Origin of the sequence: Kineococcus siccus (genome assembly GCF_009906795.1) — a bacterium.
Classification (GTDB): domain Bacteria; phylum Actinomycetota; class Actinomycetes; order Actinomycetales; family Kineococcaceae; genus Kineococcus; species Kineococcus siccus.
The window spans coordinates 1-45,983 of record NZ_JAAALN010000008.1 but is presented as its reverse complement, the minus strand read 5'-3'; the positions used below and the strand labels follow the sequence as shown (position 1 = coordinate 45,983).

36 protein-coding genes and 1 pseudogene are annotated in these 45,983 nt (G+C 74.0%); 13 read left to right on the top strand and 24 right to left on the bottom strand.

The annotated features are described in order from the left end of the window. Positions 1 to 168 precede the first annotated feature (168 nt). The 7 genes from GTR02_RS02535 to GTR02_RS02505 all read right to left on the bottom strand — a co-directional run bounded on the left by GTR02_RS02535 (position 169) and on the right by GTR02_RS02505 (position 7,484). Positions 169 to 1,197, bottom strand: coding sequence for a GGDEF domain-containing protein (locus GTR02_RS02535; RefSeq protein ID WP_166605905.1), 1,029 nt, complete (start codon positions 1,195 to 1,197; stop codon positions 169 to 171). 356 nt (positions 1,198 to 1,553) lie between these two features. Continuing rightward, positions 1,554 to 2,750 carry an FAD-binding domain-containing protein gene (locus GTR02_RS02530; RefSeq protein WP_166605904.1) on the bottom strand — a complete coding sequence of 399 codons (1,197 nt, stop codon included), beginning with the start codon at positions 2,748 to 2,750 and terminating at the stop codon, positions 1,554 to 1,556. 95 nt (positions 2,751 to 2,845) lie between these two features. Next, positions 2,846 to 3,193 (bottom strand): metal-sulfur cluster assembly factor, encoded by a 348-nt coding sequence (locus tag GTR02_RS02525; protein WP_166605903.1) that lies wholly within the window; start codon positions 3,191 to 3,193, stop codon positions 2,846 to 2,848. A 10-nt stretch (positions 3,194 to 3,203) separates the two neighbouring features. Then, complete coding sequence (gene sufC / locus GTR02_RS02520) at positions 3,204 to 3,962, bottom strand: Fe-S cluster assembly ATPase SufC (RefSeq protein WP_166605902.1); 759 nt, start codon at positions 3,960 to 3,962, stop codon at positions 3,204 to 3,206. Continuing rightward, positions 3,962 to 5,233: a Fe-S cluster assembly protein SufD gene (sufD, locus tag GTR02_RS02515; protein ID WP_166605901.1), complete on the bottom strand. Its 1,272-nt coding sequence runs from the start codon at positions 5,231 to 5,233 to the stop codon at positions 3,962 to 3,964. The genes sufC and sufD overlap by 1 nt, the downstream gene beginning before the upstream one ends. Next, entirely contained in the window at positions 5,233 to 6,612 is a 1,380-nt protein-coding gene (gene sufB / locus GTR02_RS02510; RefSeq protein WP_205708501.1) for a Fe-S cluster assembly protein SufB, read from the bottom strand. Before sufB ends, sufD begins: the two co-directional genes overlap by 1 nt. A 62-nt stretch (positions 6,613 to 6,674) precedes the next feature. Beyond that, positions 6,675 to 7,484, bottom strand: coding sequence for a helix-turn-helix transcriptional regulator (locus tag GTR02_RS02505; protein ID WP_338073530.1), 810 nt, complete (start codon positions 7,482 to 7,484; stop codon positions 6,675 to 6,677). 135 nt (positions 7,485 to 7,619) lie between these two features. Here GTR02_RS02505 and GTR02_RS02500 point away from each other — a divergent pair, with 135 nt between their 5' ends. From GTR02_RS02500 to GTR02_RS02490, 3 genes are all read left to right on the top strand, one after another. Beyond that, on the top strand, positions 7,620 to 8,570 hold the full coding sequence (locus GTR02_RS02500) for an ATP-binding cassette domain-containing protein (protein ID WP_166605898.1): 951 nt from the start codon (positions 7,620 to 7,622) through the stop codon (positions 8,568 to 8,570). Beyond that, positions 8,567 to 9,376, top strand: coding sequence for an ABC transporter permease (locus GTR02_RS02495; RefSeq protein ID WP_166605897.1), 810 nt, complete (start codon positions 8,567 to 8,569; stop codon positions 9,374 to 9,376). The genes GTR02_RS02500 and GTR02_RS02495 overlap by 4 nt, the downstream gene beginning before the upstream one ends. Before the next feature lie 63 nt (positions 9,377 to 9,439). Beyond that, positions 9,440 to 10,420, top strand: coding sequence for a COX15/CtaA family protein (locus tag GTR02_RS02490; protein ID WP_205708489.1), 981 nt, complete (start codon positions 9,440 to 9,442; stop codon positions 10,418 to 10,420). 229 nt (positions 10,421 to 10,649) lie between these two features. Here GTR02_RS02490 and GTR02_RS02485 read toward each other — a convergent pair whose 3' ends face one another. Further along, the gene (locus GTR02_RS02485) at positions 10,650 to 11,675 is read right to left on the bottom strand and encodes a heme o synthase (protein ID WP_338073529.1); all 1,026 of its coding nucleotides are present in this window, start codon (positions 11,673 to 11,675) and stop codon (positions 10,650 to 10,652) included. Between the two features lie 401 nt (positions 11,676 to 12,076). Here GTR02_RS02485 and tkt point away from each other — a divergent pair, with 401 nt between their 5' ends. From tkt to pgl, 6 genes are all read left to right on the top strand, one after another. Then, positions 12,077 to 14,170 (top strand): transketolase, encoded by a 2,094-nt coding sequence (gene tkt, locus GTR02_RS02480; RefSeq protein ID WP_166605895.1) that lies wholly within the window; start codon positions 12,077 to 12,079, stop codon positions 14,168 to 14,170. A gap of 133 nt (positions 14,171 to 14,303) precedes the next feature. Next, positions 14,304 to 15,425, top strand: coding sequence for a transaldolase (gene tal, locus GTR02_RS02475; protein WP_166605894.1), 1,122 nt, complete (start codon positions 14,304 to 14,306; stop codon positions 15,423 to 15,425). After that, a complete protein-coding gene (locus GTR02_RS02470; protein ID WP_166605893.1) occupies positions 15,422 to 15,808 on the top strand; it encodes a hypothetical protein in 387 nt (128 codons plus the stop codon). The genes tal and GTR02_RS02470 overlap by 4 nt, the downstream gene beginning before the upstream one ends. Further along, a complete protein-coding gene (gene zwf, locus GTR02_RS02465) occupies positions 15,805 to 17,346 on the top strand; it encodes a glucose-6-phosphate dehydrogenase (protein ID WP_166605892.1) in 1,542 nt (513 codons plus the stop codon). Before GTR02_RS02470 ends, zwf begins: the two co-directional genes overlap by 4 nt. A 37-nt stretch (positions 17,347 to 17,383) precedes the next feature. Further along, positions 17,384 to 18,778, top strand: a complete 1,395-nt coding sequence (gene opcA / locus GTR02_RS02460; protein ID WP_166605891.1) for a glucose-6-phosphate dehydrogenase assembly protein OpcA — start codon at positions 17,384 to 17,386, stop codon at positions 18,776 to 18,778. Further along, positions 18,775 to 19,533, top strand: coding sequence for a 6-phosphogluconolactonase (gene pgl / locus GTR02_RS02455; protein WP_166605890.1), 759 nt, complete (start codon positions 18,775 to 18,777; stop codon positions 19,531 to 19,533). The genes opcA and pgl overlap by 4 nt, the downstream gene beginning before the upstream one ends. Before the next feature lie 116 nt (positions 19,534 to 19,649). Here the strand turns inward: pgl and GTR02_RS02450 are convergent, their stop codons facing one another. The 10 genes from GTR02_RS02450 to uvrA form a co-directional block, all read right to left on the bottom strand. Next, on the bottom strand, positions 19,650 to 20,000 hold the full coding sequence (locus GTR02_RS02450) for an RNA polymerase-binding protein RbpA (protein WP_166605889.1): 351 nt from the start codon (positions 19,998 to 20,000) through the stop codon (positions 19,650 to 19,652). Between the two features lie 36 nt (positions 20,001 to 20,036). Further along, positions 20,037 to 20,288: a preprotein translocase subunit SecG gene (gene secG / locus GTR02_RS02445; protein ID WP_166605888.1), complete on the bottom strand. Its 252-nt coding sequence runs from the start codon at positions 20,286 to 20,288 to the stop codon at positions 20,037 to 20,039. A gap of 114 nt (positions 20,289 to 20,402) precedes the next feature. Continuing rightward, complete coding sequence (tpiA, locus tag GTR02_RS02440) at positions 20,403 to 21,194, bottom strand: triose-phosphate isomerase (RefSeq protein ID WP_166605887.1); 792 nt, start codon at positions 21,192 to 21,194, stop codon at positions 20,403 to 20,405. 65 nt (positions 21,195 to 21,259) lie between these two features. Next, complete coding sequence (locus GTR02_RS02435; RefSeq protein WP_166605886.1) at positions 21,260 to 22,489, bottom strand: phosphoglycerate kinase; 1,230 nt, start codon at positions 22,487 to 22,489, stop codon at positions 21,260 to 21,262. 120 nt (positions 22,490 to 22,609) lie between these two features. Next, positions 22,610 to 23,614: a type I glyceraldehyde-3-phosphate dehydrogenase gene (gene gap / locus GTR02_RS02430; RefSeq protein ID WP_166605885.1), complete on the bottom strand. Its 1,005-nt coding sequence runs from the start codon at positions 23,612 to 23,614 to the stop codon at positions 22,610 to 22,612. Positions 23,615 to 23,834: 220 nt separating this feature from the next. Further along, positions 23,835 to 24,815, bottom strand: coding sequence for a DNA-binding protein WhiA (gene whiA, locus GTR02_RS02425; RefSeq protein ID WP_166605884.1), 981 nt, complete (start codon positions 24,813 to 24,815; stop codon positions 23,835 to 23,837). Positions 24,816 to 24,936: 121 nt separating this feature from the next. Then, entirely contained in the window at positions 24,937 to 25,950 is a 1,014-nt protein-coding gene (locus tag GTR02_RS02420; protein ID WP_420814679.1) for a gluconeogenesis factor YvcK family protein, read from the bottom strand. A 59-nt stretch (positions 25,951 to 26,009) separates the two neighbouring features. Continuing rightward, positions 26,010 to 27,137 carry an RNase adapter RapZ gene (rapZ, locus tag GTR02_RS02415; RefSeq protein WP_338073528.1) on the bottom strand — a complete coding sequence of 376 codons (1,128 nt, stop codon included), beginning with the start codon at positions 27,135 to 27,137 and terminating at the stop codon, positions 26,010 to 26,012. 71 nt (positions 27,138 to 27,208) lie between these two features. After that, complete coding sequence (gene uvrC / locus GTR02_RS22655; RefSeq protein ID WP_166605882.1) at positions 27,209 to 29,407, bottom strand: excinuclease ABC subunit UvrC; 2,199 nt, start codon at positions 29,405 to 29,407, stop codon at positions 27,209 to 27,211. 198 nt (positions 29,408 to 29,605) lie between these two features. Further along, positions 29,606 to 32,515, bottom strand: coding sequence for an excinuclease ABC subunit UvrA (gene uvrA, locus GTR02_RS02405; RefSeq protein ID WP_420814678.1), 2,910 nt, complete (start codon positions 32,513 to 32,515; stop codon positions 29,606 to 29,608). Positions 32,516 to 32,815: 300 nt separating this feature from the next. On the opposite strand from uvrA, the gene GTR02_RS02400 reads away from it, so the two are divergent. Then, complete coding sequence (locus tag GTR02_RS02400; protein ID WP_166605881.1) at positions 32,816 to 33,376, top strand: MarR family winged helix-turn-helix transcriptional regulator; 561 nt, start codon at positions 32,816 to 32,818, stop codon at positions 33,374 to 33,376. A 134-nt stretch (positions 33,377 to 33,510) separates the two neighbouring features. Here GTR02_RS02400 and uvrB read toward each other — a convergent pair whose 3' ends face one another. From uvrB to chvE, 5 genes are all read right to left on the bottom strand, one after another. After that, positions 33,511 to 35,640, bottom strand: a complete 2,130-nt coding sequence (uvrB, locus tag GTR02_RS02395) for an excinuclease ABC subunit UvrB (RefSeq protein WP_166605880.1) — start codon at positions 35,638 to 35,640, stop codon at positions 33,511 to 33,513. Positions 35,641 to 35,718: 78 nt separating this feature from the next. Next, on the bottom strand, positions 35,719 to 36,945 hold the full coding sequence (coaE, locus tag GTR02_RS02390; protein WP_166605879.1) for a dephospho-CoA kinase: 1,227 nt from the start codon (positions 36,943 to 36,945) through the stop codon (positions 35,719 to 35,721). Between the two features lie 118 nt (positions 36,946 to 37,063). Then, positions 37,064 to 38,212, bottom strand: a complete 1,149-nt coding sequence (gene mmsB / locus GTR02_RS02385) for a multiple monosaccharide ABC transporter permease (RefSeq protein WP_420814677.1) — start codon at positions 38,210 to 38,212, stop codon at positions 37,064 to 37,066. 92 nt (positions 38,213 to 38,304) lie between these two features. Further along, entirely contained in the window at positions 38,305 to 39,888 is a 1,584-nt protein-coding gene (gene mmsA, locus GTR02_RS02380) for a multiple monosaccharide ABC transporter ATP-binding protein (RefSeq protein WP_166605877.1), read from the bottom strand. A 102-nt stretch (positions 39,889 to 39,990) separates the two neighbouring features. Continuing rightward, positions 39,991 to 41,139 carry a multiple monosaccharide ABC transporter substrate-binding protein gene (chvE, locus tag GTR02_RS02375; RefSeq protein ID WP_338073525.1) on the bottom strand — a complete coding sequence of 383 codons (1,149 nt, stop codon included), beginning with the start codon at positions 41,137 to 41,139 and terminating at the stop codon, positions 39,991 to 39,993. 399 nt (positions 41,140 to 41,538) lie between these two features. Between chvE and GTR02_RS02370 the strand changes: the two genes are divergently transcribed. Continuing rightward, complete coding sequence (locus GTR02_RS02370) at positions 41,539 to 42,648, top strand: LacI family DNA-binding transcriptional regulator (RefSeq protein WP_166605875.1); 1,110 nt, start codon at positions 41,539 to 41,541, stop codon at positions 42,646 to 42,648. A gap of 127 nt (positions 42,649 to 42,775) precedes the next feature. On the opposite strand, the gene rpsA is transcribed toward GTR02_RS02370, so the two are convergent. Continuing rightward, the gene (rpsA, locus tag GTR02_RS02365) at positions 42,776 to 44,308 is read right to left on the bottom strand and encodes a 30S ribosomal protein S1 (protein WP_166605874.1); all 1,533 of its coding nucleotides are present in this window, start codon (positions 44,306 to 44,308) and stop codon (positions 42,776 to 42,778) included. Positions 44,309 to 44,466: 158 nt separating this feature from the next. Here rpsA and GTR02_RS02360 point away from each other — a divergent pair, with 158 nt between their 5' ends. Both GTR02_RS02360 and GTR02_RS02355 read left to right on the top strand, forming a co-directional pair. Beyond that, positions 44,467 to 45,315, top strand: coding sequence for a class I SAM-dependent methyltransferase (locus tag GTR02_RS02360; RefSeq protein ID WP_166605873.1), 849 nt, complete (start codon positions 44,467 to 44,469; stop codon positions 45,313 to 45,315). Between the two features lie 67 nt (positions 45,316 to 45,382). Further along, a pseudogene (locus GTR02_RS02355) lies at positions 45,383 to 45,983 on the top strand (hypothetical protein); the annotation flags it as partial.

Genomic DNA, 45,983 nt, shown 5'->3' with positions numbered 1-45,983 from the left:
GGGCACGACCAGGAACCACAGTGGAGGAGCCGACACCGGTCGGCGACTGCCTCACACCCTGCTCGTGGTGACCTGCCTTCGGCAGGTCACCACGAGCTCACCGGTCATCCAGCGGTGGATCCAGGCTGAGGCGACCGCACCCGGCGACGGCGGCGCCGGGTGGCGGGCTCAACGGGCGCCGCGGTGCGCTCGGCGGCGCCCGAGGCGTCCCGCCGGGAGGGGGACGCTCGGGAGGGGTGCGTTCCCGGCGGGTGCGTTGCCGGGGGGTGCGTTCCCGGCGGCCGGTGGGTCGGGCGCGAGGACGACCCGGTCGCGTCCCGTCCGCTTCGCGGTGTACAGCGCGGCGTCGGCGGCGGCGAGCGCCGCGGGCAGGTCCGCCCAGGTCCCGCGGGCCACGCCGATGCTCACGGTCACCGGCACGGGGCGGGTGCGCGAGGCCGCACCGACGGCCGCCCGGAGCTCCTCCGCGCACGCGGCGGCGTCGGCCCCGTCGGGCAGGCGCACGACGCACTCCTCACCGCCGATACGGGCCGCGACCTCCCCGGGACCGACGGAGGCCGCGAGCAGGCCCGCGAACCACACGAGGGTCTCGTCCCCCACCGCGTGGCCGGTCTCGTCGTTGATGCGCTTGAAGTGGTCCAGGTCGAGGAGCAGGAGCCAGCCCGACGCCGTCGTCGCGGGCGCCGACGCGAGGCCGCGGCGGTTCAGCAGGCCCGTCAGCGGGTCGCGTCCAGCGCTGTCGGTGAGCTCGCGCAGCGCGTCCTCGACGACGCCACGCAACCAGCTCGTGCAGCCCGCCACGAGGCCGAGGACGCTGGCGCCGACGACGACACCGACGACGGCGCGCTCCACGGACCCCGTGCTCAGCAGGTAGGCGCCCCACGCGAGCTGCTGCCAGACGAGCTGCAGCACGATCTCCCAGCCCGAGCGCGTCATGGCGATCACGAGCACCGGGCACAGCAGCGCGATGCCGCCGATGTCCAGGGACGGGATCGACTCCGCCGCCGCCGTCCCGGCGACGAGCACCACCGCCGCCCACGCCGAGTAGCCGGTGCGCACCCACGCCGGCGCGGTCACGGGCGTCAGGTGGGCCCACACGGCGATGACGGCGGCGCTCGCGGCCGCGGCCAGCATGAGCCGGGTGTCGGGGACGAACGGGGCGAGGGCCAGCAGGACCAGCGATCCGGGCGCGGCCATGAGCACGGTGGCCCGGGAGTTCCACCGCCGGTTCGCGGGCGACCCTCGGACCGCCAGGTGGTCGGTGCCCCCGCGGTCACCGGCGAGGGTCCCGGCGCGGGAGCCGCTGGCGTCCAGCGGGCCGGGAGCGGGCGCAGCCGGCGCCGCCACCGGTCCGTCGCGGGTCGCCTCCCGCTCCGGGGCGCGGCGCGGCGCTGCCGCTGCGGGTTCACGTCCGGCCTCTCACCTCGCCCCCGGGCCGGTGGGTGGACCCGGGGGTACCACCCGGTCATCGGCACCCCGGGGGCACGGCTGTCCGGGCGGGCCGGAGGCTCCGCCCGGCTGGGCGTCCCCGGCGCCGGCGCGCGTCGCCGGGCTCAGCGCCCGGAGCGGCTCCAGGCGCTGAACGAGCGCAGCGATCCGGTGCCGGGCCGGCGCAGCCACGGCCACGGGTGCCGCACGACGACGTCGAGTCGGGCCGCGCGGCGGGCGAAGCCGGGCACCGGGGCGTGCGTGACGGCGAGACGACGCCCCCGCAGCTCCTCGACCGGGTCGCCGAGGTGGACGTCGACACCGAGCTCGGCGAGCGTCTCGGCCAGGAACACCAGTCGCTTGCCGGACAGCCGCAGGCGCGCCAGGAGCGGCTCGTCGAGCACGAAGACGGCCGGCAGGCCGGGGTGGGCCGCCAGCGCGGGGTCGGTGTCGCCGAGCGACTCCGCGGTCAGCCAGACGGTGTCGGGTGCACCCGGGCCCTGGGGCGCCTCGGGCCCGGCGTCGCTCACCCCGCCCGCGAGGCCGGCCGGCGGCTCCACGCGCGGCCCGGCCTCGGCGTCCGGCCAGTCCTGCACCGGGCACGCGCGGCGCAGCGCGCACGTCCCGCACAGCCCCGGGGCCCGCTTCTCGACCTGCCAGCGGCTGAACCCGTAGACCTTGCCCGTCCCCGTGCCGACCGCCCACTGCCAGCCCAGGCGGTTGGCGGCCGGGGACCCGTCGAGCAGGTGCCGGTACATCTCGGCCGCGCCCTCGCGCCAGTCCGCGCCGGCGCGCACCGCGTACTGCGAGGCGAGCCACATGCGGGTTTGGTTCACGAGCCACCCGTCGGTGTGCAGCTCCTGCGTCGTCGCGGCCATGCAGGCCATCTCCTGCGGCCACGGCTCGCGCGGCCACGGCTTCGCGGGCACGGGCGCCTCGAACCGCAGCGGGTGCGCGGTGGCCGCCCCGACCCGGGCGTAGAGGTGGCGGGCGTACTCCTGCCACAGCAGCTCGTCGCGGAACTTCGCCCGGTCGCGGGGCGGGGCGCCGGCCGCCGCGGCCCACACCGCGGGCAGCGGCAGCAGCCCGTGCCGGATGTAGGGCGACAGCCGCGTCGCCCCCCGCCGGGTGGGCGGCCACACCTCGTTGCGGCGCGCGGCGTACCCCGTCAGGTCCAGGGTCGCGAGGGCGGTGTCCGCGGCGGCCTGGCCGCCGCGCACCGACGACGCGGTGACGTCGTCGCACGCGAGGTGCCCGAGGTGGTCGCGGACCCAGGCGAGCGCGCCGTCGCGCTCGGGAGGCGGGGGCGGGAGGAGAGGCACCCGGTGATCCTCCCCCGCGCGACGCACGACGGCCCGCGGAGCTCTCGCTCCGCGGGCCGCCGGTCGTGCGCGTGCTCAGCCGTGCGGCTGTCGCCTCAGAGATTGAAGCCGAGGGCGCGCAGCTGCTCCTTGCCGTCGTCGGTGATCTTCTCCGGACCCCACGGCGGCATCCACACCCAGTTGATGCGGTGGTCGGCCACGACGTCGAGGAGCGCCTCGCGCGTCTGGTCCTCGATGACGTCGGTCAGCGGGCAGGCCGCGCTCGTGAGCGTCATGTCGATCGTCAGGACGTTGTCGTCGGTGACGCTGAGGCCGTAGATCAGCCCCAGGTCGACGACGTTGATCCCCAGCTCGGGGTCGACGACGTCCTTCAGCGCCTCCTCGACGTCCGCGATCGCCGCGGGCGTCGGGCCGGCCGCGGCCGGGGTCTCCGTCTCGCTCATCGTGGGCTCCTCAGGCCTTGGCGAGGTACCGGTCGTAGCCGGACTCCTCGAGCGCGTCGGCCAGCTCGGGGCCACCCTGCTCGGCGACGCGACCGTCGACGAACACGTGGACGAACTGGGGGGTGATGTAGCGCAGGATGCGCGTGTAGTGCGTGATGAGCAGCACGCCGACGTCGGTGCGCTCCAGCGAGCGGTTGACGCCCTCGGAGACGACCTTCAGCGCGTCCACGTCGAGACCGGAGTCGGTCTCGTCGAGGACGGCGAACTTCGGCTTGAGCAGCTCCATCTGGAGGATCTCGTGGCGCTTCTTCTCGCCGCCGGAGAAGTTCTCGTTGACGTTGCGCTCAGCGAACGTGGCGTCCATGCGCAGGTCGTCCATCGCCTGCTTGACGTCCTTGACCCACGTGCGCAGCTTCGGGGCCTCGCCGTCGACCGCGGTCTTGGCGGTGCGCAGGAAGTTCGAGACCGTGACACCGGGGACCTCGACCGGGTACTGCATGGCGAGGAACAGGCCGGCGCGGGCGCGCTCGTCGACGCTCATCGCGAGGACGTCCTCGCCGTCGAGGGTCACCGTGCCGCTGGTGACGGTGTACTTCGGGTGCCCGGCGATGGAGTAGGCCAGCGTGGACTTGCCCGACCCGTTCGGGCCCATGATCGCGTGGACCTCGCCGGAGCGGATGGTCAGGTCGACCCCGCGCAGGATCTCCTTGGCGCCACCGTCGGCCTCGGCCACGGTGACGTGCAGGTCGCGGATCTCCAGGGTGGCCATCAGTTCTCCTCGGTCGTGCTGGTGGTCGGGGTGGCCGGGGCGGTCGCGAGGGCCTGCAGCGCGTCGTGCGCGCCCGGCATCGTCGCGGCGAGCTCGGTCTCGATCGTCGCCATCAGGCGGTCGGCGAGGTCGGGCAGGCCGATCCGGCCGATGATGTCGGCGAAGAAGCCGCGCACCACGAGCCGGCGCGCGTCGGCCTCGGGCATGCCGCGCGACTGCAGGTAGAACAGCTGCTCGTCGTCGAAGCGGCCCGTGGCGCTCGCGTGCCCCGCGCCGACGATCTCGCCGGTCTCGATCTCGAGGTTCGGCACGGAGTCGGCGCGCGCGCCGTCGGTGAGCAGCAGGTTGCGGTTCAGCTCGTACGTCTCGGTGCCCTCGGCAGCCGCCCGGATGAGGACGTCGCCGATCCAGACGGCGTGCGCGCCGTCGCCCTGCAGCGCGCCCTTGTACTCCACGTAGCTCTTGCAGTTCGTGGCCTCGTGGTCGACGAACTGCCGGTGCTCGAGGTGCTGGCCGGCGTCGGCGAAGTACACGCCGAGCAGCTGGGCGTCCCCGCCGGGCCCCGCGTAGCGCAGGTTGGCGGAGATGCGCACGGCCCTGCCGCCCAGGCTGACCGCGATGTGCCGGGCGAACGCGTCGCGGCCGACGACCACGTCGTGCTGACCGACGTGCACGGCGTCGTCGTCCCACTCCTGCAGCGACACCACGGTGATCTGCGCGCCGTCGCCGACGCGGACCTCCACGCCACCGCGGTGGGCGCCGCCCCCGACGTGGTCGAGCACGACGAGGCCCTTGCTGTGGTGCCCGGCCTCGACGAGCAGGTGGCCGGAGGTCGTGCGGCCGGCCTCACCGCGCACCGTGACCAGCACGGGCGCGTCGAGCTCCGCCTCGGCGGGGATCCGCACGAGGTGGGCGTGCGTGGTCGCCGCCCAGCTCGCCGCGGCGGCGCGGTCACCGGGGCGGAACCCCGGGCCGGCGCCGATCTCCGCGGGCGTGCCCGTGCGGTGCTCCACGACGTCGGGCCCGGAGACCTCGACGGCCGCCGTCTCGTCGCCCCCGGCCACGGCGAACAGCGGCGCGAGCACCTTCAGCGGGGAGAACTTCCACTCCTCCTCGCGGCCACCGGGCACGGCGAAGTCGGCGACGTCGTAGGACGTGACGCGCTCCGCGCGGCTCGCGTCGGGCACCGTGCCGGCGCCGTGGCTGTGCGCCCGGGCCGCGTTCGGCGGCGTCTCGGTGATCGGGTCGGTCGTCTCGTCGACGGCGGTCATCAGCCGACGGCCCCTTCCATCTGCAGCTCGATCAGGCGGTTCAGCTCCAGCGCGTACTCCATGGGCAGCTCGCGCGCGACGGGCTCGATGAACCCGCGCACGATCATGGCCATGGCCTCGTCCTCGGCCATGCCGCGGCTCATGAGGTAGAACAGCTGCTCCTCGCTGACGCGGGAGACCGTGGCCTCGTGCCCCATGACGACGTCGTCCTCGCGGATGTCGTTGTAGGGGTAGGTGTCCGAGCGGCTGATCGTGTCCACGAGCAGCGCGTCGCAGCGGACCGTGGACGCCGAGTGGTGCGCGCCCTCGAGGACCTGGATGAGGCCCCGGTAGGACGTGCGGCCCCCGCCGCGGGCGATCGACTTGGAGACGATCGAGCTCGCGGTGTGCGGCGCCGCGTGCACCATCTTGGCGCCCGCGTCCTGGTGCTGGCCCTCGCCGGCCATGGCGATGGACAGCGTCTCGCCCCGGGCGTGCTCGCCCATGAGGTAGACCGCCGGGTACTTCATCGTCACCTTGGAGCCGATGTTGCCGTCGATCCACTCCATGGTGGCGCCCTCGGCGGCCGTGGCGCGCTTGGTCACCAGGTTGTAGACGTTGTTCGACCAGTTCTGGATGGTCGTGTACCGCACGCGGGCGTTCTTCTTGACGATGATCTCCACGACCGCGGAGTGCAGCGAGTCGCTCTGGTAGATCGGCGCCGTGCAGCCCTCGACGTAGTGGATGTAGGAGTCCTCGTCGGCGATGATCAGCGTCCGCTCGAACTGGCCCATGTTCTCGGTGTTGATCCGGAAGTAGGCCTGCAGCGGGATGTCCACGTGCACGCCCTTGGGGACGTAGATGAACGACCCGCCGGACCACACCGCCGAGTTCAGCGCCGCGAACTTGTTGTCGCCGGAGGGGATGACGGTGCCGAAGTACTCCCGGAAGAGCTCCTCGTGCTCGCGCAGCCCCGTGTCGGTGTCGACGAAGATGACGCCCTTCTCCTCCAGGTCCTCGCGGATCTGGTGGTAGACGACCTCCGACTCGTACTGCGCCGCGACGCCCGCGATGAGGCGCTGCTTCTCCGCCTCCGGGATGCCCAGGCGGTCGTAGGTCTCCTTGATGTCGGCGGGCAGGTCGTCCCAGCTGGTCGCCTGCTTCTCCGTCGAGCGCACGAAGTACTTGATGTTGTCGAAGTCGATGCCCGTGAGGTCGGAGCCCCAGTCGGGCATGGGCTTGCGGCCGAACATCTTCAGCGCCTTGAGCCGGTTCTCGAGCATCCAGGCGGGCTCGGACTTCTTCGACGAGATGTCGCGCACGACGTCCTCGGACAGGCCGCGCTTGGCGACCTTCCCCGCGGCGTCGGAGTCCGACCAGCCGTAGCGGTAGCGGCCCATGTCCTCCAGCTCGGCGGGTCCCGTGGTCTGGGGGGTGACGAGCTCGGGGGTGAGTTCGGTGGTCATCGTCGTCGTCCTTCCGTCGGCGTCGCTGTCCCCGCGGTGGTGCCGTCGAGGGTCGTGCTCGTGCTGGTCGTGGCACCCGGTGCCGGGTCGGTGACCCGGTCCGGGGAGTCGTGGGCGGCCCGGGCGGGCAGCCGGTCCGGTGGGTGGTGGTCGGAGGGCACGTAGGTCGTGCAGACGTGGGCGCCGCGGGCCAGGGTCGCCAGGCGCTGGACCCGGGTGCCGAGCACGCGCTCGAAGACCTTCGCCTCCGCCTCGCACAGCTCGGGGAAGGCCTCCGCGGCCCGGCGCACCGGGCAGTGCCCCTGGCACAACTGGGTGCCCTCGGCGGCTGTTCCCCGCGCGACGGGACGCGCCGAGGCGGCGTAGCCCTGGGCCGCGAGCGCCGCGGCGAGGGCCGCGACGCGCTCCCCGGTCCCCGGTCCGGCGGCCGCGACCGCCGTGCTCAGGCGCTCCTCGAGGCCGGCGAGGCGGCGCTCGGCGAAGTCCTGCACGGCGGCGGGGCCCTGCACCTCGGCCAGGTAGGCCAGGGCCGTCAGGGCCAGGTCGTCGTAGCCCGCCGGCAGCGTGTCGTGGCCCGCGGAGGACACGACGTACTCCCGGGCGGGACGGCCGCGGCCGCGACGCTGGGCCGGGCTCGGCTCGCGCGTCTCGACGACGCCCTCGGCGGTCAGCGCGTCGAGGTGGCGGCGCACGGCCGCGCTGGTCAGGCCGAGCTGGGTCGCGAGGGCCCCCGCGGTCACCGGGCCGAGCTCGGCCACGGCGGTGCGCAGCCGCGTGCGCGTCCGCAGCTCCTCCGACCCCGGCACCGGGAGCACCGGCGGCCGAGGTGAGGCTCCCCTCACCAATTCCACAACGTCGATGTTACCTAATTCGCCGGCCGGGCGACACCGGGGGTCCCGCCGTGGGCGGGCGGGTACTACCGCGGCTCGTAGACTCCGGGCGTGGCCAGCCCGCTCCCCTCCCCCGTCACGGCCACGACGGCGCCCGCGGTCCTCGTCGAGGACCTCCGCAAGAGCTACGGCTCCACCCGCGTGCTGGACGGGCTCACCTTCGCGGCGGCGCCGGGCCGGGTCACGGCCCTGCTCGGCCCCAACGGCGCCGGCAAGACCACGACGGTGGCGTGCTGCGAGGGGCTGCAGCGCGCCGACAGCGGCCGGCTGCGCGTGCTGGGGCTGGACCCGGTGGCCGACGCCGCGGCGCTGCGGCCGCGCGTCGGCGTGATGCTGCAGGACGGCGGGCTGCCCACGGGGGTGGGGGCGCTCGAGGCGCTGCGCCACGTCGCGGGCCTGCACTCCGCCCCGCTGCCGGTCGACGCGCTCGCCGAACGGCTGGGCCTGACGTCCTTCGCCCGGACCCGCGTGCGCCGGCTCTCGGGCGGGCAGCGCCAGCGCCTGGCGATGGCGTGCGCGCTCGTCGGGCGGCCCGAGCTCGTCTTCCTCGACGAGCCGAGCGCGGGGCTGGACCCGCAGGCGCGGCTCGCGGTGTGGGACGTGGTGCGCGAGGCGCGCAGCAGCGGTGTGGCGGTCGTGCTGACCACCCACCTCATGGAGGAGGCCGAGCGGCTGGCCGACGACGTCGTGGTCATCGACGCCGGCCGGGTCGTCGCCCAGGGCACCCCCGAGGCGCTGACCCGCGGGCCCGCCGTGCTGACCTTCGTGGCCCGGCCGGGGCTGCCGACCGAGTCGCTGCGCCTGGCCCTGCCCGTGGACGCCGACGTCGTGGAGGGCGAGCCCGGCCACTACGCGGTGCTGGGCATCCCGGCCGACCCGCGCGTGGCCGCCACCGTGACGTCGTGGTGCGCCACCCACGACGTCCTCCCCGAGGGGCTCGGCGCCCAGCGACGTACCCTCGAAGACGTGTTCCTCGACCTCACCGGCCGGAGCCTGCGGTGAGCGGCAGCGCCTCGGTGGCCGCCGCCCGCCCCGGCGGACCGCCCGCCGCCCGCGCCGCGGCGCTGGACCTGTCCCCGGCCGGCGGCGCCGCGCCCTGGTGGCGCCGGACGCTGCGGCAGGGGTCGTTCGAGGCGCGCATCGCGCTGCGCAACGGGGAGCAGCTGCTCCTGACGCTCGTCCTGCCCGTGCTCGTCCTCGTCGCCGCCGTCCGGACCACGTCGCTCGACCTGGGCGACGGCGACCGGCCCGCCCTCGCGCTGGCGGGCGTGCTGGCCGTGGCCGTGGTCTCGACCGCGTTCACGGGGCAGGCCATCGCGACCGGCTTCGACCGCCGCAACGGCGTGCTCCGGCTGCTGGCGACCACGCCGCTGGGGCGCCCGGGCCTCGTCGTCGGCAAGGTCCTCGCGGTCCTGCTCCTGGTCGCCGTGCAGGTCGTCGTGCTGGGGCTGGTGGGCCTCGCCGTCGGCTGGCGGCCGCAGCTGCCGCCCGTGCTCGCGGCCGTGCCCGCGGTCCTGCTCGGGGTCGCGGCGTTCACCGCGCTGGGCCTGCTGCTGGCCGGGACCGTCCGCGCCGAGGGCACGCTCGCGATCGCCAACTTCGTCTGGGTCCTGCTGCTCGCGGGCGGTGGGCTCGTGCTGCCGTCGCCGCTCGCGCCCGTCACGGACCTGCTGCCCTCGGGGGCGCTGGGCGGGGCGCTGCGCGCGGCGCTGGCCGACGGCGCCGTCGCCCCGTGGCCGCTGCTCGTGCTGGCGGTCTGGGCGGCGCTCGCGACCGCCGCGTGCGCGCGCTGGTTCCGCTGGGAGTGATGTCACACCCGTGACGCCGACCACGGGCCGGGGTCGTCGCGGGGCGCGACATACCATCGACGCGTGAGCGTCACGGTCGGCCGAAGCAGCACCACGAACCCGCCGGAGCGCCGCGGCCTGCGCGCCGCCCTCCCCCGCTGGGCCTCGCGCATCCTCCTGCTCAACGTCGTCGCCGAGTGCCTCATCGTCGTGACCGGCGGCGTCGTGCGGCTGACCGGCTCCGGCCTCGGCTGCCCCACCTGGCCGCAGTGCGTCCCGGGGTCCTACGTGCCCGTCGTGCAGCAGGAGCAGGGCTTCCACAAGTGGATCGAGTTCGGCAACCGGACGCTCACGGGGCTCGTCGGGATCATCGCCCTCGCCTGCCTCGTCGCCGTCTGGCGCCACCGCCGCCGCGACCTGCTCCCCTACGTGGGGCTGGTGATCTTCGGCATCCTGGCGCAGGCCGTCATCGGCGGCATCACGGTGCACATGGAACTCGCGCCCGGCTACGTCATGACCCACTTCCTCGTCTCGATGCTGCTCGTGACGGCCTCGACGATCCTGTGGCGGCGCGGGCTCGAGACGTCCGGGCCGCGCGCCGTCGTCGTGCGCCGCGAGGTCCGCGGCGGCGCCTGGCTGGCCGCCGCGCTGCTCTACGCCGTCGTCGTGGTCGGCACGGTCGTCACGGGTTCCGGTCCGCACTCCGGCGACGCCGACGAGCCGGCCCGCTTCGGCCTCGACCCGCAGGCCGTCAGCTGGCTGCACGCCGACCTCGTCATGGCCTACGTGGGCCTGCTCATCGGTCTCGTCGTGGCCCTGCGGGCGACGTCGGCGCCACCCGCCGCCCGCCACGCCTCGGTGCTGCTGCTCGTCGCCACGCTGCTCCAGGGCGTCGTGGGCTACACGCAGTACTTCACCGACCTGCCGTGGGTGCTCGTGGCGATCCACATGGGCATGGCGTGCCTGCTCGTCGTGCTCCAGGTCCGGCTGCTGTGCGCGCTCACCGCCCCCCGCGACGAGGTCCCCGTCCAGGTCCCCGACCGCCGCGCCGCCGCCACCGCCTGACCCGTCACCGCCCCCGGCCCGACCTCGCGACGGCCCGACCTCCCCGCGACCTGGTCCACGGGCCCGCGCATCACCGCCGCACCCGCCGACGGCCGCTGTCCCCCGCGCTCGTGCGGGTGCTCTCTAGGCCCCGGGCCCTGCGCCCCGCACGTCGGGCCGGTGCTCGCACGACGACGACGCCCCCCCGACCGGACCGGTCGGGGGGGCGTCGTCGTGCGGGCAAGAGCCCTCAGAAGGGCCAGGCGACCCGGAGGAAGGGGTCGAGCGCCACGGCGGCCGACAGCAGCGTCAGGTAGGTGATCGAGCCGTGGAAGACGCCCATCGGGCTGATCGCCTTGAGCTGCTCCAGCGTCCCGGCGTCGCGGCCGCCCGTGGCCGCCTCGAAGCGGCGCGTGCGCCGCAGCAGCCCGTAGGTCTGCGCGAGGAAGCCGAGGCCGAGGACCACGGCCGCGCCGAGGTAGACCATGCCGGCGCCGCCGACGGGGACCAGGAGCAGCGAGCAGGCCACCATCGCCCACGTGTAGGCGACGATCTGGCGGGCCACCGTCGTCGGCTTCGCCACGACGGGGAGCATCGGCACCCCGGCGTTGGCGTAGTCCTCGCGGTAGCGCACCGACAGCGGCCAGTAGTGCGGCGGCGTCCACAGGAAGATGACGCCGAAGAGGACGAACGGCGCCCAGTCGAGCTGCCCGCGCACGGCCGTCCAGCCGATGAGGACCTGCATGCAGCCCGCGACACCGCCCCAGACGATGTTCTGCGACGTCCGGCGCTTGAGCAGCAGCGTGTAGCCCACGATGTAGAGGGCGATCGCGACGAGCGCCAGCACCGCGGACAGGGCGTTGACGAAGGCCAGGAAGACCGCCACCGACGCCACGCCCAGCGCGGCCGCGAAGACGAGCGCCTGCCGCGGCGTGACCTCACCGGTGACGAGCGGGCGGCCCTCGGTGCGCTTCATGAGCGCGTCGATGTCGCGGTCGAAGTAGCAGTTCAGGGTGTTCGCGCACCCGGCCGCGAGCGCGCCGCCGACGAAGGTCGTGACCAGCAGCAGCAGCGGCGGCAGACCCCCCTGCGCGAACAGCATCACGGGGATGGTCGTGATGAGGAGGAGCTCGATGATCCGCGGCTTGGTCAGCGAGACGTACGCCGCCACCCGCGGGAAGCGGGGAGGACGCTGACGTCCCCCGCGGCGGCGGAGCACCGAGAGGGTGCGCGCGTGCGCGGAGGCGTCCGTGGGACGCGGGTCGACGACAGTCACAGTGTCCTCAGGGCGAGGCGACATCGGGCACGCACGACTCTACGCCGCTCCTACCACTTGTCGTTGACCGGGCCGCCGCGGCGGCCACCACGGAGCGTGGCGGTCGCGAGCTGCGGAAGGACCCGCTGCGAGTAGGCTCGCCACGCGGTGATCCGGAGACGAGCACACCTCGTGCCGGGACGCCGCGGAGGACGAACGCCTCGGACGACGGTGCCACGGCGACGCCAGGCCTCGTGGCCGGTCGCCGCCGCCACCCCCGGACGGGGCGTGGCGGACCAGAGGCAGCGAGGGTCCGGCAGAGGGCCCCGGGGTGACGACGGAGACAGAGAGCGGACCACGGCCGGTCCACCCACCGCCGACCCGGCGCTGGACGGATACCTGGTTCGCACGGGAGGAGACACGTGAGCCGGCAGAGCCTCGAGTGGAGCGACCTGGACGACCGGGCGGTGGACACCGTCAGGGTCCTCGCCATGGACGCGGTCCAACGATCGGGCAACGGACACCCGGGGACGGCCATGAGCCTGGCCCCCGTGGCGTACCTGCTGTTCCAGAAGATGATCCAGCACGACCCCGCCGACCCGGACTGGACGGGCCGCGACCGCTTCGTGCTGTCGTGCGGGCACTCCAGCCTGACGCTCTACGTCCAGCTGTACCTGGCCGGCTACGGCCTCGAGCTGGACGACCTCAAGGCGCTGCGCAAGTGGGGCTCGAAGACTCCCGGCCACCCCGAGCACGGCCACCTGGCCGGCGTCGAGATGACCACCGGCCCGCTGGGCCAGGGCATCTCCTCCGCCGTCGGCATGGCCATGGCGGCCCGCCGCGAGCGCGGTCTGTTCGACCCCGAGGCGGCCCCCGGCACGAGCCCGTTCGACCACACCATCTGGGTGCTGGCCTCCGACGGCGACATCCAGGAGGGCGTGTCCTCCGAGGCGTCCTCGATCGCGGGCGTGCAGGAGCTCGGCAACCTCGTCGTCGTCTACGACGCGAACCACATCTCCATCGAGGACGACACGGCCATCGCCCTGGCCGAGGACACCGGCAAGCGCTACGAGGCGTACGGCTGGCACGTGCAGACCATCGACTGGACCAACGGTGGCGAGGGTCCCTACACCGAGGACGTCGCGGGCCTGCACGAGGCGCTCGAGGCGGCCAAGGAGGAGACCGGGCGCCCGTCCATCGTCATCCTGCGCACGCTCATCGCGTGGCCGGCCCCGAACGCGCACAACACCGGCAAGTCGCACGGCTCCGCGCTGGGCGAGTCCGAGGTCCGCGCCACCAAGGAGGTCATGGGCTTCGACCCGGAGCAGACCTTCCAGGTCGACGACGACGTCCTGGCCCACGTGCGCGGCGCCCGCGAGCGCGGCCGCACCCTGCACGAGTCCTGGACGACCCGCTTCGACGCGTGGCGCAGCGGCGCCGGCGAGCGCGGCGGGCTGTTCGACCGCATCTCCACCCGCACGCTGCCCGAGGGCTGGGCGTCGGCGCTGCCGACGTTCGAGGCGGGCACCTCGATCGCCAGCCGCAAGGCCTCCGGCGAGGTCCTCAACGCCCTCGCCTCGACCCTGCCCGAGCTGTGGGGCGGTTCCGCGGACCTCGCGGAGTCCAACCTCACCTCGATGAAGGGCGAGCCGAGCTTCCTGCCCGAGAGCCGCCAGACGAAGACGTGGCAGGGCAGCCCGTACGGGCGCACCCTGCACTTCGGCATCCGCGAGCACGCCATGGGCGCCATCCTCAACGGCATCGCGCTGCACGGCGGGACGCGCCCCTACGGCGGCACGTTCCTCGTCTTCAGCGACTACATGCGCCCCGCCGTCCGGCTCGCGGCGATCATGCGGCTGCCGGTCACCTACGTGTGGACGCACGACTCGATCGGCCTGGGCGAGGACGGCCCCACGCACCAGCCGGTCGAGCACCTCTCGGCGCTGCGCGCCATCCCCGGCCTCGACGTCGTGCGCCCGGGCGACGCCAACGAGACCGCGTGGGCGTGGAAGACGATCCTCGAGCACACCGACCGCCCCGCGGGCCTGGCGCTGAGCCGGCAGAACCTGCCGACCTTCGACCGCTCGCAGGCCGGCTGGGGTGCGGCGGACGGGGTCGCCAAGGGCGGCTACGTCCTCGTCGAGGCCTCCGCGGCCACGCCGCAGGTCATCCTCATCGGCACCGGGTCCGAGACGCAGATCGCCGTCGCGGCCGCCGCCCGCCTCGAGGAGGAGGGCGTGCCCACGCGCGTCGTCTCCATGCCGTGCCGCGAGTGGTTCGACGAGCAGCCGCAGTCCTACCGCGACACCGTCCTGCTCCCGCAGGTCAAGGCGCGCGTCGCGGTCGAGGCCGGCATCGCGCAGAGCTGGCACGACCTGACCGGCGACGCCGGGCGGATCGTCAGCCTCGAGCACTTCGGGGCCTCGGCCGACTACCAGGACCTCTACCGCGAGTTCGGCCTGACGGACGAGGCCGTCGTGACCGCGGCCAAGGAGAGCCTCGCCGGTCTCCAGTGACCACCGGCGGGACCCGGGCCCCGGCCCGGGTCCCGCCCCCGGCGCCTGCGGGCGCCAGCAGCACGGGGCGCCGTCTCGGCGCCCCCGCCCGCTGACCGCGGGCGGATCCACGGACGAGGAGACGGAGAAGCACATGACGAACAGCAACCTGGCGGAGCTCTCGCAGCACGGGGTGTCGGTCTGGCTGGACGACCTGTCCCGCGAGCTCATCGGCTCGGGCGAGCTGCAGCGGCTCGTGGACGACGGCGTCCTCGGCATCACGACGAACCCGACGATCTTCGCGAGCGCGCTCGCCAAGGGCGACGCCTACACCGACCAGGTCAAGGAGCTCGTCGCCGCGGGCGCCGACGTGGACGAGGCCGTCTTCCAGATCACCACCGCCGACGTCCGCCACGCCGCGGACCTCCTGCGCCCGGTCTACGACCGCACCGACCGCCTCGACGGCCGGGTCTCCCTCGAGGTCGACCCCCGCCTCGCGCACGACACCGCGGGCACCGAGGAGTCGGCGCGCACGCTCTGGAAGGCCGTCGACCGGCCGAACGTGTACATCAAGATCCCCGCGACGGTCGAGGGCCTCGCGGCCATCAGCACCGCGCTGTCCGAGGGCATCAGCGTCAACGTCACGCTGATCTTCTCCCTCGACCGCTACCGCGCCGTCATGCAGGCCTTCCTCACGGGCCTGGAGCAGGCCAAGCAGAACGGCCACGACCTCGCGCTGATCGAGTCCGTCGCGTCCTTCTTCGTCTCCCGCGTGGACAGCGAGGTCGACAAGCGCCTCGACGCCCTCGAGACCGCCGAGGCGACCGCGCTGCGGTCCAAGGCCGGCATCGCCAACGCGCGCCTGGCCTACCAGGCGTACGAGGAGGTCTTCTCCACGCCGCGCTGGCAGGTGCTCGCGGAGTCCGGCGCCAAGGCGCAGCGCCCGCTGTGGGCCTCCACGGGCGTGAAGGACCCGAAGCTGCCCGACACGCTCTACGTCACCGAGCTGGTCGCGCCGAACACCGTCAACACCATGCCCGGCAAGACGCTGGACGCGACGATGGACCACGCCGAGGTCACGGGCGACACCGTCCGCGGCTCCTACGGCGAGTCCAAGCAGGTCCTCGACGACCTCGAGCGCCTCGGCATCTCCTACACCGAGGTCACCGAGCTGCTCGAGAAGGAGGGCGTGTCGAAGTTCGAGGCGTCCTGGGGCGAGCTCCTGCAGACCGTGACCGACGAGCTGGAGCGTGTGAAGACCCAGGTCGAGGCGTGACCCTGGTCGAGGTGCGGGACACCGCGGCGGCGGACGCCGCCGCGGTGCCGTCCCTCGCGGCCGCCGCGCGCCCCACCTCCCGGGTGGGGCGCGCCAGCGCCGGCACGCTCGTCAGCGTCGCCCCGTTCGACCGCGCCCAGGTGGACGCCGCGCTCGACGCGCTGCTCGCCAGCCTCCAGGCGCGCGACTACCCCGCCGTCGAGGCCTTCCTCGCGACCGGTGCCGACGCCGAGCTGCTCGCGCTGCGCGCCGCGCTCGCCGAGCGCTCCGGCCGCGGCCCCCGCTCCCGGTGGGGGCGGCGCGCCCCGCGCCGGACCGCACCGCTGCCCGGGGAGGCCTCCCCCGGGGCCTCCCGCCACACCACCGGAGAGGCGTCCGCATGAGCCCCGCACGCGTCGTGGCCGGGGACAACCCCCTGCGCGACCCCCGCGACCGCCGCCTGCCCCGCATCGCCGGCCCCTGCGGCATGGTGATGTTCGGGGTCACGGGCGACCTGGCGCGCAAGAAGCTGATGCCGGCCATCTACGACCTCGCCAACCGCGGCCTGCTCCCCCCGGGCTTCGCGCTGACGGGCTTCGCCCGCCGCGACTGGGTCGACCAGGACTTCGGCAAGATCGTCTACGACTCGGTGCGCCAGCACGCCCGCACGCCCTTCCGGGAGTCGGTGTGGGCGCAGCTCGCCGAGGGCTTCCGCTTCGTGCCGGGCGACTTCGACGACGACGACGCCTTCGACCAGCTCGCGACCACGGTGTCCGACCTCGACCGCGTCCGCGGCACGGGCGGCAACCACGCGTTCTACATGTCGATCCCGCCGAAGTTCTTCCCGGTCGTGGCCAAGCAGCTGGCCCGCAGCGGGCTCAGCGCCCAGCACGGTGACCAGTGGCGCCGCGTCGTCATCGAGAAGCCGTTCGGCCGCGACCTCAAGAGCGCGCGCGAGCTGAACGCCGTGGTCGAGGACGTCTTCCCCGCCGACTCGGTCTTCCGGATCGACCACTACCTGGGCAAGGAGACGGTCCAGAACATCCTGGCGCTGCGCTTCGCGAACCAGATGTTCGAGCCGCTCTGGAACGCCAACCACGTGGACCACGTGCAGATCACCATGGCCGAGGACATCGGCATCGGCGGGCGCGCGGGGTACTACGACGGCATCGGCGCGGCCCGCGACGTCATCCAGAACCACCTGCTGCAGCTCATGGCCCTGACGGCCATGGAGGAGCCGGTCTCCTTCGACGCCACCGACCTGCGGGCCGAGAAGGCCAAGGTCCTCTCGGCCGTGCGCCTGCCCAGGGACCTGTCGAAGTCCACCGCCCGCGGGCAGTACGCCGCGGGCTGGCAGGGTTCCGACTACGTCAAGGGCTACCTCGACGAGGACGGCATCCCGGACAGCTCCACGACCGAGACGTTCGCGGCCATCGAGCTGGAGGTCGACACGCGCCGCTGGGCGGGGGTGCCGTTCTACCTGCGCGCGGGCAAGCGCCTCGGCCGGCGCGTCACGGAGATCGCGGTGGTCTTCAAGCGCGCCCCGCACCTGCCGTTCGAGCGCACCGCCACCGAGGAGCTGGGCGAGAACGCCCTGGTCATCCGCGTGCAGCCCGACGAGGGCATCACCATGCGCTTCGGGTCGAAGGTGCCGGGCACCGCGATGGAGGTGCGTGACGTGACGATGGACTTCGGCTACGGCCACGCCTTCACCGAGTCCAGCCCCGAGGCCTACGAGCGCCTCATCCTCGACGTGCTGCTGGGCGACCCCCCGCTGTTCCCGCGCCACGAGGAGGTCGAGCTGTCGTGGAAGATCCTCGACCCGATCACGTCGTACTGGGCGAAGAACGGCAAGCCGCAGGCCTACTCGTCCGGGACCTGGGGCCCGCAGTCCGCCACCGACATGCTGGCGCGCACGGGCCGCACCTGGCGACGCCCGTGAGCACCGTCGCACCGACCTCCAGCCGGGAGCAGACCACATGATCATCGACCTGCCCAGCACGTCGACCAGCGCCGTGAACAAGGCGCTCGTCGACCTCCGGGACTCCGGCGGGGCGGTGGCCCTGGGCCGCGTCCTGACCCTGTGCGTCGTCACGGACGACGCGCACGCCGAGGACGCCATCGAGGCCGCCAACGAGGCCAGCCGCGAGCACCCCTGCCGCGTGCTGGTCCTCGCGCGCGGCAACCGCCGCGGCACCGCGCGCCTCGACGCGCAGATCCGCGTGGGCGGTGACGCGGGCGCGAGCGAGGTGGTCGTGCTGCGCCTGTACGGGCCGCTGGTGGACCACGGTGAGACGACCGTGGTGCCGCTGCTGCTCTCCGACGCGCCGATCGTCGCGTGGTGGGTGGGGGCCGCGCCCGAGGACCTGCAGAGCGACCCCATCGGGGCCATCGCGCAGCGGCGCATCACCGACTCCGCCGAGACGCCGAACCCCGCGAAGTCGCTCGAGCACCGCCGGGCGCACTACCGCGCGGGCGACACCGACCTCGCCTGGACGCGCCTCACGAACTGGCGTGCCCTGCTGGCCGCCGCGCTGGACCAGCCGCCCTACGAGCCCGTCACGCAGGTCACGGTCGCGGGGGCCCCCGACAGCCCCAGCACCGAGCTGCTCGCGGCGTGGCTCGCCGTCAAGCTCAAGGCGCCCGTCGTGCGCGCCCGCACCAAGAAGGGCACGGGCGTCCAGAGCGTCCGCCTGGACCGCAAGTCCGGTGCGGTGGAGCTCATCCGCCCCGACCAGACCGTCGCGACGCTGACCCAGCCGGGACAGCCCGAGCGCCGCATCGCCCTGGCCCGTCGTCCCGTCAAGGACTGCCTGACCGAGGAGCTGCGCCGGCTCGACCCGGACGAGGTGTACGGCGAGACGCTCGTGCACGGCCTGCCGGCCGTCGGGGCCCGGACGATGTCCGTCGCTCAGGCGCAGGCCCAGGGCCGGATCTCCCCACCCGCCGAGGCCGCCCGCGGCCAGGCCGCGGCGCAGAAGGAGTCGGCGCGCGTGTCGCGCGCCATGAAGCGGGCGCAGCCGTCGGACGCCGCGCAGCGCTCGGGGTCCGCGGCCGTCCCGGCGAACGCCTTCTCGGCCAACGCCCCGGACGGCAACCCGCCCCAGGACCAGGGCACGCAGGCGGTCCTGCGCGCCCGGGTGGGCCGGGGCACGGCCACGGCGGCCGCCAAGAGCGCTGCGGCGAGGACCGCGCCGGCGAAGAGCGCCCCGGCGAAGGCCGCGCCCACGAAGGCCGCGCCCACGAAGGCCGCGCCCACGAAGGCCGCGCCGGCGAAGGCCGCCGCGACGAAGACCGCGCCGGCGAAGAGCGCCCCGGCGAAGCGGGCGTCCGCCGCGAAGACCTCCCCGCGCACGCGGGGAGCCGCGTCGTGACGGGCGGACCGGGCGAGGCCCCCCTCGTCGTCGTCCACCCCTCGCCGGACGTCCTCGCGCACGCCGTCGCGGGCCGCCTCCTGGCCGCGCTCGCCGACGCCCAGGCGCGGCGCGGGGTGGCGCACGTGTCGCTCACAGGCGGCACGATCGGCACGAAGGCGCTGGCGGCCGTGGCCGGCTCCCCCGCCCGCGACGCCGTCGACTGGACGCGCGTGCACGTGTGGTGGAGCGACGAGCGGTTCCTGCCGGCCGGCGACCCCGAGCGCAACGCGACCCAGGCCGAGGAGGCGCTGCTGCGCCACCTGCCCCTGGACCGCGCGCTGGTCCACGTCCCGCCGGCGTCCGACGGACCCGACGGCGACGACCCGGACGCGGCCGCCGCCCGCTACGCCGCCGCGCTCGCGGCCGCCGCGGACGGCGCCGAGGTGCCCGCGTTCGACGTGCTGCTGCTGGGCATGGGCCCGGACGGGCACGTCGCCTCCCTGTTCCCGCAGCACCCCGGGCTGGCTCGCGACGACTCCAGCGTCATCGGGGTCCGGGCGTCGCCCAAGCCGCCGCCCGTGCGGCTGTCCTTCACGTTCGGCGCGCTGGCGCGAGCCCGGCAGGTGTGGGTCGTCGCGGCCGGGCCGGAGAAGGCCGCCGCAGTCGCGCGCGGGGTGGGCGGCGGGGACGTCGCGGAGACTCCCGCGGCGGGCGCGCACGGCCGCGAGGCCACCGTGTGGCTCGTCGACGCCGCGGCGGCCGGCGACCTCTGAGCCGCGGTCCGCGCACGACGAAGACCCCCGACCTGTCCGGTCGGGGGCCTCCGTGGTCGCGCGGTCGTCGCGCTCGTGCTGGCGGTCCGGCAGCTGACGCGGACCGCGCGGGAGCCTCAGCGGATGAGACCCCGGCGGCGCAGACCCTCGAGGGCCTCGTTGAGGATGGCCTCGCCGTCGGCGTCGCTGCGTCGCTCCTTGACGTACGCGAGGTGCGTCTTGTACGGCTCGTTCTTCAGCGGCGCCGGGGGGTTGGCCCGGTCGGTGCCCGCCGGGAAGCCGCACCGCGGGCAGTCCCAGGTCTCGGGCGGCTCGACGCCCGACTCCTCGGCGAAGCTGGGCCGCGTCTCGTGCCCGTTGGCGCACCAGTAGGAGATGCGGATCCGGGGGGCCGTGTCCCCGCGCTCCGCCTCCCCCATCGGCCCGGCGCCGACCCTGCTACCCCGGATGGCGTTGCCACCTGCCACGAGTTGATCTCCCCTCGTCCGTCGTGTCTGAGAAGCTCAGAACTCGTTGGTGAACCGCTCGACCAGGCCCAGCAGCACGATGCACACCGTCCACACCAGGGCGACACCCACGGTGAAGCGGTTGAGGTTGCGCTCCGCCATGCTCGACCCGGAGAGGCTCGTCGTCACGCCGCCGCCGAACATGTCCGACAGACCGCCACCCTTGCCCTTGTGCAGGAGGATCAGCAGCGTCAGGAACAGGCTCGAGATGGCGAGCAGCACCTGCAGCACGATGCGCAGAACAGACACGCGGATCCTTCTCGTCGAGGCCGTTCCTGCGAGGGAGCGGCCGGGCCAGGGCGTACACAGAGTAAGCCATCCGGGGACGGGGACGGGCCCCGCCGCGTTCGGAGGCGGGTCAGGTCAGGCGGGGTGGTCGCGGAAGCGCACGATGCTGGCGAAGTCGCCCGCGTCCGTGCTCGCCCCGCCCACGAGAGCACCGTCGACGTCCGGCTGGGCCATGATCGAGGCGATGCTGGCCGGCTTGACCGAGCCGCCGTAGAGCACCCGCACCGCGGCGGCCGCGTCCGCGCCGAAGACCCGGCCCACCGCGGCGCGCAGCGCGGCGCAGACCTCCTGGGCGTCCTCGGGGGTCGCGACCTCACCGGTGCCGATGGCCCAGACGGGCTCGTAGGCGAGCACCAGGCCCGCGACCTGCTCGGGGCTGAGGCCGGCGAGGGCGGACTCGACCTGCGCGACCGCGAACTCCACGTGCTGCCCCGCCCGGCGCACCTCCAGCGCCTCGCCGACGCAGACGATCGGCACCAGCCCGTGCTTGAGGGCGGCGGCCGTCTTCGCGGCCACGAGGGTGTCGTCCTCGCCGTGGTACTGGCGGCGCTCGGAGTGCCCGACGGCCACGTAGCGCACGCCCAGCTTCGCGAGCTGCGGCCCGGACACCTCACCCGTGTAGGCGCCCGCGTCGTGCGCGGAGACGTCCTGCGCGCCGAGGGCGATCGAGAGCTTGTCGCCCTCGATGAGCGTCTGGACCGTGCGCAGGCTCGTGTGGGAGGGCAGGACGACGACCTCCACGGCCGCGTAGTCGTGCTTGGCGTCCTTCAGCGTCCAGTCCAGCTTCTGGACCAGCAGGGTGCCCTGCTGGTGGTCCAGGACCATCTTCCAGTTGCCGGCGATCAGCGCGGTGCGGGGGGTGCTCACGGGACTCCTCAGGGTCGCGGCGGCGTCGTCACGGGGTCGGGCGGTCGTGCGGGTGCGTGCGGGGGTCAGCTCTCGAGGACGTCGAGGCCGGGCAGGTGCTTGCCCTCGAGGAACTCGAGGCTCGCGCCGCCGCCCGTGGAGATGTGACCGAACTGCTCGTCGGCGAAGCCCAGCGTGCGCACGGCCGCGGCGGAGTCACCACCACCGACGACGCTGAAGGAGCCGCCGTCGACCAGGGCCTGCGCGACGGCCCGCGTGCCGTGGCTGTACGGCTCCATCTCGAACACGCCCATGGGGCCGTTCCAGAACACCGTGCGGGCGTCGGCCAGGGCCTGCGCGAAGGCGGCCGAGGAGGCGGGGCCGATGTCCAGGCCCAGGCGGTCGGCCGGGATCGCGTCGACCGCGACCACGTCGTGCCCGGCGTCGGCGGAGAACTCCGTGGCGGCCACGACGTCGGTCGGCAGGACGAGCTCCACCCCCTTGGCGGCGGCGGTCTCCACGTAGCCGCGGACGCGGTCCAGCTGGTCGGTCTCGAGCAGGCTGCGGCCGACCTCGTGACCGCCCGCGGCCAGGAAGGTGAAGACCATGCCCCCGCCGACCAGCAGCCGGTCCCCCGCCGTCAGCAGCGAGCCGAGCAGGTTGTCGATGACCCCGAGCTTGTCGGAGACCTTGGAGCCGCCGAGGACGACGGCGTAGGGGCGCTCGGGCGACGTGGTGAGGCGGCGGAGCACCTCGACCTCGGTCGCGACGAGGCCGCCGGCCGCGTGCGGCAGGCGCGTCGCGACGTCGTAGACGCTGGCGTGGCGCCGGTGCACGGCGCCGAAGCCGTCGGAGACGTAGGCGTCGGCCAGCGCGGCCAGCTCGTCGGCGAACGCGCTGCGCTCGGCGTCGTCCTTGCTGGTCTCCCCCGCGGCGAAGCGGAGGTTCTCCAGCAGCACCAGCTCGCCGTCGGCCAAGGCGGCCACGGCCTGCGCCGCCTGCGGTCCCACCGTCTCGGGGCAGAAGGCGACCGCGGACGGGGCCAGCAGCTCCGCGAGGCGCGCGTGCACGGGCGCGAGGGAGTACTTCGCCTCCGGGACGCCCTTCGGGCGGCCGAGGTGGGCGACGACGACGACCCGGGCGCCGGCGTCCAGCAGGCGGCGCAGCGTGGGCACCGAGGCCCGCACCCGCCCGTCGTCGGTGATCCGCGGGGCGTCCCCGGAGGAGTCCAGCGGGACGTTCAGGTCGCTGCGGACGAGCACGCGGCGACCGCGCAGCCCCCCGAGCTCGGCTTCCAGGTCGTCGATCGTCTTCACGGGGCTCCTCGGTGCGGGGCGCGGTGGTGCGGGCGCGGCGGGGTGGTCCGGTCGTCGCGAGGCCCGGGGAGCCCGCACGCAGGGTGCGGCCTCCCCGGGCCCGGGACGGCGGTGCTCAGGTCAGAGCGAGCTGCCGACCATCGCGACGAGGTCGACGAGGCGGTTGGAGTAGCCCCACTCGTTGTCGTACCAGCCGACGACCTTGACCTGCGTGCCGTTGACCTTGGTCAGGCCCGAGTCGTAGATGCACGACGCCGGGTCGCCCTGGATGTCGGTGGAGACCAGGGGCTCGTCGGAGTAGACGAGGTAGCCCTTCAGCGGGCCGTCGGCCGCCGCCTTGTAGGCCGCGTTGACCTCCTCGAGCGTCACCTCGCGCGACAGCTCCACGGTGAGGTCCGTGGCGGAGCCGGTGGGGACCGGCACCCGCAGGGCGTAGCCGTCGAGCTTGCCCTTCAGCCCGGGCAGGACCAGCCCGATCGCCTTTGCGGCGCCCGTGCTGGTCGGGACGATGTTGAGGGCCGCGGCGCGCGCGCGACGCAGGTCCTTGTGCGGGCCGTCCTGGAGGTTCTGGTCGGCCGTGTAGGCGTGGATCGTGGTCATGAGGCCCTTGACGATCCCGAAGGAGTCGTCGAGGACCTTGGCCAGCGGCGCGAGGCAGTTGGTCGTGCACGACGCGTTGGAGATCACGTGGTGCGTCGCCGCGTCGTAGTCGCCCTCGTTGGCGCCCAGGACGACGGTGACGTCGTCGTTGGTGGCCGGCGCGGAGATGACGACCTTCTTGGCGCCCGCGTCCAGGTGGGCCTTGGCCTTCGTCGCGTCGGTGAAGAAGCCCGTGGACTCCACGACGACGTCGGCGCCCAGCTCGCCCCAGCTGAGCTTCGCGGGGTCGCGCTCGGCGAGCACGGCGATCCGCTTGCCGCCGACGACGATGGCGCCGTCCTCGGCCGTCACGTCCTGGTCGAGCTTGCCGAGGATCGAGTCGTGCTTGAGCAGGTGGGCCAGGGCCTTCGCGTCGGTGAGGTCGTTGACCCCCACCACCTCGATGTCGGCGCCGGACGCCAGGGCTGCGCGGAAGAAGTTGCGGCCGATGCGGCCGAAGCCGTTGATGCCCACGCGAACGGTCATGCGCTCTCCTCCTTGCACCCGCGCCGGAGCCGGCTCAGGTGCGCGTCTCGTGCTCTGCGGAACTGGTCCTGGTGCGTACTGGTGGTGCGGGCCGCCGGGCTCTGCCGGTGCGGCCTGCGCCCCGGGGCGCCGACCACGGCCGGACGCGTCCCGCGGCGTCGCAGCCGACCCTATGGCCTGGCTCACGCCTCGGCGCAGGCGGGTGGCCCGGACCGCCCCGTCAGGCGTCGAGCATGTCGGCCGTGAGGCCGGACTCGGTGCCCGGCAGTCCCAGGTCCTGCGCCTTCTTGTCCGCCATCCCGAGCAGCCGGCGGATGCGGCCCGCGATGGCGTCCTTGGTCATGGGCGGGTCGGCCAGCGCCCCGAGCTCCTCGAGGCTCGCCTGCTTGTGCTCCAGGCGCAGCCGGCCGGCCTGCAGCAGGTGGTCCGGGACGTCGTCGCCCAGCAGCTCGAGCGCGCGCTCGACGCGCGCTCCGGCCGCGACGGCGGCCCGGGCCGAGCGCCGCAGGTTCGCGTCGTCGAAGTTGGCCAGGCGGTTGGCGGTGGCGCGGACCTCGCGGCGCATCCGCCGCTCCTCCCACGTCATCATCGCGTCGTGCGCACCCAGGCGGGTCAGCAGCGCGCTGATGGCGTCGCCGTCGCGGAGCACGACGCGGTCGACGCCCCGCACCTCGCGGGCCTTGGCCGAGAGCTCGAGCCGGCGTGCGGCGCCGACGAGGGCGAGCGCCGCCTCGGGGCCGGGGCAGGTGACCTCCAGGGCGGCCGAGCGGCCCGGCTCCGTGAGCGAGCCGCGGGCCAGGAAGGCACCGCGCCAGGCGGCCTCCGCGATCTGCGCCGTCGAGGACACGATGTGCGAGGGGAGCCCGCGCACCGGGCGGCCGCGGGTGTCCAGCAGACCCGTCTGCCGCGCCAGCGACTCCCCCTCCCGCGCGACGCGCAGCACGTAGCGGGTGGCGCGCCGCAGGCCCCCGGCCTGCACCACCAGCAGGTCGCTGGGGTGGCCGAAGACGTCGGCGATGTCGCGCCGCAGGCGCCGGGCGATCGAGGCGGAGTCGAGCTCGGCCTCGATCACGATGCGCCCGGAGACGATGTGCAGCCCGCCCGCGAACCGCAGCATCACCGACACCTCGGCCTTGCGCGCCGCCGTCGTCGTGACGGGGAGCCGGCTCAGCTCGTCCTTGACCGCCGCCGTCATCGCCATGGGTGTCCTCCTCCGACCCTCGCCCGCCCGGCACCGCCGGACGCGCCTCTCGCTGCACCACCACCTGCACCTGCACCTGAGCTGAGCGGCTGCTGTCTCACCGCGTGGTCCCCATCCTCGGTCACGACCCCGCCCGCCCGCCGCGCGGGTCGAGGTCCCCGTAGCTGCCGGCGAACACGTCGCGGTAGGCGGCGGCCAGCCGCAGGGCGTCGTGGCGCGGCGTCCCGTCCCCCAGCGACACCTGGCGCAGCAGCACGCGGGCCCCCAGGTCCGCGGCGGCCTCCGACAGCGCGTGCGGGTCGCCCACCGCGACGGGGTCCGCCACGACGGCGTCCACGCGCAGCGAGGGCGCGTGCGCGGCGAGCACCTCGAGGTGCGCCTCGGCCGAGAACCCGTCGGTCTCGCCCGACTCCACGGCTAGGTTCAGCGTGACGCACAGCCGCGCGCGGGTGCTCGTCAGCGCCTCGGCGAGCGCCGGTACCAGCAGGTGCGGCAGGACGCTCGTGAACCAGGACCCGGGCCCGAGCACGACCCAGTCCGCCGTGGCGATGGCCTCCAGCACCTCCGGGCGCACGGGCGGGTCGGTCGGGACCAGGCGCACCGCGGTGACCCGGCCCGTCGTGGACGCCACCGCCACCTGCCCGCGCACGGACGTCGGGGCGTCCTCGTCGCCGGCGACGAGGCCGAGGACGTCGGCCTCGATGTCCAGCGGGACCCCCGCCATGGGCAGGACCCGCCCGCGCGCGCCGAGCAGCCGGCCGACCCAGTCCAGGCCCGCCACGGGGTCGTCGAGCAGGTCCCACAGCGTCGCGATGAGCAGGTTCCCGGTCGCGTGCTGGTGCAGGCCGCCCTCGGAGGCGAACCGGTGCTGCAGCACGTCGCGCCACGTGCGGCCCCACTCGGAGTCGTCGCACAGCGCGGACAGCGCCATCCGCAGGTCCCCCGGGGGCAGGCAGCCCAGCTCGCGGCGCAGCCGACCCGACGAGCCGCCGTCGTCGGCCACGGTGACGACGGCCGTCAGCCGGTCGGTGAGGTGGCGCAGGGCGGACAGCGACGCGGACAGGCCGTGACCGCCGCCCAGCGCCACGACGGCCGGCGCGGCCGGGGCGCTGGTCGGCAGGCCGCCGAGGCCCAGGGGCAGCGGGCCCGTGGGCGGGCCCCCGCCGGACGTCGGCCCGCCCCCGGCGGGCGGCGTCACTCCCGCCCCAGATCGCGGTGCAGGACGCGGACGGGCACACCGCTGCGCTCCAGCCGCCGGCCGAGCTCCTCGGCCATGGCGACGGACCGGTGCTTGCCGCCCGTGCAGCCGAACGCGACGGTGGCGTAGCGCTTGTTCTCGCGCCGGTAGCCCGCGAAGACGGGGTCCAGGGCGCCCGTGTAGCGGTCCAGGAAGGGGCGCGCCCCCTCCGCGGCCAGGACGAAGTCCGCCACGGGCTCGTCGCGCCCCGTGAGCGGGCGCAGGTCGGGCTCCCAGTGCGGGTTGGGGATGAACCGCACGTCGGCGATGTGCTCGGCGTCCGCGGGGGTGCCGTACTTGAAGCCGAAGCTCATGACGGTGACGCGGAGGTCGTCGGCCCGCTCGGCCTCGAACAGGGACGCCACGAGGGCGCCGAGCTGGTGGACGTTGAAGGCCGAGGAGTCCACGACGACGTCGGCGCGCGAGCGCAGGTCGCCCGTGAGGACGCGCTCGCGCGCGATGCCGTCGACGATGCGGTCGTCGCCCTGCAGGGGGTGCGGGCGGCGCACGGACTCGAAGCGGCGCACGAGCACCTCGTCGGTGGCGTCCAGGAACAGCACGCGGGGCGAGACGTGCCGGGTGTCCAGGGCGGTCAGCGACCCCGTCAGCTCGGCGAAGAAGGAGCGGCCGCGCACGTCGACGACGACCGCGATGCGCGGGACCGACAGCCCGGCGCGGGCCGCGAGCTCGGCGAGCGGCTCGAGCATCTGCGGCGGCAGGTTGTCCACGACGTACCAGCCCAGGTCCTCGAGCGCCTTGCCCGTGGTGGAGCGCCCGGCCCCCGACATGCCCGTGATGATCAGCAGTTCGGGGCGCCGCGAGCGCGCGGCGTCCGCGGGCGCGTCGCCGGCCGGGGTGAGGCCGGCCGCGGGCTCGTCGGCGGCCAGCAGCTGCTCGGCGTCTGCCGCCGTGGCCGCGGAGGCGGGTGCGCCGGCCCTCCCCCGCCCGTCCTCGGCGGCGGAGGCTGCGGGCGCCCGCGCACCGTCGGGAGCGGGCGCCCCGGCGGCGTCGTGCGGAGGCGTCGAGGGGTCGTCGGGCCCTGCGCCGGAGGACGTCCCGCGCGGGTCACCGGGTCGTGGTGCCACGGCGTCATCCTGCCAGCCGCGGCACCCCTGCGGTGACGGGAACGGTACTGAGTGCAGTCGGAAGGGCACGCTCAGTCGAGGAGTTCTCCGGTCGCGGTGTTCACGGCGGGCAGGCCCGCGGCGACCGCGGCTCCGGCCCCGTTCGCGTCGGCGGGGCCACCCGGGCCCTCGGCCAGCGCCGTCACCACGGCCTGCGCGGTGCGCGGGCCCATCCCGGGGACCGCGGCGACCTCCTCGGCCGAGGCGGCGCGCAGCTTCTTGACGGACCCGAAGTGCTTGAGCAGCGCGGACTTCCGGGCCTGCCCGAGGCCCGGGACGCCGTCCAGCGCGCTCGTCGTCATGGCCTTGCTGCGCTTCGCGCGGTGGTAGGTGATGGCGAAGCGGTGGGCCTCGTCGCGCACCCGCTGCAGCAGGTAGAGCCCCTGGCTGGTCCGGGGCAGCACGAGGGGGTGGGCCTCGCCCGGCAGCCAGACCTCCTCGAGCCGCTTGGCGAGGCCCGCGAGGGCGACGTCGTGGATGCCGAGGTCGGCCAGCGCCCGGGCCGCCGCCTCGACCTGGGGCTGCCCGCCGTCGACGACGACGAGGTTGGGCGCGTACGCGAAGCGCCGCGGCCGTCCGGTGTCCGGGTCGATGCCCGCGAGCACCTCGCCGCCCGGGGCCCCGGGCTCGACCGGGCCGCTGCGGCCGGCCCCCACCGCGAGGACCGCGAGGGGGTGGGCCGCCACGTCGTCCGGTCCGTCGCCCGGTGCGTCGGCCGGTCCGTCACCCGGTCCGTCGGCCGGTCCGTCGCCCGGTCCCAGGCCGCCCGGCGCGGGCGCCGCACCGTCCGCGCCCTCGACCTCGTCCACGGGCGGGGCGTCGGCGGGCTGCCGGGTGCCGAGGCGCCGGAAGCGGCGCAGGAGGACCTCGCGCATGGCCGCGGTGTCGTCCACGCCGCCCTCGTCACCGCGCACGGCGAAGCGCCGGTACTCGCCCTTCTTGGGCAGGCCGTCCTCGAACACCACCATCGAGGCGACCACGTTGGTCTCCTGGGTGTGCGAGACGTCGAAGCACTCGATGCGCAGCGGCGCCTCGTCCAGGCCGAGGGCCTCCTGGATCTCCTGCAGCGCCTGGCTGCGGGCCGTGAGGTCGCCGCCGCGGCGGGTCTTGTGCAGCGCCAGGGCCTGGGTCGCGTTGCGGTGCACGGTGTCCATCAGCGCACGCTTGTCCCCGCGCTGCGGCACGCGCAGGTCCACCCGGGACCCGCGCAGCTCCGAGAGCCAGTCCTCGACGTCGCCCTCGACCGTCGCGGGCAGGTGCGGGACGAGCACCTCGCGGGGGACGTTCTCGCCCGTCTCCCCGCCGTACACCTGGAGCAGCAGCTGCTCGACGAGCTCGGGGGCGCCGACGTCCTCGACCTTCTCCACCACCCAGCCGCGCTGGCCGCGGACCCGGCCGCCGCGCACGTGGAACACCTGCACGGCCGCCTCGAGCTCGTCGTCGGCGATGGCGAACACGTCGGCGTCGGTCGCGTCGGGAAGGACGACGGCGCTCTTCTCGAGCGCCTTCTGCAGCGCGCCGAGGTCGTCGCGCAGCCGCGCGGCCCGCTCGAAGTCCAGCTCGCCCGCAGCCTCCTTCATCGCCAGCTCCGTGCGGCGGACGTAGCGCTGGGTGTTGCCGCCCATGAAGTCGCAGAAGTCCTGCGCGAGCGCGCGGTGGTCCTCCGGGTCGATCTTGCCCACGCACGGCGCGGAGCACTTGTCGATGTAGCCCAGCAGGCACGGGCGGCCGACCTGCCCGGCGCGCTTGTAGACGCCGGCGGAGCACGTGCGGACGGGGAAGACGCGCAGGAGGAGGTCCACCGTCTCCCGGATGGCCCAGGCGTGCGTGTACGGCCCGAAGTAGCGGGTGCCCTTGCGCTTGGCGCCGCGCATGACCTGCACGCGGGGAACCTCCTCACCCATGGTCACGGCGAGGTAGGGGTAGGACTTGTCGTCGCGGTACTTCACGTTGAAGCGCGGGTCGAACTCCTTGATCCAGGAGTACTCCAGCTGCAGCGCCTCGACCTCGGTGGACACCGTGGTCCACTCCACGCTCGCCGCGGTGGTCACCATCGTCATCGTGCGGGGGTGCAGCGCGGACAGGTCCTGGAAGTAGTTCGACAGCCGCTGCCGCAGGCTCTTCGCCTTGCCGACGTAGATGACCCGGCCCTGGGGGTCGCGGAAGCGGTAGACCCCGGGCTCGACGGGGATCTCCCCCGGCTTGGGACGGTAGGTGGCGGGATCGGGCACGGGCCCAGGTTATGTCGCCCGTGCGACACGGGCCGAACCGCTGCGGCCGGGCGGGCGGGCGGAACCCTCCCGGGGACCGCGACCTCCGGGGGACCGGACGACACGCGAGCGGGCCGGCCGGTCCCCGGGAGGACCGGCCGGCCCGCGCGCGCGTTCGCGGAGGACGGCGGCGCGTGCGCGACGTCCCCTCGCGGAGGGTCAGCTCGCGCGCGCCCGCCGGCGGCTGCCGCGCCCCTCGGCGCCGGTGCCCAGCAGCTCGGCGAGGAACTGCCCCGTGTAGCTGCCCGGGTGCGCGGCGATCTCCTCGGGCGTGCCGGTCGCGACGACGCGGCCACCCCCGCCGCCGCCCTCGGGGCCCATGTCGACGACCCAGTCGGCGGTCTTGATGACGTCGAGGTTGTGCTCGATGACCAGGACGCTGTTGCCCTTGTCGACCAGCCCCTGCACGACGCCGAGGAGCTTGCGGATGTCCTCGAAGTGCAGCCCCGTCGTCGGCTCGTCGAGGACGTAGATCGTGCGGCCGTTGGACCGGCGCTGCAGCTCCGCGGCGAGCTTGACCCGCTGCGCCTCGCCTCCCGACAGGGTCGTCGCCGGCTGACCCAGCCGGACGTAGCCGAGGCCGACCTCGGTGAGCGTCTGCATGAACCTCGAGATCGCGGGGACGGCCGCGAAGAAGTCGGCGGCCTCCTCGATGGGCATGTCGAGGACCTCGGCGATGGTCTTGCCCTTGAAGTGCACCTCGAGCGTCTCGCGGTTGTACCGGGCCCCGTGGCAGACCTCGCAGGGCACGTACACGTCCGGCAGGAAGTTCATCTCGATCTTCAGGGTGCCGTCGCCCGAGCACGCCTCGCAGCGACCGCCCTTGACGTTGAACGAGAACCGCCCGGGCTGGTAGCCGCGCAGCTTCGACTCCGGCGCCGAGGCGAACAGCTTCCGGACGTGGTCGAAGACGCCCGTGTAGGTCGCCGGGTTGCTGCGGGGGGTGCGGCCGATGGGGCTCTGGTCGACGTGGACGACCTTGTCGAGGTGCTCGAGGCCCTTGACCGACTTGTGCCGGCCGGGCACCCGGCGGGCGCCGTTGAGCTTGTTGGCCAGCACCGTGTAGAGGATGTCGTTGACCAGCGTCGACTTGCCCGAGCCCGACACGCCCGTCACCGCGACGAGGCAGCCGAGCGGGAACGCGACGTCCACGTCGTGCAGGTTGTGCTCGCGCGCACCCGTCACGACGAGCTGCCGCGCCGGGTCCACGGGGCGGCGCTGTGCGGGCGTCTCGATGGCCCGCTGCCCCGAGAGGTACTGCCCGGTCAGCGACCGGGGGTTGGCCAGCAGGCCCTCGAGGTCGCCGGAGTGCACGACCTCGCCGCCGCGCTCACCGGCCCCAGGACCGAAGTCGACGATCCAGTCGGCGACCCGCACGGTGTCCTCGTCGTGCTCGACGACGATCAGGGTGTTGCCGAGGTCGCGCAGCCGCGTGAGCGTGTCGATGAGCCGGCGGTTGTCGCGCTGGTGCAGCCCGATGCTCGGCTCGTCGAGGACGTAGAGGACGCCGACCAGGCCCGAGCCGATCTGGGTCGCCAGCCGGATGCGCTGCGCCTCGCCGCCGGACAGGGTGCCCGCGGGGCGGTCCATCGAGAGGTAGTCCAGCCCGACGTCGAGCAGGAAGCCGAGGCGGGCCTGGATCTCCTTGAGCACCTGCGCCGCGATCTTCTTCTCGCGCGCCGACAGCTGCAGCGCGTTCAGGAAGCGGGCGCACTCGTCGATCGGCAGGGCGCAGATCTCCGAGATCGACCGGTCGCCGAGCTTCACCGCCAGCGAGGACGGCTTGAGCCGCGCGCCCCGGCACACCGGGCACGGCGTCTCCCGCATGTACCCCTCGTAGCGCTCCTTGCTGAGGTCGGACTCCGTCTCGGCGTGGCGGCGCTTGACGAACGGGATCACGCCCTCGAAGCCCGTGGAGTACGCGCGCTCGCGACCCCAGCGGTTCTTGTAGCGGACGTGGACGTTGTGGTCCTTGCCGCCGAGCAGCGCGTCGCGGGCGCGCTTGGGCAGCGCGCGCCACGGCGTGTCCATCGAGAAGGACAGGTCCTCCGCGAGCGCCGTCATGAGGCGCTGGAAGTAGTCCGCCGAGCCGCTCGTCCAGGGCGCGATCGCCCCCTCGGCCAGCGACAGGTCCTCGTCCGGGACGACGAGCTCGGGGTCCACCTCCAGCTGGGTGCCGATGCCCGTGCACTCCGGGCAGGCGCCGAAGGGGGAGTTGAAGGAGAACGACCGCGGCTCGACCTCGTCGAGGTCGAGCGGGTGCTCGTTCGGGCAGGCCATCTTCTCGGAGAAGCGGCGCTCGCCCTCGGGGCCCTCGACGTCGACGAGGTCCGCGACGAGCAGGCCGCTGGAGAGGACGAGGGCGGTCTCGACGGAGTCGGTCAGGCGGCGCTTGACGCCCTCCTTGACCACGAGGCGGTCGACGACGACCTCGATGGTGTGCTTGAGCTTCTTCTGCAGCGCGGGAGGCTCCTCGAGCGTCACGACCTCGCCGTCGACGCGGGCGCGGGCGAAGCCCTTGGCCTGCAGCTCGCGGAAGAGCTCCGCGTACTCGCCCTTGCGGTCGCGGACGACGGGCGCGAGGACCTGGAAGCGCGTCCCCGCGGGCAGCTCCATCAGCTGGTCCACGATCTGCTGGGGGGTCTGGCGGCCGACGGGCTCGCCGCAGACGGGGCAGTGCGGGCGCCCGGCCCGCGCGAAGAGGAGCCGGAGGTAGTCGTAGACCTCGGTGATCGTGCCCACCGTCGAGCGCGGGTTGCGCGACGTCGACTTCTGGTCGATCGAGACGGCGGGCGACAGCCCCTCGATGAAGTCGACGTCGGGCTTGTCCATCTGGCCGAGGAACTGGCGGGCGTAGGCCGACAGGGACTCGACGTAGCGGCGCTGGCCCTCCGCGAACACCGTGTCGAAGGCCAGCGAGGACTTGCCGGACCCCGACAGGCCCGTGAAGACCACGAGGCTGTCGCGGGGCAGGTCCACCGAGACGTTCTTGAGGTTGTGCTCGCGCGCGCCGCGCACGACGAGGCGGTCCGTCGGGGTGATCGCGGTCCGCCGGACGGGCGTCGGCACGGCGGGGGCGCGCCGCGCCGCAGAGGTGGCGGCGCCGCCCGTGCTCGACGCGGTGCTGCGGGCCGCGGGCGCGGACCGCGAGGTGCTGCTGGAGGGGGTGCGAGAGGCCACGACCCAACCCTAGGCTCCCCCTCCGACACCGCCGGACACGACGACGTCGGCCCCACGCTCCGCCGGGGCCGCCGAGGGACCCGGCGGGGCCGCCCGGGCTCCCGGCGGGGGCGGGCACGCCCGGCCGGCGACGGCCGGCTCCTGGGCGTTCACCTGGAAGTGGTTGAGACGAACGCGTACCTTGGGGCCATGGTCCCCTCCGCCGGCCCGGCCGCCGCCCCCCTCCCCGCGCCGACGGCGGACGCCCCGGCGCCCGCGGGCGGGACCCGCTGGCTGGACGCGGACGAGCAGGTCGTGTGGCGCGCCTACCTGTCCGCGACGCAGCTGCTCACGGACCGCATCGACCGCCAGCTGCAGCACGAGTCGGGCATCGCCCACACGTACTACGAGATGCTCGTCCGCCTGTCGGAGGCGCCTGGGCGCTCGCTGCGGATGAGCCAGCTCGCCGACTCCTCGCTGTCCTCGCGCAGCCGCGTCTCGCACGCCGTCGCCCGCCTCGAGGAGCGCGGGTGGATCCGCCGGGAGGCCTGCGAGACCGACGGCCGCGGCTACCTCGCGGTCCTCACGGACGCGGGCTTCGACGCCCTGGCCGCCGCGGCCCCCGGCCACGTCGAGGCGGTCCGCAGCAACCTCTTCGACGTCCTGGACGCCGAGCAGGTCAAGCAGCTCGGCGAGATCGCGCAGGCCATGCTCGCGCACCTCACCGCGACGGGAGCCGTGTCCCCCGTCCCGCCCGTCCGGGAGGACTGAGCTCCCCGCGCGACGGGTGCGGGGGGACAGAGCCCGCGCACCGGCCGCCGGGGCCACGGACCCCCGCACCGCCGGCCCGCACCGCCGACGGTCGCCGGACCCCGCCGGTCGGGCCCGTGGGTCAGGACCGCCGGTCAGGCCCCCTGCGCGGCGCGCATCCCGCGCAGCTCCTTCTTGAGGTCCCCGATCTCGTCGCGCAGCCGCCCCGCGAGCTCGAACTGCAGCTCGGCCGCGGCCCCGTGCATCTGGTCGGTGAGCTGCTGGATGAGCTCGGCCAGGTCGGTCTGCGGCATGGACTCCCGCGGCTCGGGACCTACCTCGCGGCCGATGTTGCGGCCCGTCCCCCGCGCCTTGGCGCCCAGCGCGGGCACGGGCGCCTTGCCGCGGGACTGCTGGCGGCCCCCGCCGCCGAGCAGGGCCGCCGTGTCGGCGTCCTCCTTGGCGATGAGGTCGGTGATGTCCGCGATCTTCTTCCGCAGCGGCATCGGGTCGACGCCCTTCGCCTGGTTGTAGGCCACCTGCTTCTCGCGGCGCCGGTTCGTCTCCTCGATCGCCTGCTCCATCGAGGGGGTGATCCGGTCGGCGTACATGTGGACCTCGCCGGAGACGTTGCGCGCCGCGCGGCCGATGGTCTGGATCAGGGAGGTCGCCGAGCGGAGGAACCCCTCCTTGTCGGCGTCGAGGATCGCGACGAGGGAGACCTCCGGCAGGTCCAGCCCCTCGCGCAGGAGGTTGATCCCGACGAGGACGTCGTAGGCGCCCTGGCGCAGCTCCCGCAGCAGCTCCACGCGCCGCAGCGTGTCGACCTCGGAGTGCAGGTAGCGCACCCGCACGCCCTGGTCGAGGAAGTAGTCGGTGAGGTCCTCCGACATCTTCTTGGTCAGCGTGGTCACCAGGACGCGCTCGTCGCGCGCCGCGCGCTCGCGGATCTCGTGCAGCAGGTCGTCGATCTGGCCCTTGGTGGGCTTGACCACGACCTGCGGGTCGACCAGGCCGGTCGGGCGGATGATCTGCTCGACGACGCCCCTGCCGCGAGACAGCTCGTAGGAGCCGGGCGTCGCCGACAGGAAGACGGTCTGCCCCGTGCGCTCGAGGAACTCCTCCCAGCGCAGGGGCCGGTTGTCCATGGCGCTGGGCAGCCGGAAGCCGTGGTCGACGAGCGTGCGCTTGCGCGAGGCGTCCCCCTCGTACATGCCGCCGATCTGCGGGACGCTCACGTGGGACTCGTCGATGACGAGCAGGAAGTCCTCGGGGAAGTAGTCCAGCAGCGTGTTCGACGCCGAGCCCGGCTCGCGGCCGTCCATGTGCCGGGAGTAGTTCTCCACGCCGGAGCACGTGCCGACCTGGCGCAGCATCTCGATGTCGTACGTCGTGCGCATCCGCAGCCGCTGCGCCTCGAGCAGCTTGCCCTGCTGCTCCAGCTCCGCCAGCCGCTCGGCCAGCTCGGCCTCGATGGTGCCGACCGCGCGCTCGAGGCGCTCGGGACCGGCGACGTAGTGCGAGGCCGGGAAGACGTAGACCAGCTCCTCGTCGCGCAGCACCTCCCCCGTGAGCGGGTTGAGCGTGTACAGCTTGTCGATCTCGTCGCCGAAGAACTCGACGCGGATCGCGTGCTCCTCGTACATCGGGATGATCTCGACGGTGTCGCCGCGGACCCGGAAGGTGCCGCGCGTGAACGCCAGGTCGTTGCGCGTGTACTGCATGCCGACGAACTGCCGCAGGAGGTCGTCGCGGTCCATCGTCTCGCCGACCTTGAGGTTGACCATGCGGTCCACGTACTCCTGCGGCGTGCCCAGGCCGTAGATGCAGGAGACGGTCGCGACGACGACCACGTCACGGCGCGTCAGCAGCGAGTTGGTCGCCGAGTGGCGCAGCCGCTCGACCTCCTCGTTGATCGAGGAGTCCTTCTCGATGTAGGTGTCCGACTGGGGGACGTACGCCTCGGGCTGGTAGTAGTCGTAGTACGACACGAAGTACTCGACCGCGTTGTTCGGCAGCAGCTCGCGGAACTCGTTGGCCAGCTGCGCCGCGAGGGTCTTGTTGGGGGCCATCACCAGGGTCGGCCGCTGCACCTGCTCGATGAGCCAGGCGGTCGTGGCCGACTTGCCGGTGCCGGTCGCACCCAGCAGCACGACGTCCTTCTCCCCGGCCTGGATCCGCTGCGTGAGCTCCGCGATCGCCGCCGGCTGGTCGCCGGACGGGGAGAACTCCGAGACCACCTCGAAGGGCGCCACTCGCCGCTGGATGTCTGTCGTCGGCCGCATGTCCCCAGAGTAGGACGCGCCTCCGACACGACCCCCCGCGCTCGCTCGCGGCGAACGCTCCCGTGCCCGCCGGCGGCTTCAGCCGGGCAGCTCGGGGCGCGGCAGCGTGGCCGCGGCCCGCTCCAGGACGGCGTCGACGAAGGACGACTTGCCCGCCGCGTAGGCGTCGACGTCCGCGTGCGGGGCCGCCGCCAGGCGCTGCTTGAGCGCGGCGTACGCCGCGCGGTCCCCCGCGTCGGTGCGCAGGCGGTCGCGGAAGAGGAGGACGTGGCGCCAGACGGGCGACGTCGCGGGACGGACGTGGCAGTTGACCGCCCGGGCCGGGTCGGCGTTGGCCGCGAAGGCCTTGTCGACCGTCGAGGCCCGGTTCACGGTGGAGGCGTCGTCCACGGTCGCGGCGCCCCCGGGCAGCCGGTCCCACCACCGGCCGGCCTGGCGCACGAGCCCCGCCGCGAGGAGGTCGTCCGCCACCCGCCCGGCCGTGGCGAGGTCCGCGGTGACGACCTGCAGGTCCAGGACGTCCTTGGCGAGCAGCCCGGGGACCGCGGTCGACCCGGTGTGCTCGACGGACAGGGCCCGCTCCCCCGCCACGTGCCGCACCCGCGCGATCGCGCGCGCGGCCTCGGCCGGCCAGCCGGGGTCGGGGGCGACGAGGACGGCGCGCTGCGGCCGCGGCGCCCGCTCGCGGGCCGCGAGGTGGCGCGCGTAGGGCACGAGCCGCTCGTCCCAGAGCGCGTCGACGAGGCCGGGCAGCGGGTCGGGGCCGTCGTGGCGGCGGGGGTTGTCCAGCCAGACGTCGGCGGCGGCGCGGCGCTCGGCGTCGGAGGCCTGGGCCGCGAGGCGGGCGCGGGCGTCCGCGGGGGACATGCCCCGCTCGGTGACGAGCCGCCGCTCGCGCTCGGCCGCGTCGGCGTGCACCACGACCACGAGGTGCGACCGCGGCGCGAGCCCCGTCTCCACGAGCAGCGGCACGTCCTCCACCACGACGGCGCCAGCGGGGGCCGCCGCGACGAGCTCGGCCCGCCGGGCCGCGACGAGCGGGTGCACGATCGCGTTGAGCTCCGCGCGGGCCGCGGCGTCGGCGAAGACGATCCGCCCCAGGGCGGCCCGGTCCAGGCTGCCGTCGGGGGCGAGCACCCCCGCGGTGAACCGGTCGACGACCGCCGCGAGGCCGGGGGTGCCCGGCCGCACGACCTCGCGGGCGACCACGTCGGCGTCCACCAGCACGGCGCCGCGCTCCACCAGCCGCCGCGCGACCGTCGACTTGCCCGCCCCGATGCCCCCGGTCAGCCCCACGCGCAGCACCCGGCCACCGTAGCCGCCGCACGGGACACCCGCGGCGGGCCCGGGACGCCGGGCGCCGGGACCGCCGGACGCACGTCGGGCCCGGCCGAGGTCGGCCGGGCCCGAGGTGGTGGAGGTGTCAGCGCCCGCCGGCGCGACGCTTGTTGTAGACGTCGAAGGCGACGGCCAGCAGGAGCACGAGTCCCTTGATGACCTGCTGGAGGTACTGCTCGAGGCCGAGCAGCTGCATGCCGTTGGAGATGACGCCGACGAGCAGACCGCCGACCATCGCCCCGCGGACGGTGCCGATGCCGCCCGTGACGGCCGCCCCGCCGATGAAGGCCGCCGCGATGGCGTCGAGCTCGAAGCTGTTGCCGGCGCTCGGCTGGGCCCCGTTGGAGCGCGAGGAGAAGATGACGCCCGCGATGGCGGCGAGGAAGCCCATGTTCACGAAGATCCAGAAGTTGACCTTCCGGACGTTCACGCCGGACAGCTGCGCCGCGGCCAGGTTGCCGCCGATGGCGTAGACCTGGCGGCCGAACACCGTCGACCGCGTCACGACCGAGTAGGCCAGGATCAGCACGGCCAGGATGATGAGCACCACCGGGAGGCCGCGCGAGTGGGCGAGCTGCCACGCCAGCGCCATGACGACGACGCCCACGAGCACGATCCGCAGCACGAACAGGGGCATCGCGTCGACGACCTGGTCGTAGCGGGTCCGGGCGATGCGGGTCCGGACCTGGCTGACGGCGTACCCGACCACGGCGAGGACACCGATGAGCAGGGTGAACGCGTCGTAGCCGTAGCCGCCGAGCAGCCCGTTGAGGAACCCGGTGGAGACCTGCGTGTACTCGGCCGGGAACGGCGAGAGCGAGACGTTGTCGAGGACGTAGAACGTCAGGCCGCGGAACAGCAGCATGCCCGCGAGGGTGACGATGAACGCCGGGATCCCGACGAAGGCGACCCAGAAGCCCTGCCACGCACCGATGACGAGACCGACGGCGAGGGCGGCGAGGATGCCGACCCACCAGGGCTGCCCACCCGAGATGACGATCTTCGCCGACACGGCACCCGTCAAGGCCACGACCGAGCCGACCGAGAGGTCGATGTGCCCGGCGATGATGACGATGACCATGCCGATGGCCAGCACCAGCACGTAGGAGTACTGGAGCAGGATGTTCGTGATGTTGCCGGGGCTCAGCGAGAGCCCGTCGGTCAGCAGGGCGAACAGCGCCACGACGAGCACGAACGCGATGTAGATGCCGCTCGTGCGCAGGTTCTGGCTCATCGCCACGAGCGGGTTGGCGCTGCCCGTCTTCGGGCCGGAGGGGGCCTTCGGGGTGCGGGGTGCTGCGCCCTTGAGGAGGTCGCCGGTGCCGCTCATGCGGGGTGCTCCTGGGTGTCGTCGAGGGTGGTGGAGGTCCCGGTCGTCGCCGTCGACTTCTCCAGGGTCATGAGGCTCATCAGCCGCTCCTGCGTCGCGTCGGCGACGTCGACCTCACCGGTGATGCGGCCGAACGCGAGCGTGTAGATGCGGTCGCAGATGCCCAGCAGCTCGGGGAGCTCGGAGGAGATGACGATGACGGCCTTCCCGGCCGCCACGAGGCGGTTGATGATCGTGTAGATCTCGAACTTCGCGCCGACGTCGATGCCGCGGGTGGGCTCGTCCAGGATGAGGACGTCCGGGTCCGAGTAGATCCACTTGGACAGGACGACCTTCTGCTGGTTGCCGCCGGAGAGCTTGCCCGTCAGGGACATGACGGTCGGGGCCTTGATGTTCATGCTCTTCTTGCTGTCCTCGGCGACGCGGATCTCCTCCTGCGCGTTGACGAACCCGCGGGCGGCGAGCTTGTCGAGCGCGGCGGCGGAGATGTTGCGCTTGATGTCGTCGATGAGGTTCAGCCCGTACTTCTTGCGGTCCTCGGTGGCGTAGGCGATGCCCTGCCGGATGGCCTCCTGCACCGACCGCGCCTGGATCGGCGTGCCCGCCTTGTACAGCTGGCCGCCGACGTAGCGGCCGTAGGACCGGCCGAACACGCTCATGGCGAGCTCGGTGCGGCCGGCGCCCATGAGGCCCGCGATGCCGATCACCTCGCCGGCCCGGACGTTCAGGCTCGCGCCGTCGACCACGAGGCGGTCCTGCAGCGGGTGCCGGACGGTCCAGTCCTCGATCCGCAGCACCTCGGCGCCGGGGTTCGACGTCCGGTCCGGGAACCGGCTGTCGAGGTCGCGGCCGACCATCCCGCGGATGATGCGCTCCTGGCTGACGGCCTCGCCGGCCATGGCGAAGGTCTCGATCGAGCGGCCGTCGCGGATGATGGTCGTGGTGTCGGCGATGGCCTCGATCTCGTTCAGCTTGTGCGAGATCATGATGCTCGTCATGCCCTCGGTCCGCAGCTGCCGCAGCAGCCCGAGGAGGTGCTCGGAGTCGGTGTCGTTCAGCGCGGCGGTCGGCTCGTCGAGGATGAGGAGCTTGACGTCCTTGCTGAGCGCCTTCGCGATCTCGACGAGCTGCTGCTTGCCGACGCCGAGCTGCCCGATGGGCGTGGTCGGGTTCTCGTCCAGCCCCACGCGGGCCAGGAGCTTCGAGGCCTCGCCGTTGGCGCGGTTCCAGTCGATGAGCCCGCCGCGGCCCTTGCGCTCGTTGCCCAGGAAGAGGTTCTCCGCGATCGACAGGAACGGCACGAGGGCCAGCTCCTGGTGGATGATCGCGATGCCGGCCCGCTCCGAGTCGCTGATGCCCTGGAACTGCGAGACCTGACCGTCGAAGACGATTTCGCCGTCGTAGGACCCGTGCGGGTACACGCCCGAGAGGACCTTCATGAGGGTCGACTTGCCGGCCCCGTTCTCCCCGCAGATCGCGTGGACCTCACCGCGGGCCACCGAGAGGGAGACGTCCGACAGCGCCTTCACGCCGGGGAACGTCTTGGTGATGGAACGCATGTCCAGGATATTGTCGGTCATCGGCCAGCCGGGTCCTCGATCGTGAGCGGTTCGATGGGATGCGCTGCGGCGCAGACCGTCCCGCACCCGGGGGCCGGGTGCGGGACGGTGTGGCGGGGAGGGTCAGCTGGCCTGGCCGGCGTCGACCTCGGCCTGGGTGTAGTAGCCCGTGTCGACGAGGAGGGAGGTGATGTTGTCCTTGTAGACGATGTCGGACTGCAGCAGGAACGAGGGGACGACCTTGACGCCGTTGTCGTACGTCGTCGTGTCGTTGGCCTCCGGCTCCTTGCCGTCGAGGTAGGCCTCCGAGGCCGTGATGGCCTGCTCGGCGAGCTTGCGGGTGTCCTTGAAGATCGTCGCGTACTGCACGCCGTCGTTGATGAGCTTGACGGAGGCGATCTCGGCGTCCTGGCCGGTGATGATGGGCATCTTCTGCCCGCCCGTGCCGTAGCCGGCGTTCTGCAGGGCGGTGATGATGCCGCGCGAGATGCCGTCGTACGGGCTGAGGACTCCGTCGACCTTGCTGCCGTCGCTGTAGGCGGAGGTCAGCAGGTCCTCCATGCGCTTCTGGGCGACCTCCTGCTGCCAGCGCAGCGTGGCGGCCTCGTCGATCTTCGTCTGGCCCGACTTCACGACGATCTGGCCCGAGTCGATGAAGGGCTTGATGGTGTCGAACGCGCCGTTCCAGAAGAACCCGGCGTTGTTGTCGTCCAGCGAACCCGCGAACAGCTCGACGTTGAAGGGGCCGGTCGCGGTGCCCTTGGACCCGTCGGCGTTCAGCAGGCCGAGGCCGGTCAGCAGCGAGGTGCCCTGCTGCACACCGACCTTGTAGTTGTCGAAGGAGACGTAGAAGTCGACGTTCGCGCTGTCGCGGATGAGGCGGTCGTAGGAGATGACCTTCACGCCGGCGGCCTTGGCCGCGTCCAGCTGACCCGCGAGGGCCGTGCCGTCGATCGCCGCGAGGATCAGCAGGTCGTCGCCCTTGGTGATCATCTGGTCGATCTGCTGCTGCTGCGTGGGAATGTCGTCGTTGGCGTACTGCAGGTCGACCTTGTAGCCGGCCTTCTCCAGGCCGGCCTTGACGGCGTTGCCGTCGGCGATCCAGCGCTCGGAGGTCTGGGTGGGCATGGCCACGCCGACGGTGATGTCGGCGGGGTCCGCGGGCGCACTGCTGCCACCGTCGGTGCTGCCGGCGCCACCACCACCGCAGGCGGACAGGGAAAGCACCAGACCAGCGGTGAAGACAGCCAGGGTGCGGCGACGAACGTTCACGGCGGAACTCCTCTGTACCTCGTGATCGTCAGAGACGAGGCTCATGACGGGGGATGGGCACCAGCTGCGGTGCGGGGGGACCCGAGGAGCTGTCCGGTGCTTCTTCGACCCCGGACATCGGCTGCGGGCCAGCTGAGCCATTGTTAGCGTTAGCAGCCCGCCGCGTCAACCAGATCGCCCAACTGGCCCACCGGCTGCCGCCACGTGGCGCGTCCGGGGGACCCACCGCCCCGCAAGGGGTTCCGCGCCCCGGTGGCTGAGCTACGCTGACGCGACCAGCGGCGGCCCGGCTCGCGCTCGCCGCGGTGCCCTTCCCCCCGCTCCCGCCGGCCCGCTCGGGTCCCGGCACCCCCGTCCGTCCCGTCGCTGCCGACGCCGACGTGAAGTCAGGAAGCGCTCATGACACCGCCCCGCGACCCCGGTGCGCCGGAGGACGGCGATGCCGCGCGCACCCCGGTGCTGGCCGACGTGGCCGAGCGCGCGGGCGTCTCCCAGCAGACCGTCTCCCGGGTCGTCAACGGCTCCCCCGCCGTCGCCCGGCGCACCCGCGAACGGGTCGAGCAGGCCATCAAGGAGCTGGGGTACCGGCCCAACGCCGCCGCCCGCGCCCTGGTGACCCGGCGCTCGCGCCGCATCGGGGTCGTCGCGGCGAGCTCGGCGCTGCACGGCCCCGCCATGACGCTGCTCGGGGTGCAGGAGGCCGCGCGGGAGGCGGGGTACTCCGTCGCCGTCGTCATGGTGCGCGACCTGAAGCCGGCGTCGGTCGACGAGGCCCTCACCGAGCTGCGCGACCAGGCTGTCGACGGCGCGGTGGCGATCGTGCCCGAGGACGCCTCGCAGGCCGCGGTCGCCGCCGCGGAGGCCACCTTCCCCTGCGTGCTCGCCCCCGGGCTCGACGGCGCCGGCGTGGCCGACGCCTACTGGGGCGAGGTCGCGGCCGCCCGCGAGGTGACCGCGCACCTGCTGCAGCTGGGCCACGAGACCGTGCACCACCTCGCGGGCCCGCCCGACTGGGCCGAGTCGCGCTCGCGCGCCACGGGCTGGCGCACCGCCCTCGTGGAGGCCGGGCGTCGCGTCCCGCCGCCCGTGCGGGGCGACTGGACGGCCGCGTCCGGCTACCTCGGCGGCCAGCGCTTGCTGGCCGCGGGCGCCTCGGCGGTCTTCGTGGCGAACGACCACATGGCCATCGGCGTCGTGCGGGCCGTGGTCGACGGCGGGCTGTGCGTGCCGGGGGACGTGAGCGTCGTCGGCTTCGACGACGTCCCCGAGGCGGCGTACCTGAACCCGCCGCTGACCACGGTGCACCAGGACTTCGCGCAGATCGGCCGCCGCTGCGTGCACCTGCTGCTGGGCCGCCTCACCGACCGCGTCGTCGACGTCGGGGGTCTCAACCCCCGCCTCGTGGTGCGGGCGAGCACCGCGGCCCCGCCGAGCTCGCCGCCCCGCACCGGGCCCTCGGTCGCCGCGGGCGAGGTGCCCCCGCAGGTGCGCACCCCGTCGTCGGCCTGATCGACCGTCCCGCCCCGCGCGACGGCCACGAGCCCCGACCCACGACGTCAGCACCCACGACGTCACCACCCACGAGAGCCCCGACCGGCGGACCGGTCGGGGCTCTCGTCGTTCAGCGAGCCGGAGGTCAGTTGCCGCCGGTGAGCTTCTCGCGCAGCGCCGCGAGGGCCTCGTCGGAGGCGAGCGTGCCGCCCGCCTCGGGCGCCTCGGACGTGTAGGACGACGGCGTCGAGGAGGACGACGACGAGGACGAGCCGCCACCGGTCGAGCTGCTCGAGCTCGCGGCCGGGGCGACGTTCGTGCCCTCGGCCTCGGCCTTCGCCTCGGCCTCGGCGGCCTCGGCGACCTGCTTCTTGTGGGCCTCCCAGCGCTCGTGGGCCAGCGCGTACTGGGTCTCCCACGCCTCGCGCTGGGCGTCGTAGCCCTCGAGCCAGTCGTTGGTCTCGGGGTCGAAGCCCTCGGGGTACTTGTAGTTCCCCTGCTCGTCGTAGTCCGCCGCCATGCCGTACAGCGAGGGGTCGAACTCCTCGCCGGCCGCGGCCAGCGACTCGGTCGCCTGCTTCAGCGACAGCGAGATCCGGCGACGCTCGAGGTCGATGTCGATGACCTTGACGAAGATGTCGGAGTTCACCTGGACGACCTGCTCGGGCACCTCGACGTGGCGCTCGGCCAGCTCGGAGATGTGCACCAGGCCCTCGATGCCGTCGTCGACGCGCACGAACGCACCGAACGGGACGAGCTTGGTGACCTTGCCCGGCACGACCTGACCGATCGCGTGCGTCCGGGCGAACTGCTGCCACGGGTCTTCCTGGGTCGCCTTGAGCGACAGGGAGACGCGCTCGCGGTCCATGTCCACGTCGAGCACCTCGACGGTGACCTCCTGGCCGACCTCGACGACCTCGGAGGGGTGGTCGATGTGCTTCCAGGACAGCTCGGAGACGTGCACGAGGCCGTCCACGCCGCCCAGGTCGACGAACGCACCGAAGTTGACGATCGAGGAGACGACGCCGGAGCGGACCTGACCCTTCTGCAGGGTCGTGAGGAAGTTCTGGCGGACCTCGGACTGGGTCTGCTCGAGCCAGGCGCGGCGGGACAGGACCACGTTGTTGCGGTTCTTGTCCAGCTCGATGATCTTGGCTTCGATCGTCTTGCCGACGTACGGCTGGAGGTCGCGCACGCGGCGCATCTCGACCAGCGAGGCGGGCAGGAAGCCGCGGAGACCGATGTCGAGGATGAGGCCGCCCTTGACGACCTCGATGACGACGCCCTCGACGACCTCGTCCGCTTCCTTCTTGGCCTCGATCGTGCCCCAGGCGCGCTCGTACTGAGCGCGCTTCTTGGACAGGATCAGCCGGCCTTCCTTGTCCTCCTTCTGGAGGACCAGGGCCTCGACCTCGTCACCGACGCCGACGACCTCGTTGGGGTCGACGTCGTGCTTGATGGAGAGCTCGCGGGAGGGGATGACGCCCTCGGTCTTGTACCCGATGTCGAGGAGGACCTCGTCACGGTCGACCTTCACGATGGTGCCCGAGACGATGTCACCATCGTTGAAGTACTTGATGGTGGCATCGACCGCGGCGAGGAAGTCCTCAGCCGATCCGATGTCGTTGATCGCGATCTGAGGCGTCGTGCTCGCCGGTGCGGTCGTAGTGGTGGTCATGGAGGTAGGGGCTCCGTCAGGGACACTGGTAGGGGTGACGCGCGAGGGCTCCCGCGGGCCACGAGCACTGGCCCCACCGGGTGGCGGGGTGGCAGACGCTCGCTCTCCCAGCCTACCCGCGAGCCCAGGTGCGGGCAAAGCACCCGCTGGGCCGGAGGATGGCCCGCGTGAGCGACGCGATTCCCCCGCAGCCGTCCGTCGGGCGCCGGCCCGTGGGCGCCACCGAGACCGTCCGGGCGCAGCGGCGGTGGTGGGACGCCGAGGCCGCGGGGTACCGCACCGAGCACGGCTCCTTCCTCGGCGACGAGCGCGCCGACTCCGACCTGGTGTGGGGGCCGGAGGGCTGGCGGGAGGCCGACGCGCACCTGCTCGGCGACGTCGCCGGGCTGCGGGTCCTCGAGATCGGCGCCGGCGCCGCCCAGTGCGCGCGGTGGCTCGCCGCCCGCGGGGCCGCGGTGGTCGCCACCGACCTGTCGCTCGGGATGCTGGCCGAGGGTGCGGCGCTCGAGGACGCGCGCGGCCTGCGCACCCCGCTGCTGCAGTGCGACGCGCGGGTGCTGCCCTTCGCGGCCGCCGCGTTCGACCTGGTGGTCACCTCCTACGGCGCGCTGCCCTTCGTGGCCGACGCCGACCGCGTGCTCGCCGAGGCCGCCCGCGTCCTGCGGCCCCACGGACGCTTCGTCGCGAGCGTCCCGCACCCGCTGCGGTGGGCGCTGCCCGACGTCCCGGGGCCCGAGGGGCTGACCGTGCGGCACTCCTACTTCGACCGCCGCCCCTACGTGGAGACCGACGACGACGGCACCGTGCGCTACGCCGAGCACCACCGGACCGTGGGCGACTGGGTGCGGCTCGCGCGCGCCGCCGGGTTCGTCGTCGAGGACCTGGCCGAGCCCGAGTGGCAGGCGGGCGACGCCGTCTGGGGCGGCTGGAGCCGGCTGCGGGGGGAGCTCGTCCCCGGCACGCTCGTGCTCGTGCTGCGCCGTGCCACGGCGGCCGCGGGCGCCTAGGCTCCTCGCAGCCACCGGCCCCGACGACGACGTCGGGCGACCGGGCGTGGAGGGAGGTCGGCACCCCGTGTCCTCGCTCGCGCGCGTGGTCGCGGTCGCCGCCACGGGCCTGCTCGTCGTGGTCGGCGCCACGACGCTGGACGTGACCTCCCCCCGGGCGACCACGCCGGCGGGACCCGCGCCCGCGGCGACCGCGCCGCGGGCCGGCCCGTCGCCCGTCACGACCGCGGTGGCCGCGCTCCTCGACCCCGTCGCGGAGCGCTGCGCGCCCACCCGGCTGACGCGGTACGTCGCCTCCCTGCTGCGCGGCGTGAGCCCGCGGGAGCTGCGCTTCCTCGTCTCCAGCGGCGTCCTCGACCTCGCCGCCGACGAGGCCGCCCTGTTCGGCCGGGCCGGGGACCCCGCCTGGGCGCCGACGCCCGCGAGCGGGCCCGACCTCGAGCAGGCGCTGCGCAGCGCGGAGCGCTTCTGGAGCGGCGACGACGCCGCGGCCGTCGAGCTCCTCGGCGTCCACGGCGGCCTGCTGCGCGACCCGGCCCGGCTCACGCGCCTGCTGACCGTGCGGGAGGGGATCTCCCCGCACGACGCGGCCGTGCGCGCCCAGCAGCTGGTCGCCGCCGTCGCGGCCGTCCCGGCCCTGCGGGGCGGGGAGAACCCGGTCTTCACGC

Bases quoted from the DNA above. Each gene is read 5' to 3' on its own strand.
- GTR02_RS02370 (WP_166605875.1), top strand. From the start codon at position 41,539: ATGACACCGCCCCGCGACCCCGGTGCGCCGGAGGACGGCGATGCCGCG.
- sufC (WP_166605902.1), bottom strand. From the start codon at position 3,962: ATGGCCACCCTGGAGATCCGCGACCTGCACGTCACCGTGGCCGAGGCC.
- mmsA (WP_166605877.1), bottom strand. From the start codon at position 39,888: ATGACCGACAATATCCTGGACATGCGTTCCATCACCAAGACGTTCCCC.
- rpsA (WP_166605874.1), bottom strand. From the start codon at position 44,308: ATGACCACCACTACGACCGCACCGGCGAGCACGACGCCTCAGATCGCG.
- uvrB (WP_166605880.1), bottom strand. From the start codon at position 35,640: ATGCGGCCGACGACAGACATCCAGCGGCGAGTGGCGCCCTTCGAGGTG.
- GTR02_RS02525 (WP_166605903.1), bottom strand. From the start codon at position 3,193: ATGAGCGAGACGGAGACCCCGGCCGCGGCCGGCCCGACGCCCGCGGCG.
- tal (WP_166605894.1), top strand. From the start codon at position 14,304: ATGACGAACAGCAACCTGGCGGAGCTCTCGCAGCACGGGGTGTCGGTC.
- mmsB (WP_420814677.1), bottom strand. From the start codon at position 38,212: ATGAGCCAGAACCTGCGCACGAGCGGCATCTACATCGCGTTCGTGCTC.
- GTR02_RS02535 (WP_166605905.1), bottom strand. From the start codon at position 1,197: ATGGCCGCGCCCGGATCGCTGGTCCTGCTGGCCCTCGCCCCGTTCGTC.
- gap (WP_166605885.1), bottom strand. From the start codon at position 23,614: ATGACCGTTCGCGTGGGCATCAACGGCTTCGGCCGCATCGGCCGCAAC.
- whiA (WP_166605884.1), bottom strand. From the start codon at position 24,815: ATGGCGATGACGGCGGCGGTCAAGGACGAGCTGAGCCGGCTCCCCGTC.
- sufB (WP_205708501.1), bottom strand. From the start codon at position 6,612: ATGGGCCGCTACCGCTACGGCTGGTCGGACTCCGACGCCGCGGGGAAG.
- GTR02_RS02400 (WP_166605881.1), top strand. From the start codon at position 32,816: ATGGTCCCCTCCGCCGGCCCGGCCGCCGCCCCCCTCCCCGCGCCGACG.
- opcA (WP_166605891.1), top strand. From the start codon at position 17,384: ATGATCATCGACCTGCCCAGCACGTCGACCAGCGCCGTGAACAAGGCG.
- zwf (WP_166605892.1), top strand. From the start codon at position 15,805: ATGAGCCCCGCACGCGTCGTGGCCGGGGACAACCCCCTGCGCGACCCC.
- GTR02_RS02360 (WP_166605873.1), top strand. From the start codon at position 44,467: ATGGCCCGCGTGAGCGACGCGATTCCCCCGCAGCCGTCCGTCGGGCGC.
- sufD (WP_166605901.1), bottom strand. From the start codon at position 5,233: ATGACCGCCGTCGACGAGACGACCGACCCGATCACCGAGACGCCGCCG.